Genomic DNA, 57,671 nt, shown 5'->3' with positions numbered 1-57,671 from the left:
CCGCCGATAATACAGACCACAATGGCTTCTATTAAAAACTGAAAACGGATCACACTTGGTGTTGCGCCAAGGGATTTCCGGATCCCGATTTCCCTCGTCCGCTCAGTAACGGAAACCAGCATAATGTTCATCAGCGCTATGGATGCACCCAATAAAGTGATAATTCCTATACCAAAACCACCGATTCTTAGATAGCCTGTAATATTTTCAAAATCTTTTGCCATAGCATCCGCACGCTCCACAACGAAGGAATCTTCATTTCCGAGCCTGTCGTTGCGTATGCGCCGCATCAATCCTCTGGCTTCTTCCAGAATAATGTCGCCGTCAGAAATTTTCGAAGTGGATGCGGTAATGTTATAAGTTAATGTCCGGTTTGCTGCCAGTCCGCGTCCGTTATCGAGTGGAATTATCATGATCCTGTCGGCATCATTTCCTCCGCCCATGGATCCCTTTTTTTGGAGTATGCCAATAACTTTATATTTGGAACCCATAAAGGTGATTTCCTTATTCAAAGGATCCAGATCGCCGAAAAGATTCCGGGCAATTTCCTGTCCAAGCACCACGACATTCAATGAGTTTTCCATGTCGTTTTTATTCATATTCCGGCCAAAATCGATCTTGTAACCGTTGATGCCAAGATATTGTTCGTCCGTACCAATAACATTGCTGTTTGGGTTGGTTTTTTTTGAACGATAATTAGCCTGAATCGCACCGCCGATGCTGGATGATAGGGATACCGTTCCTCCAAAATCGTTTCGGAAACGCTGTGAAAATTCACTGGCTTCGCGGTAATTAATTACCGGATATCGCTTTCCACGTCTACCGCCATTCCGGAAATTATCTTCTTCGTGATTTTTAACTGTAAAGGTATTGGCACCCAAATCCGCAAAACTGCTGTTAACAGAATTCTGAATACCTTCAATGGCCGTTAAAATACCTACCAGAGACGTTATGCCAATAGCAATAATAAGCGCGGTAAGTACAGTCCGAAGCAGATTTGACTGTATGGAACGTAAGCCTTCGTCTACATTTTCCCTGATATTCATTATATAATTATGCGTTACGTACCATATTTTGTTTAAATTACGTTAAATCAGACAGAATATAAGCGTTGGAAAGCGTATATTTCGTTATGAATCTGATGAAGCGTTTTCGTGTTTTAAACCAAAGCTTTATTCACGGATCTGGCCTGATTTTAAACTTGTAATGAGGTTGCTTTGGAAAAAAGAAACCTGTTTTTATTAATACGTAAAGCTGCACATGATGCGTGAAAGAATCAAACCAATGGTACGGCTCTTTGCCCCGTTTATCATTTTTTTAGGAATTTCTGCCCAGAGTTTTGGGAACAGACTGTTGATTCCGATGGATGATTCGCAAAAAAACCATTTAAAGGCCTACGGAATCGCTTACTGGATTCTGAAAAGTTATGAAATGGAAATGGACTGGCTGCTGAATTACCGTGGAGGGAGTTTTATGGTAGCTTACAACCAACAATTCGCTTCTGAAATGACCGTGCGGGGTGTAAGTTTTGAAGTAATTTCGGAAGGACAGGCCGGTAAAATACTGAGTGATATCAGTGCGCCGGATGTTAATATGGATGCCGTTAAATTACAAAAAGCACCGAAAGTAGCCGTTTATTCTCCCAAGTCAAAATCGCCCTGGGATGATGCGGTGACGCTGGTTTTGACCTATGCAGAAATTCCGTACGATGTGGTTTATGATGATGAAGTTTTAAATGGAAAATTGCCGGAATATGACTGGCTGCACTTGCATCACGAAGATTTCACGGGACAGTTTGGCAAGTTTTTTCAATACAAAGATCATCCGTGGTACCGTGAGCAAAAGCGCGAAGCAGAAGGCGTAGCTGAGAAATTCCAGTTTGCCAATGTACCACAAATGAAACTGGCCGTAGCTAAGAAAATTTCTGCTTTTGTAACGGGCGGAGGTTATATGTTTGCAATGTGTAATGCGACCGATACGTTTGACATTGCCTTGGCCGCTGACGGACTTGATATCGTGGAAGCGATGTATGACGGAACGCCGGCAGATCCGACAGCCAACAGCAAACTCCATTATGAAAACACATTTGCTTTTCAGAACTTCAAAACCATTCCTTATCCTTATGAAATCGAGTTTTCGGATATTGACAGTCAGGTTGAAGAACGCGGATTGAATGAATCAAATGATTTTTTCTCTCTTTTCCAGTTTTCTGCAAAATGGGACCCGGTACCAAGTATGCTGACGCAAAATCATCAGACAATCATTAAAGGTTTCTGTGGACAAACTACTGCATTTAAAAACCGTTTTGTGAAACCGGAAGTTGTTGTTTTGGCGGAAAATAAACAATTGCAGGAAGCCAGATACATCCACAGTACGCATGGAAAAGGATTTTTCACTTTCTATGGCGGCCATGATCCGGAAGATTATCAGCACAGAGTAGGCGAGGAGCCAACCGATTTAAATCTGCACCCGAATTCAGCCGGTTATCGTCTGATTTTGAATAATATTCTTTTCCCGGCAGCGAAGAAGAAAAAAATGAAGACCTGATATTGCTTTAATTCTTCCTGTTCGTAAACAAACAAACCGTGCCATATCGCACGGTTTTTTCTTTGTTATAAATTGATAAATATTTGATATATAGTGAATTGTATTTTGGCATAATGTTGTGAATAAAAAGGTATAGTTAGCCATGAAAATGAAATAATCATATCTTAAAAATTTACAAATGGATAGGGAAGTTGAACCGCTGTATGTTCAAAAACAAAATAACCGGCGCTGGATTGTTGGAGTTGCGGTCATTATCGCTATCGCAGCGGGAATTTATCTACTTCGCAGGTCTTTGCAGGGAACGATAGAAGCGTCCAGGATTAGAACCGCGGCCGTCGAAACGGGGGATGTGGAAAATACCATTACGGCGTCAGGAGAAATTATTCCAGCTTATGAACAAATTATCACTAGTCCAATCCGGGCGAGTATCCGTCGGATTTTAATTAATCCGGGAACGCCTGTATCGCCCGGACAAGCCATTGTTGATCTTGACAAATCACTGACTGAAATTGAACTGGAAAAGTTTCAGAATCAGCTAGCTTTAAAACGAAATAGCATTGAACAGCTGCGGATGAAATTGAATAAAAATCTTTTCGATGCGGAAATTAATGATAAAATTAAATCACTGAATATCAATAAACTCAGAGCTGATTTTGAAGATGCAAAACGTTTGCAGAAAGTAGGCGGCGGTACCGGCGAAGATATTACCCGGGCAGAAAATGAGCTGAAAATCGCTGAACTTGAAAAAAAACAACTTGAAAACGACCTCTCCTATAACCGGGAATCAATGGGCGCAAGCTTGAAAGAAACCGAACTGGGCGCGCAGATCGAAGGAAATAATTTGAAAGAACTTTCGCACAAACTGAAAATGGCGGATATCGTCGCTGACCGAAAAGGTGTTCTTACCTGGGTTAACGACAATATTGGTTCGTCGGTGAATGAAGGAGAAATGCTGGCCAAAGTTGCAGATCTGGGAAGTTTTAGAATTGATGGTTCATGCTCGGACGTATACGCTGATCAGGTTAAGTCGGGATTGTCTGTAATTGTCAAATTGAATGAGACAATATTGCGCGGACAGATTTTTCAGGTAAAGCCTTCTATCAAAAACGGTATCATCGAATTCGTCGTGCAGCTGGATAATTCCAAGAATGAATCATTGCGGCCCAACATGAAAGTGGAAGTTTATATCATTACAAACCGGAGTTTGAAAACACTGCGCGTAGCCAACGGGCCCACTTTTAATGGTAAGAGAAAACAATTTGTCTATATAATGAAAAACGGCATTGCATACCGCCGGGAAGTGGAAATCGGGCTATCAAATTTCGATTATGTTGAAATAAAAAGAGGGGTACAGAAGGGCGAAAGCGTTGTTTTGTCTGACATGAGCCAATTTGAAAATCTGGAAGAAATCTCAATTAAACAGCCATGAAAAAGAGATATTTCTACCTTTTGATAATCATTTTTGCTCCGCAGTTTGTCAAAGCGCAAGTCCAGCATATTTCTCTGACGGAAGTCGTGCAACAGGCCAGGGAACAATCTGTGGCCTCGAAGCAAGCAGTAACTTCAAAGAAAACGAATTATTGGCAGTACCGGTCTTTTATGGCGGATTTTAAACCGCAGCTGAGTTTGAATGGAACAATTCCGGGTTTTACCAATTCCTATATTCAGGTAGTTCAGCCGGATGGAACGGTTTCATTTCAATCAGTTTCCTACAATAATTCTGTGGCGAATCTTTCTTTGAATCAAAGTATAGCACTTACTGGCGGTACCATTTATGTACAGCAGCAAATGCAGCGTTTTGATAATTTCGCGGGAAATACCACAAGCTACAATGGTATTCCTTTTGAATTTGGAATTACGCAGCCATTATTTCGCTTCAATGCAATGAAATGGAACCGGAAAATTGAGCCTTTGAAATATCAGGAAGGAAATCAGCAATATATTGCTTCACTGGAACAAGTCGCGTTGGACGCAACCGGACTGTATTTTGACCTTTTGGTTGCTCAGGTTAATTTACAAATCGCCGGGAAAAACAGAAGTAACAACGACACACTTTACAAAATTGCGGGCCATAAACTGGAACTGGGCAAGATTTCCCAAAACGATTTATTACAGCTTCAAATGGGACTTTTAACCGCTCAAAAAGATCTGGCTTCTGCACAGCAGGCAGCAGCCGTTGCGTCACTCAAACTAAAAATGTTTTTGAGTTCAAGAGATGAGCGGGAACTGGAACTGGAAATTCCGATGGAAAAGGATGAATTTACTGTCAATCCGCAACTTGCTTTGGATCAGGCTTTTTTGAACAGGTCAACTGCAATTTCTTTTCGCCGCAGATTGCTGGAAGCAGAACGTGATGTGGTTCAGGCAAAACAGGAAAATGGATTAAATGCGTCTCTCAATGCTACATTTGGATTATCAAATCAAGGATCGCGACCGGGAGAAATTTATGTAAAACCGCAGGATCGCGAATTTGTAGAACTGCAATTTACATTACCCATTATGACCTGGGGGCGTAATAAAGCAAGAACAGAAGTTGCGAAAGCGAATAGAGAATTTGCACAGCAGTCTGTTGAACAAGATAAACTGACTTTTGAACAGGAAATTTTCACGCAGGTAACGCTTTTACAAATGTTACAAAAACAGGTCAAATTGACAAAACTTGCGGACCAGATTGCTGCGAATCGCTATCAAATAGCCCAGGACCGTTTTATATTAAGTAATTTAAGTGTAACGGATCTTGGAATCGCGATGCAGGAAAAAGACAGAGCCAGGCGGGATTATATTTTAGCATTGCGTGATTATTGGCAATCATATTACACATTAAGATTATTAACATTATATGATTTTGAAAATGATCAGCGGTTGAATGGGTAGGGACGACCCTTGTGGTCGCCCTTTTTGCCAATGGAGGCCGTCGGCCGAAATAGGCCAACGCCGGTAGCCTGGATGTCGCTGATGGGAATCGGCTAAATGTTGCCAGCGAGAATCGCCCCAACGTTACCAACGCCAAGCGATGTCCAAATAAATTTTCGCCCAATCCAGATTCGAGGCTCGGAACGGGCGACCACGAGGGACGCCCCAACAGTCGCCCGAAATAAATAGCCGAAATAAAATATTAGAAAGAATTCAGAAAAATATTAACCCCAAAACCATAACAGCCATGATCAAATTACAAAACGTTGAAAAAGTTTACCGTACCAGTTCAATAGAAACCCTGGCCCTCAACAACATTAACATTAATGTTAAAAAAGGAGAATTCGTATCCATAATGGGTCCTTCGGGTTGCGGGAAAAGTACGCTCCTTAACATCATCGGATTGCTGGACGCACCGTCAAAAGGAATTATTGAAATTGACGGATTGAAAGTTGAGAAATTTCATGACAAAGAACTGGCACATTTAAGAAACCAGAAACTGGGTTTTATTTTCCAGAGTTTCCATTTGATCAATGATCTTTCCGTTGTTGATAACGTAGAAATTCCTCTGTTATATCGTAAAAGCAACGCAAAACAACGTCGGGAATTGGCAGAAGAAGCATTAGAAAAAGTTGGATTATCTAACCGGATGAAACATTTTCCCAAGCAATTATCAGGCGGACAAAAACAGCGTGTAGCGATCGCCCGTGCCATTGTTGGAAAACCTGAAATAATTCTTGCCGACGAGCCTACGGGAAACCTCGACAGTGCTATGGGAAACGAGATCATCAGCATTCTCCAAAATTTGAATGAAAACGGCGCAACAATCGTGATGGTAACACACGATGATGCCATGGCGAAAAGAACACACCGCCTGATCCGATTATTTGACGGAACGCAAGTACTTTAATTTGAATGATTGAATGAGAGAATGTGACGGCATATCGAAAATATTCTATTATTCTCTCAATCTATCATTCACTCATTCTTTCATCTAATCATTTAGTTTTTTATCCGAAAATTATCCCCTGAAAGATGCTTTCTAATTATATAAAAATTGCCTGGAAAGTTTTGCTGCGGCATCCTTTCTATACATTTATCACCCTGTTTGGTATAAGCCTCACACTCACGGTGCTTATGCTGATAACTTCCTTTCTGGATCATTTGATTGGAGCACATTATCCTGAAACGAAAAGAGACAGGGCGCTTTACGTTGAAAGGATTGTAATGTCAGATTCCAGTCAGCAGTCGATGATGTCCAACTCGATGAGTTTTAAATTTCTGACAGAATATGCCAAAACACTTAAAACGGCTGAGCGGGTGACGATTTTTTCATATTTCAATGGATCAAACGCATATGTAGGTTCTCAGAAGATCAAGCTTAACATCACTTTTTCTGACGCTGATTTCTGGCGTGTTTCGGATTTTAAGTTTATTGAGGGGAAGCCTTTCAATGAACAAAATATAGCAAATGGCGACTATGTAGCCGTGATCACGGACGATTTTAAAAAACATTATTTTGCCAATTCCGATGCGCCTGTTGTTGGCAAAAATGTTGAAATTGAGAATATTAATTACAAAGTGATTGGTGTTGTAAAAGGCAGTCCAATAACGCGACCGTTTACCCACGCGGATATTTATTTCCCCTATACTGCACCAAAAAGTAATTACCAAAATAGCGGTATGGTAGGTAACTTCATAGCAATGATTTTGGCAAAAGATGCCTCAGACCTGAAAGCAGTCCAAAGTGAATTTCAAAGTAATATCAAGAAAATTCCACTGCCAGGTAAGCAGGGTGGGTTTAAATATAGTGTGCTCGAAGTAAGAAGTGATCCATATCTGGAAAATTTTATAACTACGATTTTGAACGGAGGGCCGGGGCTTAAAAATATACTTTATGGAGTGATCGGATTTATTGTACTGATGCTGATGGGACTTCCGGCTATTAATCTGGTGAACTTAAATGTGGGACGAATTTTAGAAAGAGCTTCTGAAATTGGCGTCAGAAAAGCCTTTGGGGCGCCGGTGAAAACGTTGATGTGGCAATTTATTGTTGAAAATATTTTTATCACATTCATCGGTGGCATTATCGCACTGATCCTGACTTTTACGCTTATTCAGATCATCAATACCAGCGGATGGATTGCCTACGCCGATCTTACGATCAACTTGAAAGTCTTTTCAATCAGCATTATTGTTTGTCTGATTTTTGGGTTACTCTCAGGGGTTTTACCGGCACTAAGAATGTCAAAACTAAGCATTATCGAAGCGCTCAAAGCATAATTTTGACCGGGTCGCCGGTGCGATGATAGTGTGAGTGATTGATAGAACATTTTCGATATGCAATCACATTCACTCATTCTGTCATTCTATTATTCACTCATTAATTTTCTCCCCATGATACGTCATCTCTTCAAATTAATCTGGAATAAAAAGAAAACCCATTCACTGTTGATTATTGAAATCTGGGCCTCTTTCCTGGTTCTGTTCGGACTGGCAACGCTAATAACTTATAATGTCAGAAATTACATCGAGCCACTCGGATTTGAGTATGAAAATGTCTGGGCAATCAATCTGGGCAATAATCAGGATACAGTGGCAATTTCAGAAAAAGTCCAAACCATATTTCAGCGCGTGAAAGGTTTTCAGGAAGTAGAATCAATTTCCAGGATGAGCGGTGTTTACCCGTTTTCGCAGAGCAATAACGGCCGGACTGTAAAATATAAAAATTCAGATGTTCAAATGAGCTTTGTTGCTGCAGATGAAAATCTTTCAAAAACGATCAATATTCCATTGATAGCAGGGAAATGGTATCGGAATGCTGATAGTGTAGGTAAATATATTCCGGTTGTAATCAATCGAAAAGCAGAAACTGCACTTTTTGAAAATCAATCGGCGATTGGAAAAGTACTTAAAGATTATGACGGAAAAGCAGTGTGGGTTGTGGCGGGTGTTATAGATTATTACAAAGATAAAGCTGAATTTATGCTGAACAAACCTGTAATGTTTGAGTTATTGAAGGCCGATCAGATTTATGACAAATCATTGGTAATTCGGGTCAAGCCGGGTACGGATGCTGTATTTGAAGCCAAACTTGTAAAAGCAATTGCAGGTATTGCAAAAGGATGGAGTACAGAAATCGTATATCTGACAGACGCTCGTCAGAAACAGCATAACATGACGCTTATTCCGGTTCTTATTTTTCTGATCATATGCAGTTTTCTATTAATCAATGTCGCTTTGGGTTTATTTGGAATTCTGAATTTAAGCATCGCCAGACGGCGTGGAGAAATAGGATTACGGCGTGCGATGGGTGCAACGGAAGGAAGTATAACAGCGCAATTTTTAGGTGAAGTCTGGGTTCTGGCAACTTTCAGTTTGGTATTAGGATTGTTATTTGCGATTCAATTTCCTTTAATGAACGTTTTTGATATTGCTGGTGGGGTTTATATCACAGCAATTCTGATTGCAGTCGTAATCATTTTCCTGATCGTAACACTTTGCGCGTGGTATCCGAGTCGGCAGGCGTCGCGGATTCATCCGGCTATTGCTTTGCATGAGGATTAAGGTTTTAAGGATTTCACGCAAAGCAAAAAAGATTAAACGCAAAGTAAGAAAAGTTTTTTTACTTCATTTGTGTGAAATTAACATACACTACTTATGAATGAAAACGAATTGTCCCTTGCGATTATAGGAATTGCTTTGGAGTTGCATAAAAATGTGGGTCCGGGATTATTAGAATCTACGTATGAAAATGCGCTTGCATATGATTTAAGGGAAGCTGGTTTTAAAGTTAGACAACAAGTAGCAATGCCTTTTCATTACAAAGAAGTACGATTAGATGTTGGGTATCGGTTAGATTTAATTATTGAAAATAAAATAGTTTTAGAAATCAAATCAATTGAGACACTGGCGCCTGTGCATTATTCTCAACTTCTTACATAGTTAAAATTATCGAACTTAAAATTAGGCTTGCTAATTAATTTTAACACCAAACTATTAAAAGAAGGAATTCACAGAATCGCCAATAATCTTTAATACTTAAAACTTTGCGCCCTTTGCGTTTTTAACTTTTTTGCTTTGCGTGAAAAAACCGAAACTTACCCTTTTATATGATCCTCATAGTAGACGACGACCTAGCCATTAGAACCTCACTCGCCCTTCTTCTAAAAAAAGAAGGATTCAGTGTAAAAGGTGCCAGCTCGCCTGAGGATACTTTTGAAGTGCTGAAAAATGAAATCCCCGAATTAATTCTATTAGATCTGAATTTTTCTATTGAAACATCGGGTGACGAGGGCATGCAACTGCTGCAAAGAATTCATAAATACAACCCCAAGATTCCGGTTATACTTATTACAGGCTGGGGAACAATAGACCTTGCCGTGAAGGGAATGAAAGAAGGAGCACGGGATTTTATCACCAAACCCTGGCAAAATGAATATCTGCTGCAATCCATTAATACGATTTTAAATCTGGCGAATCAGGCTCCGCAATCTGCCAACCGCCGGAAGCTGGAACAAAAATTTCATTTTGAAAATATTGTTGGAGAAGATCCCAAACTTCTCCAAATTCTGGAAACAGTGGGTCGGGTATCGTCAACAGACGCGCCCGTCCTGATTACAGGGGAAAGCGGAACCGGAAAAGAACTGATTGCCGAAGCAATTCATACGAACAGTAAGCGAAAAACGAAACCTTTTGTAAAAGTCAATCTGGGAGGAATTTCATCGACTTTATTCGAAAGTGAATTATTTGGTCATGTCCGGGGGGCCTTTACAGATGCCAAAACAGATCGTGCGGGCCGCTTTGAAATGGCTCACAAAGGAACAATCTTTCTGGATGAGATCGGCGAACTGGATCTTTCCAGCCAGGTGAAATTGTTAAGAGTTTTGCAGGAAAGGACTTTTGAACCTTTGGGAAGCAGTAAAAGTCGGACCGTGGATGTCAGGATTATCTGTGCTACCAATCGTAATCTTGAAGAAATGGTGGCACAAGGTACTTTCAGAGAAGATCTTTTTTATAGAATTAATTTGATTACCGTCAAGCTGCCTGCACTGAGAGAACGGCCTGGTGATATTCCCATTCTGGCAGAATTTTTTATGAATAATTTGAAAGTTATTTATGAACGACCGACTTTACAGCTAAGTCCGACTGCTTTGAAATGGTTGAAAACACTGACATTGCAGGGGAATATCCGGCAGTTGAAAAACATTGTGGAACGTACAGTATTATTAGCCGGAGATGACGTACTTGAAGCAGAGGATTTTAAGCGGAATATGAATTCGGATTTCCTTCCAGCCTTTAAAAGTTCTTTGCCTGAAGTTGGCACGATAACACTGGAAGAAATGGAATATCAAATGATTATCCGCGCTATGGAATTCCATCAGCAGAAAATATCGAAAGTCGCCAGGGCATTGGGAATTACCAGATTTGCCCTATATCGCCGACTTGAAAAGTATGGAATTTCGTATGAATCTGAAAACTAATTTGTACGCATTCATGAAAATTTCGCTTCGGGTCCGTTACATTCTTTTTATCGGCATACTTCACATCGTGTTAATCCTGATGATATTCTTTTTGCTCAGAGAGAAGAAAATATACTTCATCGCTTCCGAGGTTTTAATTCTTGTTTCCATTGTCATATCCATACAAATTTATAGAGATTTTTTACGGCCCATAGAATTTGTTCGCTCAGGAATCGAAGCAATTAAGGATAAAGATTTCAGCATAAAATTTGTTCAAACGGGGAAAAGTGAAATTGATATTTTAATTGAAGTTTATAACCTCATGATCGATCAGCTCAGAGAAGAAAGAATCAAATTAAATGAACAGCATTTTTTTCTGGAAAAGTTAATAGAGGCTTCTCCGATTGCTATTTTGATTATGGATTTTGATGAAAAAATGGTTTCTGTTAATGGAAAGGGAAAACGGTTATTTCAAAAAAGTCAGACCTTTTGGATGGGGAAAAAACTTGAAGAGCTGGATTTTACCTTATTTCCGCAACTTGCTGATTTACAGGATGGAGAGTCCAGGACGGTCAAAATTAATAGTGTTGAAACTTATAAAGTACAACGTTCCCATTTTATGGATCAGGGTTTCCGAAGATCCTTTTTAATGATTGAAGAACTGACGACAGATATTCTTGAATCGGAGAAAAAGGCTTACGGGAAAGTAATAAGAATGATGGCGCATGAGGTTAATAATACGCTCGGCGCAACGGATTCAATCCTTCAGACTACAAGAAATTATTTGGCAGAAGATTCGTTTCTGGATTTAAGGGAAGCACTTGGCGTTGCCTCTGACAGAAATAAAAGGCTGGCAATTTTTATGCGGAATTTTGCGGATGTAGTCCGGTTACCAATTCCTTTCAAAGAAAAAACGGATGTTGTGGGGTTACTTAGAAGTGTTGGAACTTTTATGCGTCCAATGGCTGAACGGAAAGGGATAAGTCTTGAAGTGGATTTTTCTGAAATCGGTGAAATCTGGATTGATCTTGATGCAGGGCAAATGGAGCAGGTTTTTGTTAATGTTGTTAAAAATGCGATAGAAGCCTGTGAAACAGGAAATTTGATTCAATTGAAAGCAACCAGGGGAAATATTTTAATAAGAAATAACGGTAAACAGATTGCCGAGGAGACAGCCGTACAGCTTTTTAACCCATTTTTCAGCACAAAAAAAGATGGGCAAGGAATTGGATTAACGCTTACAAAAGAAATTCTTGTAAGCCACGGATTTTCGTTTTCATTAACTTCTGGCTCCGATGGCTGGACTTTGTTTGAAATTTCGAAACCCGAATAAAGCGTAGATTAAATTCTACGTTTTCTTATTGCCAAAACAGAGGCTGGATTCTTTACCAATAACTGATCCAAATCTGTGTCAGTAAATCCCTTTGTTTTTAAAAGAGGAAAAAATCTATCCGGAATAGTTGTAAAACCTGTGAAATTTCCGCCATTTTCTTCGCCCGGTTTATACCATCCTGCATCATGAGAAATCAGGACTTTTTTAAGTAGATTATTGTTTTTCATGAAGTTAACCAAGATGGCGTTCTTCTCTAAATTATCTTCGTTAATTCCATCCAGACTTATCCATGCACCTGCTTTTGCAGCTTTAAGGAAATCATCATTATTATTACTGCTTGCATGAACCCAAACGAAAGCTTCCGGGTTAACCCCTTCTTTTTTCAATATTTCAATTTCTTCAAAAGCCGGTAAGGACGGTCCGGTATGCGAATAAATCGTCAATCCGGTTTCAAGATGTGTTAATGCTGCTGCTCTAACCAGTTTTTGATGAAGCAGTGACAATGTTACCGGATTAACACCAATTTTTATGAAGCCAGGTTTTATTCCCGTTCCATCAATTCCGTCTTTAAATTCCGTTATCCAACGCGATGCTAATTGTTCGGCCGTTTCTTTAAAGGCGAAATTCGGGAGATATTTATTATCGGAGGCTCCATAATAACCTGTGTTGGTTAAAATATTGAGACCGCTTAATGTTGATAATTTTTGCAATAAAACGGCGTCACGTCCAAGAAATGCAGGTGTGCAGTCAGCCAGACTTTTAATCCCTCTCTTTTTAATTTCAAGAAGATAAGGTAAAACTTTATCAACAACTTTTTGATGATCCCAACGGCTTGAACTGATTTTATCGGCACCAATAAAATCGACAAGAATATGTTCATGAATTAAAGTTTTGCCCAAGTCCGAGGTGTTAATTTCGCCTCTGACAGAATTAATAACTCCTTCTGAAAAGGAAATATTTCGGGTCAGAAATGGAGTTGATAAACAGAATTGAAGAAATTTACGGCGTGAAGGCATGTCGTAGGAATTGGATTCTTACGTAAGTTAACCTTTTATTATTCGTTGATTAATAATTTAGAAGAAATCAAAAGCCTAATTTTTATTGAAAATGGGAATAATACCTGTACGTTCGTATTCATTCAACCAGGTTTTGTGTTTTCCTTCAATAGTCAGGTAAAAGTTATAAACCAATTTCAGATCTTTTTGCAGATCTCCTGATAAATTGATAGGTTCGCTGATAACAAGGGCTTTTCGCGGATAGTCAAAGCCAATTAAAACGAGTGGTACATTGGCCAGAATGGCCATATGGTAAAAGCCTGTTTTTAGTCTTTCAACATCTTTTCGGGTTCCTTCGGGTGTAATCGCAATATGGAGTGTTTCGTTTTGTTCAAACATCGCTGCCACAGCTTCAACAAGATTTCCGGATTTGTTTCTGTAAACCGGATAACAACCCAGTGCTCTGAACAACCAGCCGGAATACCATTTGAAAAGCTGACTTTTAGCAAGAAAACCAACGTTGATTTTCATCTCCCCACGTGCGCCCAGACAAAGCATAAAATCCCAATTTGAATTATGAGGTGCACCAACCCAAACTGCCTTTTTTATTTCATAAGGAGGCCTTCCGATAATTTTCCAACCGGCAATACGAAAAATGAATGCTGCAAAGGCATTTAGCATTTTGGAATAAATCTTGTGAAAACACTGATTTTAAAGACAGATAGAAATCAGAGTACTATAAACGGTTTCGGGCTAAATGAAATAATGAAGATGATTAACGCAATCACGCCCAGTATCATCCGTGCAGTACCGATCGGATTATTTTCTTCTGTCTCAGGATGACGAATTCCCAAAAACCTTCCCAGGATAAAGATAAAGGGAAGAAATCCGGAATAACCTTCCCATTCCGGACGAAGAAATGATAAACCAAACTGACCTACAACGATCATCAAACTGACCATCACAGCATTTGATGCGTTTTCACTGATACGTCTTAGACAGATATAGAGGAAATAAATGTAAATAACTAGTGAAAGCAAATGTTCATAGAAAACAGAGTCGCTGCTAATGGCAAATTCTTCGGCTCTGAACATTCCCAGTCCGGCATAAAAAACAAAAACAACATAAAGTGTAGGAGCTACTATGTCAAACTTCTTTTTTCCAATCATTCCATACAAAATGTGCCCGCCGTCAAGCTGACCGATTGGAATAAGATTCAATGAAGTGAAAAATAATGCTAGGTAACCTGCAAAAAGAAACGGATAGTGAATGATCTCGTAAGCATGAGGCAAACGGGCGGGATCTGCCACGAAATTCTTGAAAGACCAGAAAAGAATATTATCCCCCAAAACAATATTTCCGGCGGAGTTTTCATAAACAAATTGCGGATAACTTAACCCGTAACGTGCGTATTCAGGATGGATCGTGAAAATATATTCTGCTGGTGGTAAATGGGTAAATCCGTACCATAAAACACCCAACGCAGCTACGAAACCTGCTAACGGGCCGGCAATTCCAATGTCGAAAAACTTTAACCGTGACTTTACAACAGAAGTAATCCTGATGAACGCGCCCATGGTGCCAATACTTTGTGAAATCCCAAACCACAAAGGAATGTAGTAAGGCAGGGTAACTTTCACCTGATGTCTTTTGGCTGTAAAATAATGGCCAAATTCATGGATAGTAAGAATTGCTAAAAATGGGATTGAAAATTGAAATCCCATAAAAAACTCGGACCAACCCATAGGTTTTCCCGTTTCCGGAACCTGATTTCCTGACATTTTCTCCGCCAGAAAATGAATAAAAGTGCTGACAAAAGAAAAAATATTACCAAACATCCACTCCGCACCAGCCATGGTGGTAGTAATAACGGTAGCAATAAAAAGTAAAGCCTGAATCAGGTGTGTGCGGGTATTAGGCGACATAATCTTTAAGATAGTCCAGTATTGTGACAGGCTTTTGTACGAGAATTGTGTCGATGCCCAATTTTGAAGCTGCTGTGATATTGTCAGGATTATCATCCAGGAAAAGTGTTTCTTCCGCTACTAAGTCTGACTCCTCCAGAACCTGCAAATAAATTGCGGGATCTGGTTTCATCTTGCCCATTTCGTAGGAGAGATACACTTTTTCGAATAGATCATCCAGTTTTTCAATGCCAGAGGCAGCGTGTAAAATTTTATTAACTTCTTTGATGTGAATTGAACTGGTATTGCTTAATAGAAAAAGACGGTAATTTTTGCCTAATTCCTTAATCAGTTCAATTCGTGAAGGAGGAATGTCAAGCAAAAGACTGTTCCAGGCCGTATCAATAATTTCTTCTGACCAATCAGGAAATTCCAGTACTTCTCTGATCAAATTTCTAAAAGCGTCCTCGTCCACCAATCCGGTTTCAAACAAACGAAAAAGTTCTTTCTCTTTAAAAAGAGTCAGGATTTCATGCTGTTCTCTACCACTTAATTTTCCGAAATTACTTGAAGCAAGAGGGACGTCGATGTTGAGAATGACATCACCCAAGTCAAAAATGATATTTTTTATACGGCTGTTTTTCATGAACACTAATGCTTGGTTATTCAACAACAACGCCCATTGCACAGAATTTATCAATACGCTGATCAATTCTTTTCTGCGGAGACATGGAAGCGAGTTCTTTGATATTGCTAAGGATTACTTTTTTCAATTCGGCAGCCATCCACGCATGATCCAGATGTGCACCTCCAAGTGGCTCAGCAACGATACCGTCGATCAGCTTGTTGTTTTTCATATCCTTGGCCGTGATCTTCATCGCTTCCGCTGCCTGTTCTTTGAAATCCCAGCTGCGCCACAAAATGGTCGAGCAGTTTTCAGGAGAAATAACAGAGTACCACGTGTTTTCAAGCATTAAAACGCGGTCGCCAACAGCAATTCCAATCGCTCCTCCCGAAGCACCTTCACCAATAATGATACAGATTACGGGTACTTTTAAAAGAAACATTTCCTTGATATTGCGGGCAATCGCCTCACCTTGTCCACGCTCTTCAGCTTCCATACCTGGAAATGCTCCCGGAGTATCGACCAAAGTAACGATAGGAACATTGAATTTTTCAGCCAGTTTCATCAGACGCAAAGCTTTGCGGTAACCTTCAGGATTCGGCATTCCAAAGTTACGGTGCTGACGCTGCTTCGTATTTCTTCCTTTTTGCTGACCAATGATCATGCAGGTTTGTCCGCCCACATTAGCCAATCCACCGATCATCGCAGGATCATCTCTTACCTGACGATCTCCGTGAAGTTCAATGAATTCATCACAAATCAACTGGATGTAATCAAGCGTATAAGGACGATCCGGATGGCGAGAAAGCTGAACGCGCTGCCAGCTTGTAAGCTTTCCGAAAATTTCCTTACGAAGTTCGGTAATATTATTTTCCAGGAGGGAAATAGCGGAAGAAACATCAACGTTGTTCTGTTGTGCTAATGCCTTCATCTCTTCGAGCTTACGTTCTAGCTCGGCCATTGGTTTTTCAAAATCAAGGTATGTTCTCATGTTATATTTCTTCTTTGTGGCTGAGGCTTAAAGTTCATAAGAGTGTCCCCGCAACGGTATTTCGACCGTTTTATAGCCAAATTCATTAATTTTACCCTGGAAATCAGTCATGCTTTGATGTTCGCCATGAACCAGAAAAACAGTCTTTAATTTTTCCGGATCCTGCATTTTCACAAACCGGATCAAGTCATTCTGATCTCCGTGGCCGCTAAATACGTCAATTTTTTCAATATTAGCCAAGACCGGCAGCTTGTTTCCACGAATGGAAATGCTATCCTGACCATTTAAAAGCCTCCAGCCCAGCGTTCCTTCACTTGCATAACCGATCATCAGGATAGTCGCATAAGGATTGCCGATATTCGCTTCCACATGTTGTTCTACGCGTCCACCCTGCACCATTCCGGACGAAGAAATGATAATGCAAGGTTCGTTATAGTTGGAAACGGCACGGCTGGCATCTGAACTTTCCAGATAAATCAGATTGTCAAAATCAAACAAAATATCATTATCAGCATGGAAAGTTCTGGCTTCTTTGTTAAGCAATTTAACGTAACGCTGATAAACCTTGGTGCTGCTGTGCGCCAACGGGCTATCCGAAAATACTTTCAGATTCGGGAAAGCGTGATCCGCATAGATTTTGTTCAATGTAAAAAGTAATGCCTGCGTACGGCCAACGCTGAAAGAAGGAATGATCAATCTTCCCGGAATATCGATACAAGTCCGTTTAATTACATCTGCCAACGCTTCGGCAGGAGAAGTCGTATCTTCATGCAGACGGTTCCCGTAAGTAGATTCACAAACGAGATAATCAACCTGCGGAATTTCCTGCGGGTCAATTAAAAGAGGATAATTGCTCCGTCCGATATCGCCCGAAAAACAGATTTTTTTCTTCTCTCCGTTTTCTGTGACTTCTACGACGATGTGAGCGGCACCTAACAAATGGCCTGCCGCATAAAATGTAATGGCTACGTTATCAGAAATTCGGTACCGTTGTCCAAATGAAACCGGAACGAAATTATCCAGTGCTTCTATGACGTTTTTTTCAACGAAATAGTCCCGTGGAACGTCTTTCTTTTTACGTCCTCTTTTTTTGTTGGAAGAACTATTATGAGAATTAAGTCTTTTCTGATGCAGGTGTGCTGCATCTTTTAAAAGGAGTGAAGTAAGTGCCAAAGTTGGCTCTGTACAAACAACTCTGCCTTCAAATCCTTCTTTAAATAAGTTAGGGATGTTGCCCGAATGATCAATATGTGCATGTGTTAGCAGCACTGTATTGATCATGCTTGCATCAAAAGGGAAAACACTTTTTTGTTCGTCATAGCGTGTTCTTCTGTCTTTTTCATCTAAATCAAAATCTGAGCCACAGTCAATCAAAATCCGGTAATCGTCTGTTTCAAGCAGAAACATACTTCCGGTAACTTGTTGGGCGGCTCCCCAAAATGTCAATTTCATGTTTTATGTGATACCGTGAATATCTATATTGCGATTTTTCTCTTTGTGAGAAAAATCAATATTATTTCAAATCGTAATGTCTAATCAAAGGATTAAATTAATGTAAAAAAACGTGCGGCAATATAATGCATGTATAATAACGGCAATTGTTGCGGAATATCATCCAACTAACTTAAACTTTTAAATACAAAAGTATCAAAAAAGAGACTCGGAATTGGTGAAGTCTGTATAGTTTAGCATAAGAATATTGCTTTTTTTAAATTGACGCTGACCGAATAAATATTTATGAAATTAATATATACCTTTTTCTGCGTCCTTATTTTGTTTGGTGGGAAGGCTCAATCAATTGATAGTTTGGCATTAACAGGTTTTAGTGATGCAGTGTTAGAGCTTCAAAATAGTGAGTTAATAAGAAATGGAACGTTGTCGGTAAGTGTGAAATCGGTTAATGATAAAAAAACAATTTTTGCCATAAATTCTGAAAAATCACTTCCTTCTGCGTCAATTTTGAAACTGGTTAGTACAGCAACGATTCTATCCGTGCTTGGCGGTGATTTTCGGTACCAGACTTTTCTTGAATATGATGGTTTTATTATGAAGGATACACTGGTAGGTAATATTTACATAAGAGGAACCGGTGATCCGTCACTTGGCAGCGAAAGGTTTAAAGAATATCCATCCGGTTCTCAATTAATAACGCGATGGACCTCAGCCATTCAAAAAACAGGGATAAAATATATAAAAGGAGATGTGCTGGCGGATGCCACTTATTTTGACAAAAACACATTGGCTGATAGCTGGATTTGGGGTGATTTAGGCAATTACTATGGTGCTGGTGTTTCCGGTTTAAATTTTAATGATAATCAATACCGTATCAAATTTAAATCTGGCATAAATGAAGACGATCCGGCGTCCTTTCTGGGAATTGAACCTGCTATTCCATATCTGACTTTTAAAAATCTTGTTACCACCGGCGAAAGAGGTTCGGGGGATAAAACTGTTGTCTATGGAAATCCGCTTAGCAATCAAGTGATTCTTACCGGAACTGTCCCAAGAGGCGTTCCGACATTCTCTGTTAAAGGGTCTATTCCTGACCCTGCAACTTACGCGGCTTATGCTTTGAAGCAAAGTCTTGCAACTACCATTCTGGTTATTCCTGAAACGATGACGTTCAGGTTGATCAAGTCTGCCATCATGCCAGGTCCAAGGAAAATCCTTGACGAGTATAAGTCTCCTCCTTTAAGAGAAATTTGTCAGCAGGCCAATTTCTGGAGTGTCAATTTATATGCCGATTCATTTTTGAAAAAGGCTGGAAAAACGTTGGAGGGGAAAACTGATTATGACGATGCCGCAAAAGCAGTAACCAACTACTGGTGGAATAGAAAAGCGGATATGCGTGGATTTTTTATTAAAGATGGAAGCGGACTTTCACCTTCAGGTTCGGTTACAACAAACAACCTGACTGACATTTTGAGTTTGGCAACGAAAGAAGCTTCCTATCCTGATTTTTATAAAAGTATAGCGATTTTAGGAGTTAATGGAACCGTAAGAAATTTAGGTAAAGGAACAAAAGCAGCTGGAAACATTCGGGCCAAGAGTGGGTCTATTGAAGGGACAAGAGCTTATGCGGGTTATGTTACAACAAAGTCTGGTGCCGTATTGAGTTTTGCGATGATTGCCAATAAATATCAGCAGGAAAACAGCCGCACTGTTTCCGAAGAGTTAGTAAGATTAATGACGCTTCTGGCGGGATTTTGAAAAATAATAAAATGAGTATAGAAATTAAAAAAGTGTCAGTGGAAGATATTCTGCCAATCCGGCATAAAGTACTTTGGCCTGACAAACCGATTGAATTTGTAAATGTGGAAGGAGATGAAGAAGGAATTCACTTCGGGCTTTATGAGGATTCAAAGCTAGTAACGATCATCTCATTATTTGAAGAAGGAAAAAGTATGCGGTTCAGGAAATTCGCAACCTTACCTGAATATCAAAACCGCGGATTTGGTAAGATGATGATTTTGAAAGTAATTGATTATGCCAAAGAAAATGACTTTCAAAGATTGTGGTGTGATGCTCGCACTGATGCGCTGAATTTCTATGAAAGAGCGGGTTTTCAAAAATTTTCAGAACCTTTTTTCAAAGAAAATATCGAATACAATAAAATCGAAAAGATTCTTTAAAATTCGAAAGCGGCTGATAAGCCAACCGCTTTCAAATGAATTTATTGAACAACTTTCTCGATAACAAGATTGTGGTTTGTATAGATACAAAGATCAGCCGCAACGGTTAATCCTTCACGAACCATTTCCTCAGCTGTCAGATGTGTTGCATGTTTTTTCAAAGCCTGCGCTGCTGACAAAGCAAAGTTTCCACCAGAGCCAATTGCGGCGATGCCATTTTCAGGTTCCAATACATCGCCGGTTCCTGAGATTACCAGAATTTCATCTTTATTGGCCGTGATCATCATCGCTTCCAGTTTTCGTAGGTAACGATCGGTACGCCAGTCTTTTGCAAGTTCGATCGCAGCACGTTTCATGTTGCCTCCGTATGCGTTAAGTTTTTCTTCGAAGCGCTCTAAAAGCGTAAAAGCATCAGCTGTTGAGCCTGCAAAACCAACGAGGATTTTGCCGCCCATTAATGTGCGTATCTTCTTAACATTGCTTTTTGCTACTGTATTTCCCATCGTCGCCTGTCCGTCTGCACCCAATGATACGGTGCCATTGTGAAGTACGCCAAGGACGGTGGTTGCATGTATTTTTTCCATAGTGTAATTGTGAATTCTAAATGATATCTGCCAAATGCGCAGAAATTTAATCTGTCATTAAAACAAAAGTGCCAGGCTATAAAACCTGACACTTTTGACATTATTGTATTTTTTAAATTGAAATCATTTTGAAAAACTAGTTTTTGTTTTTCAGGAGTGTAAGAATAGATTCCTGAATAAGCTTAATCTCCTGCTGAGAAGCCATGTGTTCAACAAATCCTCGTCTCATTTCATTAAGATTATTATCCATTTTATCCAGTCTATCCTTCATTTGGTCCATTTTGTCATTTGTCAACATTTGATTTTCCAAAAGAAATGAAATAGTATCACTCTGTTTACTGGCAATATCATTACTCTTCTGCATTGCAATCCTTAAGTGGGTAACATCTTCTGATACCTTATCAACTTTCGCTGCTGTTTCATCAAGCTTAATCAGCATTTCAGCAACAAGCGGCTCGATCTGATTTAAACGGTCTCCTGATTTCATATTTAGTGTGTGTTTATAATTATAACCTTAAACCAACATGCTCATCGGCTCTTCCAACAGCTTTTTAACTGTATTCAGGAACTGAGCCGCAAGTGCTCCGTCAACAACACGGTGATCAGCTGAAAGGGTAACTTTCATGATGTTAGTAGGATAAACTGTTCCATCTTCCTTGAAAGCCGCAACTTTTTTAATACCACCAATAGCCAATATACAGGAATCCGGCGGGTTAATGATGGCTGTAAATTCATCTACACCAAACATACCCAGGTTAGAAATCGAGAATGTATTTCCTTCCCAATCCTTAGGCTGCAATTTTTTATCTTTTGCTTTACCGGCAAAATCTTTTACTTCCGCTGAAATGGTAGAAAGATTTTTCTTGTCGGCATCACGGATCACAGGAACCAAAAGTCCTTCGTCAACCGCAACGGCAACACCGATATTTACATAATTGTATTTTCTTATTTTATCTCCCAACCATGCAGAGTTAACCGCAGGATGTTGTTTCAATGCAATCGCGCAAGCTTTGATCACGAAGTCATTGAATGAGATTTTAGCTGGGCTAACTTCATTCAATTGAGGACGTAATGCCATTGCTTTGTCCATCACGATTTCCATGGTAACATAGAAATGTGGTGCAGTGAACAAACTATCGCTCAAACGACGTGCAATCGTTTTACGCATTTGAGAAATTGGTGTATCAACGAAATCTCCGTTTGCAGCAGCAGGTTGTACTTCTGGTTTCGCAGCAGGCACAGCCGGTTCAGCAGCTTTTGCTGGCGCAGCTTCTGTTTTGGCAGCTGGTTTGAATTCATCGACATCACGTTTCACGATACGGCCATTATCTCCGCTTCCGGCAACCTGATTGATGTTAATTCCTTTTTCGTCAGCCAAACGGCGTGCAAGTGGAGATATTTTAACACGTTCTCCTGAATCTGCAACAGATGTTGTTTTTTCAGCTTCCGCAGGAGCAGCTTCTTCTGTTTTTGCAGCAGGTGGAGCTTCCACTCCGGGTTCTGCTTCTCCGTTTTCACGGGCAAGCAAAGCTTCAACGTTTGATCCTTCTTCACCAATGACAGCGATAATTCCGTCAACAGGAACTGCTTCGCCTTCTTTGATACCTACATAAAGCAAAGTACCATCTTCATATGCTTCAAGCTCCATTGTAGCTTTGTCGGTTTCGACTTCCGCCAGAATGTCTCCTGATTTAACTTTATCTCCAACTTTTTTCTGCCACGAAACCAACGTTCCTTCTTCCATCGTATCGCTCATTTTTGGCATACGAACAACGGCAGCATTGATTTTTTCGGTAGATTTTGCGGCAGGTGCAGCCGGCGCTTTTTCAGCGGTCGGTGTTGCAGTTTCTACCGGAGTTGGTTTGGCTTCTTCTTTTTTACCATTGCTGGCTGCTGCCCCGTTTCCACCACCTTCTTCCAGCAATGATTTATAATCTTCACCTTTTTCACCTACAATCGCCATTACGCCATCAATAGGAACAGCATCGCCTTTTTTAACGCCTATATAAAGAAGAGTACCATCATAATACGATTCAAGATCCATAGTAGCTTTGTCGGTCTCGACTTCGGCTATAATTTCACCGGATTTGATTACATCACCAACTTGTTTGTGCCATTCTGCAATAACACCTTCTTCCATGGTGTCGCTCATCTTGGGCATACGGATTACTTCTGCCATATCGGTATTTGTCGTATTTTAGTTTCTTGGGTATTACAAATAGATTCGAGTCAAATTTACAACAAAAGGCTTACGAAGCACTTTCTTTTGTTATTAAATTATAACGCTGTATTCAATTTAATTAATCTTTAATACAGCCATAAATGCTTCCTGCGGTATTTCCACATTACCAACCTGACGCATACGTTTCTTCCCTTTTTTCTGTTTTTCAAGCAGTTTACGCTTACGGGAAATATCACCACCGTAACATTTGGCCAATACATCTTTACGCAACGCCTTCACGGTTTCTCTGGCAATAATTTTCTGACCAATAGCGGCCTGGATCGCGATCTCAAACATTTGTCTTGGTATCAGCTCACGTAATTTCTCGCAAAGTTTTTTACCCCATTCGTAAGCTTTCGTTCTGTGAACAATAGCCGACAAAGCATCAACTGGTTCACCATTAAGCATTACGTCAAGTTTTACCATGTCTGATTCTTCATATCCGGCCAGGTCATAATCCAGAGATGCATAACCTTTGGAAATTGTTTTCAGTTTGTCAAAAAAGTCAAACACAACTTCTGCCAACGGTAATCTGAATTGCAATTCCACACGTTCGGCGGTCAGATAAACCTGATTTTTCAACATCCCGCGTTTGTCCATACAAAGCGTAAGGATCGGGCCGATGTAATCAGATTTTGTGATGATCTGTGCGTTGATGTAGGGTTCTTCAATCCAGTTGATCAGGTTCGGTTCCGGCATTTCGGAAGGAGCACTGATATTGACCAACTCATTTTTTGTATTCGTTATTCTAAACTGAACCGACGGAACGGTAGTGATAACCGTCATATCAAATTCACGTTCCAGGCGCTCCTGGACAATCTCCATATGCAGCATACCAAGAAATCCGCAACGGAAACCAAAGCCAAGTGCCGCAGATGTTTCCGGTTCCCAAACCAGAGCCGCATCATTCAATTGAAGTTTTTCCATTGCATCACGGAGTTCTTCAAATTCAGTGGTATCAACAGGATAAATACCTGCAAAAACCATCGGTTTTACTTCGGAAAATCCATTGATAGCCTCAGTTGCCTGGCGATGCAAATGGGTTATCGTATCACCAACTTTTACTTCTTTGGCAACTTTGATGCCTGAAATGAGATAACCTACATCACCGCATTCAACCACCTGTTTCGGTATTTGTACAAGGCCAAGCGTACCAATTTCATCAGCAAAATATTCCTTGCCGGTGTTCATGAACTTAACTTTGTCACCTTTTTTGATACTCCCGTTTTTGATACGGAAAATAACTTCAATACCGCGGTAAGAATTAAAAACAGAGTCGAAGATAAGCGCCTGCAACGGGCCGTCAGGATCTCCAACTGGCGCAGGAATACGCTCAATAATTGCATCAAGAATTTCTTTGATACCAATACCTTCTTTTCCGCTGGCCGGGATAATGTCATCACGGTTGCAGCCTAAGAGGTCAACCATTTCATCCTTGATCTCCTCAGGTCTTGCACCTGGCAAATCAACTTTGTTAAGTACCGGAATGATGGTCAGATTATGATTTATCGCAAGATATAAATTTGAAATTGTCTGCGCTTCTGTTCCTTGTGATGCGTCAACCAACAATAATGCACCTTCACAAGCCGCAATGGAACGTGAAACTTCGTATGAAAAATCGACGTGTCCTGGTGTATCAATAAGGTTCAGTGTGTATTCTTCCCCTTTGTAAAGATAAGTCATCTGAATCGCGTGGCTCTTAATCGTGATACCGCGTTCGCGTTCCAGATCCATATTGTCAAGGAGCTGCGCCTGCATGTCACGATTGGATACCGTTTTGGTAAATTCCAACAGACGATCTGCCAGTGTGCTTTTTCCGTGGTCAATATGGGCAATAATGCAAAAATTACGAATGTTCTTCATGAAAATAATTATATAGGCCGACAAAATTACACGCCTAAACTTTCAAATCCTACATTTCACTAACCCACTGCATCATAAGTGCCGAAAGATAGCCTCCATATGTGCCTATGGCGTATCCTAAAATTGCCAATAAAATCCCGACCGAAGCCAGCGAAGGATGAAATGCTGCCGCAACCACAGAAGCCGAAGCGGAGCCGCCAACATTCGCCTGACTGGAAACAGCTAAAAAGAAATAAGGAATTTTCAATAACCGGGCTACTAAAACAATTAAACCGGCATGAACCATCATCCAAATCAAGCCAATTCCAAAAAGTCCGGGATTATCCGCAATCGATCCTAAATCCATTTGCATGCCAATTGTTGCTACCAAAATGTATAGAAATACGCTTCCCAATTTTGAAGCTCCGACGTTTTCAAGTTTTCGTAAAGGTGTGAAAGACAAAATAATTCCCATTAAAGTGACCAAACCGGTAATCCAGAAAAAGCTGGAAGTAAGACTGTATTTTTCCAAAGCAGGATAATTGGCCGCCAGATAAGGCGTGATTTTCTCAGCCAGCCAATGTGCCAGTCCGGTTGCTCCAAGACCAACAGCACACAAGTAAATGAAATCCTTCGTTCCGGGAATTTTCTGATTTGTTAATTGAGCTTGTTCCAAATCATTTTTTACGTGGTCTATCTGGCTGCTGTCTGCTTTAAGAAAACGATCAATTTTTGTTGCAAAACCTGCTCCGTAAATTAAAACAGCCATCCATAATTCTGCGGTTATTACATCTACGGCAACGATTTGAGAAAATAAACGATCACTTGGTTTGAAAACTTCCCGCAAAGCCGTTTGATTGGCTCCACCGCCAATCCAGCTTCCGGCAATAGTAGCTAATCCTCGCCAAATAGCATCCGGACCTTCGCCTGCCACGGTTTCAGGACTTATTTTTCCAACAATAAAAAGTGCAATCGGGCCTCCGATAATTATTCCAAAAGAACCAACCAGCATCATAATTATCGCAGGCGGGCCAAGTTTTGCCAGCGCTTTCCAATCCATTCCCAATGTGAAAAGAACGAGACAAGCAGGCAGGAGATATCTTGAAACAACCGGATAAAGTTGGGAAGTAGCTCCGTTTATTATTCCAAAAGAATTAAGTAAACCAGGAATGAAATAGCATAATAATAGCGGCGGAAAAATACCATAAAACCGTTGCCAGCCTTTTTGAGGAAGTGACGCCGTATAAAATACCATGGCCAGGATTACCATGAGCAGGCCCAGAACCGTAGCGTCATTTTGTAACATAATCTATAATTTTTGAAGGCTTAGGAAATTGAATTTCCAAATATATGCATTTCAGCAACGGAGGCTAATTTCTTGATTACGATTAATTGGCGCTGGGGGCAGACATTAGAATATGTCGTCATAATCTGTAACTATTCAGAGTAAATCCAGTGACTTTATGGGTTTTAATGAAAATAGTAAAGTTTCCTAAACCTATATAAGCATTCAATGCGTAAACCATTACAAACAATATCAGAATCAGCAAAAGGATTGATTATCGTAAACAGGGAAGACCGTGTGTGGAGGAAATGTAAATCCTTTTCCATGTTTTTTATTTTTCTTTTTTTCTTTTTAAACACTGCTTTTGGGCAAACGGGAGGCAAGTTTTCGGTCACTGGAAAAGTAACAGACACTCAGAATAATGGTGCATTAAGTTATGCCAGTGTGCGTTTGTTTAAAGCATCCGACAGCACTTTTGTCACAGGTGCGATCACAAACGAAACCGGTGTATTTTCAATAGAAGTGAATGCCGGGGCGTATTATGCATTAGCGGAATTCATAGGTTATAACGCTCGAAAAACTTCCGGTGTGAATGTTACTTCACAGAATTCTACTCTGAACATTGGCACGATTAAATTAAGTCCTTCGGCAAAAACACTTGATGAAGTTGTGGTTCAGGGAGAGAAGAGTACAATGGAACTCACATTGGATAAAAAGATTTTTAATGTAGGCAAAGATCTTGCAAATGCCGGTGGAACGGGAGTGGACATTCTTACCAATATACCGTCTGTGGCTGTTGATGTGGACGGCAATGTCAGTCTGAGAGGAAGCAGTAATGTGCGTATACTTATTGACGGTAAACCTTCGGGGCTGGTAAGTCTGAAAGGCGGAAGTGGTTTGCAATCTTTGCAGGGAAGCATGATTGAACGCGTTGAGATCATTACAAATCCGTCTGCCCGATACGAAGCAGAAGGTATGGGGGGGATTATCAATATCGTTTTGAAAAAAGAGAGAAAAGAAGGATTTAACGGATCCTTTGATATAATTACCGGGCATCCGACAAATTTTGGAGCCGCGGCGAATGTAAATTACCGGCGCAAAAACCTTAATTTCTTTGTCAATTATACGGTTTCATACAGAAATACACCTGGTAAAAATTCGCTTTACCAGGAATTATATCGGAACGATTCGACTTTCATCACCCAGAAAAATATGGTGAGTCATCTTAAAGGTCAGAATAATAGTGCACGTGCCGGGATTGATTATTATTTGAACGATAAAAATGTTTTAACCGGCTCTTACACTTATCGCCTCAGTAAGGGAAAACGCTTCTCGAATATTGATTACCGTGATTATTTATCAAATCTGAACAATTTGTTGAGTACCACAAACAGAACGCAGGATGAAACAGAAACCGAGCCTAATTCTGAATATGCATTAACTTATAAAAGGACTTTCAAAAGAAAAGGGCAGGAATTGACAGCTGATGTCCGATATCTGGACAACTGGGAAGATTCGGATCAGTATTACAGACAAAAAACGCTGAAACCGGACGGAAGTCCTTCGGATATTCCATCGACTTTGCAACGCGCTGTTAATTATGAAACAGAAAAACAATTTCTGGCTCAGGTTGATTATGTGCATCCGTTTGGAAAAGAAGGAAAATTTGAAGCCGGCGGAAGAAGCAGCACCCGGAATATGACCAACGATTATACCGTGACCCAGCAAAATGACGACGGCAGTTTTAGTCCGATTCCCGGCCTCACCAATGATTTTTTATATGAAGAAAGGATCAATGCAGCTTATGGAATTGTGGGGAATAAAACGAAAAAACTTTCTTATCAGGTTGGACTTCGGGCTGAATGGACGGGCGTAACTACTACGTTGAAACAAACCAATGATGTAAACAAACGGACTTATGCCAATTTATTCCCAAGCGTTCACGTCAGTTACGAACTTCCCCGCCAACATGCGCTTCAGTTAAGTTTTAGTCGTCGCGTACGCCGGCCGCAGTATAATGATTTAAGTCCCTTTATGACATATAGTGACAACCGGAATTATTTCAGCGGAAATCCTGATCTTAATCCCGAATTTACAAATGCTTTTGAAATTGGTCATATCAAATATATTGAGAAAGGTTCTATCAGTTCCTCCATTTATTACCGTCATACAAACGGCAAAATTATCAGCATCCGACGGGTTGAGGACAATGGTGATTCTTATACTAAACCTGAAAACCTGGGAACGGAAAATTCTTATGGTGCCGAGTTTACGGGATCTTATGCCTTATACCAATGGTGGAAATTGGATGGAAGTTTAAACTTTTTCAGGGCTATTACCAATGGTGCCGGAGCAGATGCAGAATTCAAAAGTGATACTTATAGTTGGTTTGCCAGAACTACCTCACGTTTTAGTTTATGGAAAAATACCGATTTGCAACTCCGTGCCAATTATGAAGCACCGCAGCAAACGCCGCAGGGAAAGCGAAAAGCTTTGGCAACACTGGATTTGGCAGCAAGTCGTGATGTTTTTAAAAATAATGGAACTCTCGTGTTGAGTGTAACGGATGTTTTTAATTCGCGCAAGTACAGGTCAATTCTGGAAGGTTCCAATTATTATGCTACCACAAGTTCTCAGGGCAGATTAAGGCAAATCAACCTGACATTGAATTACCGTTTACATCAGGCTAAAAAGAAAAAAGAACTGAACGCCGGAGAATATTGATTCTATATTTGAGATCACGATTGCGATTTTATTAAAATAATATATTTTTAAAATCGTTAAAATATATTTAGCGGAATATCTGCTCTGAAATGTACACTTTTGTTTTTTCTGATATTTCAGAAGTGGCATTTTTTATTCCTAAACACAAAGTATACTGGTGTGCGTACTTTGGGAGACAATTGATCAGGTATGAAAAAAATTGAAAGAAAATATATTTTCCTGGTCGATGACGATGAAGACGACTGCCTTTTGTTTGAAGACGCATTAAGAGAGGTGTGCGATATGACGGAGTTACGGACTGCTAATGACGGAATGGAATTGATGGATATTCTTGAAAATAAAATGCCGCCAACGCCGGACGTTATTTTTCTGGACCTCAATATGCCTAAAAAGAATGGTTATGAATGTCTGACTGAAATTAGAAAAGAGGCGAAATTTAAAGATATTCCTGTTGTGATTTTTTCTACAAGCGGTGAAGAAGAAATAATTAACCGTCTTTATGACGAGGGTGCTGATTATTATATTAAAAAACCCGGATCTTTTTCGAAATTAAAATTGGCTATTCAGCATATACTGGCGATTGATTGGCGTCAACACCGCTTTAAGACCTTCAAGGAAGATTTTTATTTTCAATTTTAATATCACGATTGGCACGATGTTAGCAGCAGGCTGATAGAGAATCGGACCCTTTATTTATTAGTGAGAAAATAGGATTGAAGCATGAATTTACTTGAACTGGATTTCGAAAGAGCCAAGGCAAAACATATATTATTTAAAACCCGGCTCAGATCAATGCTTTATGGTATTGATATAGATGAAACTGCGGTTACAGATTATAAGGAATGTGAAGTAGGGGAATGGATTTATGGTTATGCACTTGAAAAGTATGGCTATATTCCCGAGATGCACGACCTTGAAAAAGTCCATCATGAAATTCATGATTGTGCCAATGAACTGATCGCTTTATACAAAAACGGTGAAGTCGAAAAGGCGCGTGAAGGATTAATGATGATGGAACAGATAGCGGGCAATCTTACCACGTTGCTATCGGTTATCGAAATCAAAGTAAAATCCGGGACAAAAGATCAGAATGAAGAAGAAATCTCGGATCAGCTTACTGTAAATTACAAAGAACTTCTTCAGCTCCAGGAAACGCTTCTTGCGCTGGACGCACATGTGAAAAAGGAAATTGAGAACGCAGCGAAAGCAAAAAAAGAAGGGAATAACAGCGAAATCAAGTTTCGTAATACGATGAAACAGGCACCTGTTGGCATGGTGATTTTGCGAGGACGGGAGCTTATCGTAGAAATGGCAAATGATACGTATCTTGAAATTGTTGATAAACGGGAAGATGAATTTGTAGGGAAGTCATTATTTGACTCTCTTCCTGAAGTAAAAGATCGAGTAAATCCAATTTTGCAAGGAATACTGACAAGTGGAATTCCATATTATGGAAATGAATTTGAAGTAATATTGCTTCGTTCCGGTAGGAAGGAAACATGTTATTTTAATTTTGTTTATCAGCCGTTGCTTGAAACAGACGGTTCTATTAGCGGAATTATTGTAGTGGCCACCGAGGTGACGCAGCAGATAAAAGCAAAAAATGCCTTGCAGCAAAGTGAAAACCGGTTCCGAAATCTGGTTTCACAATCACAATTTGCCAAAGCCATTTTTGAAGGGGAAGATATGCTGATCAGCATTGCTAATGAAGCAATGCTGAAAGATCTGTGGAAACGGGAATTGAAGGAAGTTCAGGGTAAAAAGCTTCTGGAAGTTTTTCCCGAACTAACAGACCAGAAATTCCCTCAGATCTTAAAAGACGTTTATTTTAATGGAATAACACATAAGGAAAATGAAGCTCTGGCTATTATAGAGACGCCCGAAGGACGTAAAACGTATTACCTTGATTTTCAATGTGCACCAATCCATGAAGTAGACGGGTCAGTTTGCGGTGTGATGGTTTCAGTAAATAATGTAACGGAAAAAGTTGAAGCGCGGCAGCAGATTAACGACGCTGCGGAGAGACTGAGCCTTGCCACAGAAGGAACTCAGCTGGCAACCTGGGATCTGAATTTACAAACCCGGCAAATCGTTTACTCGTCAAGGTTAAGCCAATTGTTCGGTCAGCCGGAAGCCAAAATTATGACACATTGGGATATGCGCGATCAGGTATTTGCCGAGGACGTAGAAAGGGTTGAGCAAGCGTATAAAACGGCTTTTAAAACCGGGATTTACTATTACGAAGCAAGGATTGTTCATCCTGATAATTCATTGCATTGGATGCGGACACAGGGTAAAGTTATGTTTGATAACAATGGGAAACCGCACCGGATGCTTGGAACTATGATGGATATTTCTGAGCAAAAACAAGCAGAGCAAATCATAGAAGAAAGTGAAAAACGGTATAAAGATCTGATTGGAACCTTGCCAGTGGCGGTTTATACTGTTGATGCGGATGGACTGGTTAATTTGTACAACAAAGCTGCTGTGAAATTGTGGGGCAGAGTACCTGAATTAGGTAAAGAATTGTGGTGCGGTTCTCATGAAATGTATACGCTGGAAGGCGATTTGCTTCCGCATGTGGATTGTCCGATGGGGGTAGCGTTTAGAGAAAAACGTGCACTTAGCGCAGAAGCCTATGTCAAAAGGCCGGATGGGACATTAAGACATGTTATTGCAAATCCACAACCGATTCATGACAGTGCCGGAAATGTAACTGGTGCATTGAATGTACTTATTGATATTACAGACCGGAAGGAAGCCGAATATGCTTTGAGAACAAGTGAAGGCAAATTCAGGACGCTGTCGGATTCTATGCCACAGTTTATCTGGACGGCAGATGTAGAAGGAAATCTTAATTATTTCAACCAGTCCACTTTTGATTACTCGGGATTAACTTATGAGAAGATTGAAAAAGATGGGTGGCTGCAAATGGTTCATCCTGATGATATCGAACTCAACATCCGTTTGTGGTCGGAAGCGGTCAGGTCCGGGAACGAATTTATTTATGAACATCGTTTCCGGAAATTTGACGGAGAATACCGCTGGCAGTTGAGCCGCGCCATGCCTCAGAGAGATACTGACGGTGTGATTCAAATGTGGGTTGGAACCAGCACAGATATCCACGACAGTAAATTGTTTATTGATGAACTGGAATCCAAAGTACAGCAGCGGACCAGGGAGCTAACTGTTATCAATGACGAATTGATCCGTACTAATATTGAATTGGGGCAATTCGCCTATGTAGCCAGTCACGATTTGCAGGAACCGCTTCGGAAAATCCAGACTTTTGCAACCAGGATCATGGAAACTGAGAAAAATAACCTGTCCGATCGTGGCAAGGATTATTTTAACCGTATGCAGGCGTCGTCAACCCGGATGCAGCAATTGATCATAGATCTGCTTGCTTTTTCAAGGGCGACTGCTATGGAAAAGAATTTTGAGTTTACGGATCTTAATATTTTACTGCAAAACGTTAAGGAGCAATTGCAAGAAAGTATCCACCAAAAAGGTGCTGTTATTTCTTCTTCAACATTGCCTTCGCTGAACGTAATTGTTTATCAGTTTGAACAACTTTTTACCAACCTGATCGCTAATTCACTGAAATTTGTAAAAAGGGGTGTTCACCCGGAAATACATATTACTGCCGGAATAATTGCCGGAAGTGATTTGGGATATACGGAAGCCATTCCTGAAAATGATTATCATTATATTTCTTTTACAGACAACGGTATCGGTTTCGATCCGCAATTCCGGGAAAGAATATTTCAGGTTTTCCAACGTCTTCATAATAAAAGCGCTTACGAAGGGACAGGAATTGGCTTGGCAATTTGTAAAAAAATTGTAGATAATCACCAGGGAATCATTACGGCAATCAGTAATCCTGATGAAGGGGCAACATTTATTGTTTACCTTCCTGTTGTTTAATCCTGGTTTATTTATCAATCACAATACCGTCAAACGCTTCGAGTTTATCAACCTTAAATTCCAGAAAACCTTCCTTCCACGTAAAAATGACAGGTTTTCCGCTGGTCATAGAAAATACTTTTGCAGGTTTGAAATCGGATTTTACTTTGAATTTCATCTGATAAACAGACAGCGGCGGAAAATAAGTATTTCCGCTAAATCCGGTTAGATTAACAAGGTGTAAAATCATCCCGTTTTCTTTACTTATCGAATTAACACCGGGAATATTCTTACTATATTTTTGAAGAATAGTCTCAATACGTGCCGGCGCGTCAGTTTGTATCGTTTGCGTTGCTTCCGGATAAATGTAATTGATTACGTCCAGTAAAATATTCTTATGTTCCTCATAACCATGCATGTAATATAACCTGCCGATGTTGATCGGCATCAAAACTGCTTTACTTTTTGGATGTTTTTTTATACCCAAAGCAAAATAACCGATCGGATCATGTCCGCCAATAATTTCCGGGGGACCCGGTCTTCCTTTTCCAAGAACAGGAAGCAAAGTCTGATCCGCAGCTTTGAAATCGTATAATCCCAGATTAAATTTCCAAAACAGCATTTTCTGTTTTGTGAAATGCTTGAAAATTGTCTTGTTTTCAGGATTAAGATAATTTCCGGCACCGTCGTTATCCATTGTTACAATCTTGGCGCCAAATAAATCCATCAACGTTTCTGGTGTGTCAAAAAAGGCTTTGTTGGTAGCGATAAGATTTGTTCCGTTTTCTGACGCTTCTTTAATTATGGCAAGTGATTTCTTACTCAGATAAGTGATTTCAGGTAAAATGATCAATTTGTAATTTTTTACTTTCCCTTCCAGATTTTCAATCTGTGCATCTTCAATAATATCAAAAGGAATATGCGCTTCTTTTAGCATCAAAACGATTCCCCGATATTCCTGCATGGTAGGTCCGCTGGGCCAGGAACCCGGAGCGATTACTGCAATTTTGGCGACCGATTTATACTTTCCAAAATATTGTTCATGTTTTTTGTGATGCGCATAAACGGTCTTGATCACATCATAATTCCGCTCGTCTTCATAACCGCGCATATCACCCATCATGCTGATATCCAGTCCTGAACCATTTGCAATATTTTCGTACAATCGGATTCTTACTTCCTCAGGTTCAACCGCATTATAACGCGACTGAAATGAAATTTGCTGAATGCTGGCATTGCTGATAATATGATCGGGATAGGAATTTACGGCGTTTCCAACATTATCCGAAGCTGTATAAGGCCAGTAAGGCAGAACAGTACTGCTCTGGGATTCATGCCGGATAATGTCAACATATTTGTCAAAATAAGTACAAATGGCGATGTTACTGTTTTTGGATTTTACCAGGGTATTCAGTTTGTGTGACCAGTCTTCAACGGTAAACTTTTTGAATTCAAGATATTTTTGAAATAAAGGATCGGCTTTGTTTTCTTCTTTTGGCAAGGCCTGCCCGTTTGTATATTCGGCAAAACGTTTATTGTCATATTCATTCTGGTCAATGCCATGATATTTTCCTTCATATGGATTGTTGACCTGATAACCCGGCATATTCAGGAAAATGCCATCAACCGGGAATTTATCAATAACTTCTTCAATGATTTTGAAAGCTTTTTCCTGAACATAGGGTGCGTTTATCGAAACTACGTACATGTCGGTATTGATAATTCTTTCGCCTTTTGGAGAAATATAACACCAGTCGGGATGTGCTTTGAAAATGCTTTCCTGGACGCGGCTGAAATCGAAACGAACGATTACTTTGATCCCTTTTTCATGACATTTTCTGACTACATCGGCCAGCATATTATTATCTTTTAGAAACGGATTTCGGTAATGAAAATCGAGTTCAGTAGGGTAGAAGGCCATGATTCCGCCTGCATTGATCAAAAGCGTATTGGCAGAAAAGTTTTCGAGATCTTTTAATAATGAATCGGGATTCAGCGTTGCTGCCTCGTAAGCCGGTAAGTTGGTTTGAATAACGCGCAGATTATTTTTTTTCCACCAGAAAGTTGTGTCTGTTTTTTGGGCAAAAACTGTTGTATTGAGAAGAAAAAAATAAATCAGAAAATTTAATGGCTTACTTTTCATTTTGCGCTTTATTAATTCTTAGGAATAAATGTAATAAAGACGCTTATTCGGGAATATACTTGCTAGTGGTTACTTAACCGCAATGGGCGCTATGGTTTACGCGATGGGTGCAATGGATTTTTGTGACTAAGAGAGGCTTTTTCTTTTAAGGAAAGTAATTCCAATACCTGCCAGAATGATGATTCCGCCGATGATCATTTGAAGTGAAACTTTTTCGTTTATGAAAATCCAGGCCATTAATCCTGTTACAACCGATTGACTTAATAAACTTAACGAAACACGTTGTGCATCCAGTTTTTGAACTGCATAACTGATTGTCAGCCAACCGAGTAATTGACAAATTAATCCTTGAATGCTTAGGACGCCCCAAATTGTCGGCGTGAAATTCCATAATTGCTGGCCGGTTACCAGACAAATAATGAGTAAATAAATACTGGAAACGGACATGCTGTAAACCATGAAACTGACAATTTTCATGTGGTTCAAAACCCTCTTACTCGTGAGCATGTAGCTGGCGTACAACAGTCCGGATGTGAGCGCCATCAGAAATCCTTTGTCAAAACGCATTTGGGTAAATGTGTCAATTCCCATCAGGATAACCATGCCTGAAAGTGCGAAAGCAGTTCCTATCCAGAATTGTTTTCCTGGTTTGTCATTCAAAAAAAGTGCAGAAGCGATTCCTACCCAGACCGGCGATAAATTGGTCAATAAGGTCGCTTGCGTTGCATTGGAATAATGGATTGATAAATTCCAGATCGCGATGTCACTGCCAAATAAAATCCCGCAAATGAAGATTGGGAGCCATAAAGATCTGTCAGGTTTTTGAAGCTGATTTTTGATCAATACATAAGGTAATAGAAAAATAACCGCGATAGCCATCCGGTAAAACGCAGAAGTCAACCCCGATACCGGCGCCCATTTTACCAGAACAGGAAAGATACTGATGGAGATAACGCCAATGAGAAGACAAATCCGGGGATTGAGCATAATGGGAATTTTTGAGTTAGCCGATAATTTTTACCCGTCCAACTTCTCCGTTCATGAGCCTCACTTTAATACCATGCGTATGTTTTGGCGCACTGGTCAAAATATCTTTAACAATTCCCTTTGTCAATTTTCCGGTGCGCTGATCCTGTTTTAAAACAATAGATACTGCAAGTCCCGGTGTTATATTTCTCCGCTCGGTACCTGATAATTCATTCATAAAAATTGATTTCGGTTGTTGATAAAACTTAAATTTTTTACCAAAAGTAAAACAAAATGACTCGCGAACATCATATCGTATTGCAATCATTGCTTTAATGATAAATAATTGTATTTTTTAAAGTTTATGCAGAGTGGAAATTAATTGTGTAACTGAAAATATCATTTCAGTTTTTGCATCTTTTTCGAAAATTGGTGTGATTAATCCTTTATGTTCTTTGTTTGATTAAATCAAAGAACAATTTTAAAATGCCGCATTTATCCAAATTGAACACATTTTAAAATATAGACGTTACCTTTCCTGTATAAATTAAGATTTTATGGCCAGTTGGAAATACTGGTCACGACTTCTGGAAATAATGTTTTGAGTCTTGTAATCGAAATTTAACAAAACAAAGAAACGTTGATTTGAAATGTTTGCTGTAAAGAACTGAATATGAAAAAGAGCATATTAACACTAACACTAGGAGGTTTTGGTATTGGCATGACCGAATTCGTGATCATGGGGATTCTGCCCGATATCGCCAGATCACTCGAAATAACAATTCCCGAAGCCGGCCATTTGGTATCAGCTTATGCACTCGGGGTCGTGGTTGGAGCTCCTTTGCTTATTGGTTTTACGGGTGGCAAACCGCCGAAAACCATTTTGTTATTGCTGATGATCTTATTCACGGTTTTCAACACAATCTCAGCTTTTGCACCAAGCTATTACATGCTTCTGCTTTCCCGATTCTTCTCCGGAATGCCTCATGGAGCCTTTTTCGGTGTAGGCGCCGTAGTAGCCGGCCGACTGGCAGAACCTGGAAAAGAAGCGAGATCGGTTTCTCTGATGTTTGCGGGATTAACAATTGCAAATCTGATCGGCGTGCCGCTGGGAACATTTATCGGCCATCATATCAGCTGGCGGATTACCTTTATGATTGTCGGTGTAATTGGTTTGCTGACCACCACAAGCATTAAAATCTGGATGCCTTCTCTTGCTGTTACCAATACAAAAGGTTTGCTAAGCGAGCTTAAATTTTTTACCCGTCTGGACGCATGGTTAATAGTAGCCGTTATCGCGGTCGGTACCGGCGGATTCTTTTGCTGGTACAGTTACATCGCTCCATTATTAACAGAAGTAGCAGGTTTCAGTGACGATTCTATTATGTATATTCTGGTGTTAGCCGGATTGGGCATGGTTGTAGGGAATTTTATCGGTGGTCGCCTTGCGGATCGATATTCTCCCTTGTACACTTCCGCAGCATTATTATTTGCGATGGCAATTTCGTTGACAATTTTATATTTCGTTTCCCACAATCAGATATTAACATTGATTTCAACATTTATCACCGGTGCCATTGCGTTCGCGATGCTTTCACCCTTACAAATGCTGATGATCAATACCGCCAAAGGAGCCGAAATGCTGGCGGCTTCTGTAAGCCAGGCTAGTTTTAATATTGGAAATGCTTTGGGCGCTTATTTGGGCGGACTGCCAATCGCTGCCGGTTTAGGTTTTAATTCTCCGGAATGGGTTGGCGCAAGTCTGGCTATTGGCGGTGTGCTGGTTTCTTTTGTACTGATGTTTCATTTGAAACAAAACAAAGAAGTGCGTTTGCAAGCCGTTGAAGCCTGATCAGACTTCATCTGAAATCTTGTTCAGAATTTTAATTTCATCAATGGTAATCGTACTGATCAGTTCAAAAAGTCCATTGATGGTTTTGAAGTCCGACAATGCTTTTCTGGCTGGTGACTGAGCGGATTTTTCAATTCCCATTTCCTTAATTTCCTTTTTTCGAACCGTTAAAAGCTCGATTAATTTCTGATTTTGTGGAAGCGATTCTTTGATCACTTCGTTTCCGATATGCTGTTCTCCTTCAATTACTTTGATTGCCGTTTCAAACTGGCGGTCAATTTGCCGGATCATGGGTTTAAATTCTTCTGACAAATAACTCTGTCCCACCGTTTGCGCATACGTTGACAAAGAGGCGATATAAGAAGTAAGCATATGGCTTGTAGCCACAAACTGGTGATGTTCCTCCATTTTTACCTGCTGTTTTTTCGGTTCAGATAACATGCGCTGGAAATTATCCGACAGGTTAGCCATGGCAATAATTGCTTCTTTTCGATGTAATTTTAGTTCACCGATATTCAGAGAAACACCAGTGAAAATTATCGAAACGTTATCAAAATATTTTCTGTTTGCATCCAAAGCTTCTTTCATATATTGTTTGATCTGGGTATGTTCCCAAACCGGAAGTACGTAAGATGAAACGAAATAGGCGATAATCGATCCTATGACGGTATCAATCACACGATCCTGCAAAACCGCCGTAATGTGTTGTGGATTGAGGAAATTAAACCAAAGCAGAACGTAAAGCGTAATTCCGGTAGAAGCAACGAAATAATTAATTTTCAGGAAGCTATACGCACCGATCATGGCGAGCATCATGATCACAAAAATGACAGTATCATCTTTTACCAGATAAAGCGTCATAAACCCAAAAAATGCGCCCAAAACTGTTCCGCCAATCCGGTAAATATTCCGTTGCTGGGTTATACTGAAAGCCGGTTTCATGATCGTAACAATGGTCAGTAAGATCCAGTACCCATGGCCGACATCAAAGAATAATGAACTCAGAAATCCGATAATTAAAGCCAGCGTAACGCGGAATGCATGGCGAAAATGACTGGATTTAAAGGATAGATTATCCAGCAGGATCCGTGGAGAATATTCCTGTTTTGTGATAAAATCGTCCGTTTCAACATTTGGTTTGTAATCTTTGCTCAAATCAACGTCATAAGCTGTTGCACGGTGAAGTTTTTTTATCCGTTCCGTAATATCCTGGATGCTGTTCAAAATTTGACGCAACATGATAAAATCTTCCACATTATCGTGCGTCATCCTTCTTTCACGGATTTTGTCAAAGGCAAGCTGACATTTATTAAATGCTTCGTCCAGATCATGTTTGGGTTTGGATGGAAAACCGCCTTGCACGGCTAGTCCGATTTGTAAAAGTTCAGCAGCCAGCCAACTGATATAAGTACCAAAAAGTCGAAGGATTTTTGTATCATCAAAAGCTCTGTGCAGGTTCGAATAATTTTGCTGGGAGTTCAAGATCCGCTCCATTAAATCAACACTGTCCAAAAACATCAGCATTAGAATCCGGCTGGTATTGGTTGATTCGGATACAATCTGACGTGTTTTGAAAAGAATTTCTCTTAACGTTTCATGATTTTCCCGGAGAATAACCTGCTGATGAATCATTTGATTAAACAGTTCATCGTAGTCAGGTTTGGCAAAATAATAACCGGCCTTAACCGAAAGCAGTTTTCCAAGTTCCACAAAATTTTCTCCCAATAATTGCTGGATCAGTTTGTAAGGACGAATTTTTTGAAGAACAAGAAATAATATCAAATACCAGATTCCGCCGGCAGAAAAAACCAGCGCGTTATGCAGCACCATTTCCCGGCTGATGTGATCATCAATATTAAAAACAAAAACGAGCAGAGAAATTAATCCAATGCTGTTCGCACGGTTTCCATAAACGCCGACAAGCGAGAAAAACATACCAAAAAGTATGATTTCGATAAAAGAAACAAAATGTATATGTCTTAAAAAACCCGTTACGCAAGCGACGACAAAACAGGTCACTATGGCGATCATCAGGGAATTTCTTCTACGATGGACCGGGCCGGGATTGTCGGTGGTTCCAATCAGTAAAGTCCCCAACGGGAAGGCGATCAGGTTATTCAGAATTCCGTAATGATGAAAGATAAGACACGGAATTACAGCTCCTAACGTGAGCCGGACGCCCGTGTAGAGGTAATGGCTGGAAATAAATTTCTTAAACTCATCAAGGTAATTCATGCAAACGCTAAACGGTGGCTAATTCGGTACTTCCAATATCAACTTTATGTTTGACAAAAACGATACCTGACCCAAAATTTTATTGCCGGGATTTTACCTTTTTGACGCTGAGGCAAATTTTAGGATTATTTACGAACCATAACTTTGGGGAGATGGTTTTCTTTAATACATTTTATGGGATAATTATATTTGTTTTGAGAAAGCATTTAAGAAAGCAGGCCAGAATAGCCCGCTATGTTATTTACAAGGAAACACTGATCGATTTCAAAGATCATTTCTGGACATTTGTAGGTTCTTTTACCGGCATTGGTTTAATTGGCTTTTTGAATCAGAAAAGTTTTACACCTGTAGATAACCTTTTTCTGATTGGCTCCTTCGGTGCTTCCTCCGTTTTAATTTATGGAATAGTTAATAGCCCTTTGGCCCAGCCTAGAAATCTTGTTGGCGGACACGTTATTTGTGCATTGGTTGGTGTTACAGTCCACTATATCATTCCAAATGAAATCTGGCTATCTTCTGCTTTTGCCGTTTCCCTTTCCATTGTGATGATGCAGATCACCAAAACGCTGCACCCACCTGGTGGTGCCACGGCACTTATTGCAAATATAGGCTCCGAAAAAGTGACCAGTCTTGGATATTTGTATGTATTAAGTCCGGTTTTATCTGGAGTGATTATATTATTGCTCGTTGCTTTGGTCGTTAATAATATGACATCTCACAGAAAATATCCAATCAATAAACATTGGTATAAAGTTCACAAAAGAAGATACCGTTAGATTCTCAGGACGGGTATTTTAGTTTTACAAATCAACAATATGAATACAAGTGTTATATCTCCTTATCGTCAAAAAAAAGCAAAAAGGACAATTACAGTATTGGGTGCAGCGGCAATAATCGGTGTTTTTGCAGCTTTGATAGCGGATACCTTAAAAGTGATCACAGAACATTATGAACATGATTTTCTGCACCGGCTTGGTGAAAATCAATATCTTATTTTCTTTTTGCCTCTGATTGGTTTTACGACAATTCATATTTTGCGGCATTTTCTTTTTCGAAACAAGCCTAACAAGGGAATAAAGGAAGTCATGGATTCCATTGTTAGAAATGGAAAAACTTTGCCCGCATACAAAATTCCTTCGCATTATTTTAATGGATTGCTTACCGTCATTTTTGGAGGATCGACAGGAATTGAAGTTTCCACAGTTGTCGCTACTGCATCTATCGGAGCATTATCCAGTCATAAAATTGATAACCTGAATAAATACCGGACGGATCTAATCTGTGCCGGACTTGCCGCCGGTGTAACCGCGTTGTTCAATGCACCCATTGCAGGGTTTATGTTTGCATTTGAGGTTTTCACGAGCCGAAGAAAAAAGACACATATTGCAGCCGTTACAACCGCAATCATGACGTCTTTTTTGTTGACAAAATATTTTTTCTACAAACAGGTTTTTGATTTCCACGTAACCATCTGGCACAAAGAAGCTTTGCCTTATTTTATATTATTAGGGATCCTGGCCGGGTTCAATTCTGTCTTGCTAACCAAAAGTGTCTTGTTTTTCAAAAACTTCTTTGGTTCTATTAAAAATGATTACGTCAAAATTATGGCGGGGTCGCTGATAATTTCGACTATGATTTTTTTCTTCCCAAGTTTATATGGTGAAGGTTATGCCGGAATCAAAAACCTGACCATTATTTCACAGCCCACTGATCTTCTTCTGCTTTTACCACTTTTATTTGTCATGTTTTTAAAACCAATAGCCACCTCTGTGACACTTGGTGTGGGTGGTGACGGCGGCGTTTTTGCTCCCAGCTTATTTATTGGCGCATTTCTGGGTTTGATTACAGCAATGACGCTCAATCATTTTTTTCATCTTAATCTTATTCCACTCAATTTTATTGTGATTGGAATGGCTGCTGTTTTAAGCGGAAGTATTCACGCACCGCTGACTTCCATTTTCCTGGTTTGTGCCATTGCAGATAATTACATTCTATTTATACCTATATTGATCGCCTGTCTTATTTCGCGCTTCGTGGCCAATAGGATTTATCCATACACGGTTTATACGTATAAGCCTGTGGCTTGATTGTTGTAGCTGAAAAGTAAGTCAGCTTACAGTACTTTTAACATTAATTGAATTGATTTTATGAATATCAGAAAGGCAATTGATCAGGACCGTCATGAGGTGTGGGAAATATTTACAGCGGTAATTCAAACGGGTGATACTTATGTCTTTGCTCCCGATACAGCAAAAGAAGATCTGGACAAACACTGGTTTTCGCCTTATATGGACACCTATGTTTTGGAAGAAAACGGAGAGATTCTGGGTACTTATATTATCAAACCCAACCAGATTGATCTGGGATCACATATTGCAAACGCTTCGTACATGGTACATCCGAAGGCGCAGGGAAGAGGAATCGGAAATCTGCTTTGCGAGCATTCACTTATGGAAGCGCGCAAATTTGGCTTTTTGGCCATGCAGTTCAATCTGGTTGTGAGTACCAATAAAGTTGCCGTTAAACTTTGGCAAAAATTTGGTTTTGAAATTATCGGGACGATTCCTGATGGTTTTAATCACCTGAGACTTGGCTATGTTGATGCTTTTATTATGTACCTTAAACTATAAATTTACATGAACTGGTAATTTTCCATGCTCACATTTAATTTCGATACCTTCCCCGTTCTTGAAACTGAACGGCTAAAATTGAAAGCGATTTCAATGGATTTTGTAAGTGATATTTTTCATCAGCGGAGCAAAAAAGAGGTTATGCAATATATCGCAAGACCATTGCTTTATTTGAAAATTCAGGCAGAAGATCTGGTTAAGAATTATCAGTATTTGTATGAACAAAGAATCAGTATTTCGTGGGCAATCACGCTGAAAGATTCGGGTCAGATGATCGGGACGGTTGGTTATCCAAGAATTAATAAGGAAAATTACAGAGGTGAAGTGGGTTATTCTCTTGATCCGGGTTATTGGTACAAAGGATACATGAATGAAGCTTTGGAGAAAGTTTTGAAATTCGGATTTGAAGAATTACACTTTCACAGCATTGAAGCGATGATTCATCCGGATAATAAAGCATCTTCGGATCTGGTGTTAAAACATGGATTTGTGAAGGAGGCTTACTTTAAAGAGTATACTTATTTTGAAGGAAAATTTCTGGATGTGGAAGTGTATTCATTGCTTCCGAAGAAATAAATCTCAAATTAGAACATAACAAAAAAACCGTATGCAACGTGCAAACGGTTTTTTTATACCACAGAATTTACATTTCTATTGAGCTGCCAATTCGTTTGTTGTCGTTTTAAGCGTCACTTCAACGTTTCCGCGTGTTGCGTTTGAATACGGACACACCTGATGTGCTTGTGCAATAAGATCGTCAGCAACCGATTGTTCAACACCAGGAATATTAGCTTCAAGGGTAACGACCAAGCCAAAACCTTCTGCTTCGTCTTTGCCGATTCCTACATGTGCAGTAACCGTTGTCATTCTCGTTGTCACTTTATTGCGCTTGATGATCAAACTTAAAGCACTGTCAAAACAAGCTGCATACCCTGCGGCGAATAATTGTTCCGGATTGGTATAATCATTATTTGCACCGCCCATTTCTTTTGGGATACGAACTTCCAGATCCAAAACTCCGTCAGATGAAGTTACTTTTCCATTTCTTCCGCCGGTGGCTGTTGCTGTGGCGGTATATATTGCGTTGATCATTTTGATTTGGTTTTTAGTGGGTTATTCAATTAATTACTATGTACTTTTTCAATTTGGTTGATCTTTTCAAGCAGACCAGTGGCCAGCGTTTTCATTTCACGCATTTCTTTATCCGTAAGTTCAAGACTGCATTTTATCTGTTCCGGAATCAGGGAAGCACTTTCTTTTAATTGTTCTCCCGATTCTGTCAATGTAATAATCACAACACGTTCGTCTTCTTTAAGTCTTTTACGAATAACCAGTTCGCGGTCTTCCAGTTTTTTCAATAAAGGAGAAAGCGTGCCGGAATCAAGCATAAGTTTATGTCCAAGTTCTTTTACAGAAACGGAATCTTCCTCCCAAAGGACCATCATAACCAGATATTGAGGATAAGTCAGTCCGATTTTTTCGAGAAGAGGCAAATAGTGGCTGGTTATTTTCCTGGATAAAGCATAAAGCGGAAAACAAAGCTGATTAGATAATTTTAGAAGTTCCATGTCTCATTATTAATTGTGTAAAATTAAATTGTATACAATTGAATTCCAAATTTTAACTGAATTATAAATCTTGAAACAAAAAAATAGCCGCATCGTGAAGATGCGGCTATTTGAATAAGCTTATTTTTTATAATTCTAGTTTTCTGATGTCAATTTCAAAACTGCTTTGTCGATGTGGTAGCGACCAGTTCCTTCTTCACCGATCACATCAAAAAGTTCGATAGCGCGACGAGCGTTGTCTTCTTCTTCAATTTGTTCGTTTACAAACCACTGCATAAAAGTTTCAGTAGCATAATCTTCTTCGCGACGTGTTTGTGTTACAATACGGTTGATTGATTGTGTCACATTAATTTCGCTTTGAAGAGCCGCTTCAAATACACTTCTGAATGAAGCAAATTCTTGTTTTACGGCAGGAACTTCAGGAGAAACCGCAGTTCCGCCAACAGTCATGATGTAGTTGAAAATTTTCAACATATGTCCGCGTTCTTCGTCGGATTGTTTAAGGAAATATGCAGCGCTGTTTCTGTAACCGTTACGGTCGCACCATGAAGCCATAGCCAAATATTTAGCTGATGCTTCTGCTTCCATCTTAACCTGGTTGTTTAATAATATTTCTATCTCTTCTTTTAAAGAAGTGCGGGCTCTAAGTAGATCTCTCATGGTATTCGTGTTTATCTTTTGAAGTAATAAGCACAAATATCAAAGGAAAGTTCGGCATAACAAGACGAAGCTATAAATTTGGAATTGGTCTAATATGAAGGGCGTCAGCTATTTAGACTAATTCTTGTTCTACGTAAAGAATTGTATGAAGAAGAGAATTAAGTTCAATTGCGAAGTGCGTTCCGTTCACAAGTTCTCTTAGCTGGATCAGTTCGCAAAGGGTAAGTTTCTGATTGATATTAAGTTGGGGAGCTTCAACAAATTCAAAATCAGATTCATCAGAAAGGTCAAATAATCTGCTTTTTATATCAATATTGTTAACCAAACGACGGAAGTTCAAAAAATCCTGGATACGAAATGAAGCGATCATCTCTCCAAAATGAATTACAATTCTTGAACTTTTATCACACTGAAAGCTAAAACCTTTGGAGGTACTGAACAATTCATTCGGGTTATTCACTGCAACTGATATTTATATGACCTTGAAATCTGTTACAAAGATAAATCGTAAGTTTTAGCATTGCAAGTATTATTTAAAACCAATCTAATTATATGGAGTGTTTAATTGAAATTTAATCAGGGTTGGGAAGAATTATTCTTTGGTGATTTTTGTACGGAATAGTATTTGTCAGGATCAGCAAAAAAAACGTCGTTCACTTTTTCAAGCAAACGACGTTTTCAAACGAAGTGGATATATAAATTCTTCTAAATCTCTAACCAAGCCAGGTAGAGGCATGAAAATATTTTAACTCCGAAGGACTGATATTATTATAGGAGAAGTGAAATTTTAGAATTTCCAAAACCCCGAAGGGGTGATATTTCACCCCTTCGGGGTTTTGGAGCGTATTTTGTTTCTCAATTTCTATAATAATAACATCCCTTCGGGATTGAAAACTACAATTTACTAATGTTTTAATTTTAATGCGTTTCGGTATGCTAACCAAGCCAGCTTTATTTGCAGAAAAGCTAATGGCCAACAGCCAGCAGTTATCTACTTTTCCCCAGCCTTCGCCCAGTTATCACGCAAAGTTACCGTACGATTAAAAACAGGCTTTTCAGCCGTTCCATCCGGATCAGCAGCGAAATAACCTTTTCTTAAAAACTGGAATGATTCACCTGGTTGCGCCTCTGCTAATGACGGTTCAGCATATCCCGTAATAATATTTAATGAATCCGGGTTCATATATTCTTTGAAATCACCTTCTTCCGACGCAACATTTTCAACAGAAAACAAACGGTCATACAAACGAACTTCAACCGGAATACCATGTTTGGCAGAAACCCAGTGCAAAGTTCCTTTAACATTAATTCCCGTAGTATCCTGTCCGCTTTTGCTGTTTTCAACATACGTACAATGAACTTCGGTAACCTCGCCATTTTCGTCTTTCACAACAGAATCAGCCTGAATGATGTAAGCGCCTTTCAGACGGACCATTTTGCCGGGTGCCAATCTGAAATATTTTTTAGACGGAACTTCCATAAAATCCTCACGCTCTATGAAAATCTCTTTGGTAAAAAGAATCTCACGCATGCCTGTCGCGATATCTTCCGGATTATTTTCAGTAATGCAGGTTTCAGAAAGATCTTCAGGGAAATTGGTGATCACCAGTTTCAAAGGATCAAGAACGACCATTCTGCGTAATGAAGTTTTGTTCAAATCTTCACGCACACAAAATTCCAGCAAACCTACATCGATCATATTTTCACGACGTGCTACACCGATACGGTCACAGAATTCGCGGATACTAGCCGGTGTGTAACCTCTTCTGCGTAAACCGCTGATGGTTGGCATACGCGGATCGTCCCAGCCATTTACGTGGCCATCCTGAACAAGTTGCAACAATTTTCTTTTGCTAGTTACCGTATAATTCAGATTACGACGAGCAAATTCATATTGATGTGACGGATATATTTCCAGCTTTTCAATCAGCCAGTCGTACAACTCACGGTGAGGAATAAATTCCATCGTACACAGTGAGTGCGTGATGTTTTCAATAGAATCACTTTGTCCGTGGGCAAAATCGTACATCGGATAAATGCACCATTTGTTGCCTGTCCGGTGATGATGTGCATGTTTGATACGGTATAAAATCGGATCACGCATCAGCATATTTTGATGCGCCATATCAATTTTCGCACGAAGTGTGTGACTTCCATCCGGGAAATCACCATTTTTCATCTGTTCAAAAAGAGCCAGATTTTCTTCAATCGTACGGTCACGGAACGGACTATTTTTTCCAGGTTCTGTTGGTGTTCCCTTCAAGGTAGCAATTTCCTCGGAAGTGGAATCGTCAACATAAGCCAGATTCATATTGATCAGCCTTACAGCATAATCGTATAATGTATCGAAATAGTCAGAAGCGTAAAGTTCGTTCTGCCATTCAAAACCCATCCAGCGAATATCATTTTTAATACTTTCAACATATTCGGTGTCCTCTGTTGTTGGATTTGTATCGTCAAATCGCAGGTTGGTATAGCCCGGAAATTTTTTTGTCAATCCAAAATTCAGACAAATACTTGAAGCATGCCCGATATGAAGATATCCGTTCGGCTCAGGAGGGAAACGGGTTACAATTTCCTTGTACTTACCCGCTTGCAGGTCCGCCTCAATGATCTCTTCAATAAAATTCAGGCTCTTCTCTTCTTTTTTCTCTTCCGTAATCATACAGTACTGGAAATATATTTCAATTGTCAAAGTTAATGTTCTTCACGTCAACCTCGAAATAATTTGTGTTCTTTGCGTGAAATCTGTCTTTAATTCAGCATTCTGTTGCCAAATTTATATTGACAAAGTAGTTTTTAGAATATTCTGAATCTTTATCAACACAAAAAAGTACAAATCCGTGCGTGATTCTACGCTTTATTAATTCTTTACTTTCAATCTCAAAAAGGTAAATTCACTACTTTCTCTTACTTTTGCGCTATGCGCTATTTTATTGAATTCAGCTACAAAGGGACAAATTACAGCGGCTGGCAGAAGCAAAACAATGCTATTTCTGTACAGCAAAAACTGGATGAAGCACTTACGCTTATTCTCAGGGAAACGATTGAAAGTGTCGGCAGCAGTCGTACTGATACTGGTGTACACGCGGAACAACAGTATGCGCATTTTGATAGTAACCAACCTGTTAAGGATTGTGATTTATTAACTTACCGCCTTAACAGCTTATTGCCTTTTGATGTTGCCGTTCATCGTGTTTTTCAGGTTGAAGAAACGGCTCATTCCCGTTTTGATGCAACACACCGGCGTTATGAATATCGGATTATCAGAAGAAAAAATCCTTTTTTGATCAATGAATCACATATTTTTCATAAACCGCTTGACATTCAGCGGATGAATGAAGCGGCCGAGTTGCTTTTGAAATACAAGAATTTTGAAAGTTTCAGCAAGATTCATACGAGCGTAAATAATTTTCTTTGCGACATTTCGGAAGCCCGCTGGTTTGAAAAAGATGGGATTCTTATTTTCAGTATAAAATCAAATCGCTTTCTTCGGGGAATGGTTCGTGCTTTGGTCGGAACGCTTCTGGAAGTTGGAACTGGTAAAAAAAATATCGTTGATTTTGAGAAAATTATTCAGGTTCAGGATAGGAGTAAGGCAGGAGCACAAGCCCCTGCGGAAGGTTTATTTTTGGTTGAAGTCGGATATCCTGAATAAGTGAGTCTCACTTTATCTTTTCCAAAAGTTTTTCAACCTGCCAATCACCAAATCCATAAATCCCTTCCCGTTTGCCAAATTCCTGAAAAATCGTTTTAAAATCAGTCGTTTCTTTTTCCGTCATAATCTGTTTCAAAACATTTTCGGGACGATTATCTTTCCGATCAAGCTGAGCCTGAATAACCTGATTTAGAAAAGGAAAATTTTCTGATTTGACTAATACCAGTTCTCCGAACTTTTCACGGTTATCATTTTTGTAGGCATCCCAAAGATTAGCCAGCAGGCTCAAATCAGCCGGTGAAAGTTCCTGTTTGTTTAGATAAGCTTCCGCCAAAGTATGACGATCCATGGGACCAAATCCGCGCCAGTCAGGTTGCTGATCAATTAGTGGCGGTTTGATCACAAACACTTTAATCGCATGAGCGACGGGCATCAACAATGATACACAAAACCAGAAATTAACCTGACAAAATAAGTCGTCTTCAAACCAAAAGTTTACTTCTGAATTAGCAGGAATTGCTTTTATTTTTTCAAACTCAGTAACCACCTCTTCAAAATAAGCTTCTTTTTCTTCACCGTAAGTTTCCTGAATAAAACCTGCCCGGGTTTCCCAGAATTGTTCCGGTGTTGCTCCACCGACAGGCCCGTCAATCAGACATTCTCTTGCAATAATGATTTCGCCGGTTAGCAATTCGGAAGGGAAATTGTCCAGTAATGCATCACCATTAAGAATATGAAAGGTTTTGGTTTTTATTGAAATCATGGTTTTATTTTGAAAAAACAACTTTAAAAGCTTCCAGAGATTTTCTTCGGAAGCTTTTAAAGTTAAGGTTTATATCCCGCGTTTCGTGGTTTCGTTATTCACCAGCCTGAAAATTCCAAGCGGATTGGCATTTTTCAATTCAACCGGAAGTAGGGAATCATCCCAGTCCTGGAATGATTGCGGACGAACAAAACGAAGAATGGAATGTCGGCCAACAGAAGTAAATCTTGCATCGGTTGCCGAAGGAAACGGCCCGCCATGATGCATCGAAGGGCAAACTTCCACGCCGGTCGGAACGCCATTCATAATGAAACGTCCACAGATTTTTGAAAGACTTTGGAGTAATTCCGGATACCGTGAAGCCTCATCTGCATCAGCCATTAATGAGGCAGTCAACTGGCCTTTCAAATGCGAAACAGCAGCCAGTAATCCAGCTTTATCCTTACAAACAACGAGTAAAGAAAATGGCCCGAAAACTTCTTCATGAATTTTAGGATTAGCAATAAAATCAACGCCGCTCACTTTCGCTACCGAGGCCTGCGATTGATTTTCCTGTTCTTCCGTCAGGTCAGAATAAGCAAGTTCGGTAACACCGTCCTGCTGCACCAATTCGTCCCTTAATTTATAAAAATTGGAACGGATACCGGCGGTGAGCATAGTCGCAGAAACTGTTTTTAAAATCTCGTTTTTATAAGATTCTTCAAATAAATTCAACGAACCGGATTCAATAACGAATACCAATCCGGGATTTGTACAAAATTGTCCTGCACCTAATGTCACCGAACCAGCCATAGTTTTGGCAAGCTGCGGAGAATTCTTTTCCAGATATTCCGGCAAAATAACGACCGGATTAACGCTTCCCATTTCAGCAAAAACAGAAATCGGTTCTTCGCGTTCCTGAGCCAATTTATGCAGTGCCATTCCGCCTTTTATCGAACCCGTGAAACCAACAGCCTTACTGGCCGGATGTTTTACCAAAGCAGCCCCGACTTCGTAACCATCATCATACAACATGGAAAAAACGCCATCAGGCATTCCGGTCCTTTTCGCAGCCTTCACAATCGCCTGCGCTGTAAGATCACTAACGCCAGGATGTGCTGCGTGGGCTTTCACCACAACCGGATTTCCTGCCGCCAATGCGGGGCCCGTATCAACGCCGGCGACGGAATAAGCAAAAGGAAAATTACTCGAACCAAAAACAATCACCGGCCCGATAGGAATGAGCATTTTACGCAAATCGGATTTTGGAACCGGCGTGCGGTCGGGAATAGCCGTATCAATGCTGGCTTCAACCCAGGAACCTTCGCGGATCAGATCGGCAAATTGTGTAAGCTGGTTAATTGTACGCGCTCTTTCACCCTGCAAACGGGCAATCGGCAATCCGGTTTCCAGATTTGCTCTTTCCAGTAGCGGGTCGCCGATAGCCATGATTTCTTCTGTTATCGCAATCAAAAAATCGGCTCTTCTGGCAGCCGGAATTAGTGAATATTCATTGAAAGCTTTTTGAGCAAGTTCCATGGTTTGCGCTACTTCATCGGGAGTAGCGGTGTGAAATGTTTCCGGCAATTCTATATTTTGAGCGGGAACGTAGGATTTAAAGGTATGCTCGTTTTGAGATGAGAGTGAATAACCTATATAATTTTCTCCTTGAATGGTCATGGTTGAAATTATGGTTTTGATGTTGAAGATTTAAATAAACGGATATCCGTAAAAGCAAAAAATTGCGTTGATATCCTATACAGATCAACGCAATTTTGTATAAATTTAATTCCTTTTTCGATTAAAGAAGACGGGCAATGATATCATCAACTGATATTCCTTCGGCCTCTGCTTTGAAGTTTCGGATAATCCGGTGACGCAGAACCGGAAGTGCAACTGCCTTTACATCTTCAATATCAGGAGAATATTTTCCTGAAAGTAATGCATTACATTTCGATGCCAGAATCAAGGCCTGCGAAGCTCGTGGCCCCGCGCCCCATTCCAGATAATCGCTTGTATCTTTTATTGCCAAAGCAGAAGATGGTCTGGTTTTATGAACCAGTTTTACAGCATATTCAATTACATGATCGGTAACCGGAACACGGCGAACAAGATGCTGGAAATCCATGATTTCCTCTGCTGTGATTACTTCCTTAACCTGGTATTTTGAATCGTTAGTCGTATTTTTTACGATATTAACTTCTTCTGCATACGACGGATAATCGAGCTGGATCATAAACATGAACCGGTCTAATTGCGCTTCCGGAAGTGGATAAGTTCCTTCCTGCTCAATCGGGTTTTGTGTAGCCAGTACAAAAAACGGACGGGATAAAGCATGTCTTTGTCCGGCGATCGTTACCGAGTATTCCTGCATCGCTTCCAAAAGCGCCGACTGTGTTTTGGGAGGCGTACGGTTTATTTCGTCCGCCAGAATGATATTTGAAAAAATCGGTCCCTGAATAAATTTGAAATTACGGTTCTGATCCAAAGTTTCAGATCCCAGAATATCCGAAGGCATTAAATCCGGTGTAAACTGAATCCGGTTGAATTTTAAATCCAGCGATGAAGCGATGGTTTGAATAAGCAGTGTTTTGGCCAATCCTGGTACGCCGACCAGCAAACAATGTCCCTGACAAAAAATGGCTGTAAGTAATCTTTTAATAACTTCATCTTGTCCGACGATCACTTGTCCTATTTCACTACGGATTTTTTCATAGGCCACTTTCATAGCCTCGGCTGCTTCAACGTCAGATTTATAATTCACAGTGAGTCAATTTTCAATTTTGGGGAATCTTAAATTTCTTCAATCGGTATGCTTCGAACTCAGGTATCGCTGCCGTTGGATAACCCGAGGATTTTACAATTTTTATATTCCGGTTCAACACTGATGAAAACATCACCCTGTGCTTTTTTGAACCATTCTTCCAGCGCATGATTTCTTTTATTGCTCAATACGATCTGGGAAATTTTCTCGTAGTCATCGCGAAGGTTTGCTGTATGCGGTTCAGATCTGCTTTTGTACCAAAGAATACGCATCGCGCTTCTTCCATCTTCTGTACGGTAAGAAACCGGAATGCTCAAATCTCCAACTTTCATTGTATCAATAGCAAAATAAAGAGCGGGATCCATGGAAGCATCCAACGTCAAACGTCCAAGCTGCGTATTTCTGTCCTGGATAATTCCACCCGTTTCTGCTGTTTCTTTATCTTCTGAATTGTTGAGGGCCGCTTTTGCAAATTTCAAGGTATCCGATTTGATAAGAATACGCAAGCTGTCAAGCACACGAAGCGCACTGCTCATGTCCGTTCCTTTGTTATAATCAGGTCTCAAAAGAATGTGGCGCGCGTGATATTCTGCACCACGGGTTTCAACCAGTTTGATTAAGTGAAAACCAAATTGAGATTCCACGATATTTGACATTTCGCCCGGTTTCAAACCTAAGGCCGTTCCTTCAAATTCCGGAACCATCGCACCACGTTTGGCAAAACCTAAATCCCCGCCATTTTTTGCAGATCCAACATCCTCAGAATATATGGTAGCGAGCATAGCGAAATCTTCGCCTTTTTCTGCTCGCGCTCTCAGTTCGAGAAGCTGGTTTTTTAATTTATCTTTTTGTTCCCTTGTTACCGTTCCCAAACGAACAATATGTCCGATTTCAACTTCTGAGGGGATATATGGTAAACTGTCTTTTGGAATTGCATTGAAGAATTTACGTACATCACTTGGAGTAATTTTCACATTACCGGAAATGGTACGCTGCATTTTCTCAACTACTTTCTGCTCTTTTACCTGCGTACGAAGTTCGGTTTTCAAGTTTTCTACACTTTTTCCGTAAGCTTCAATCAGGTTTTTTTCTGATCCGAAACGCTGGATCATGTAGTTCATTTTTCCATCAAGCTCATTGTCAACATCCTTATCTTCAACAGTTACGGAGTCAATTTCAGCTTTTGCCAAAAGCATTTTGTTGATGATCAGAGATTCCAGGATCTGACATTTTTCCGGTGCTTTCTGACCATTCTGTGCATAGCTGCCATACATTTCTTCCAGCTCGGAATTGAGGATATAATGGTTATCCACACGGGCAATAATCTTGTCAATCATAACACCCTGCTGTCCTTGTCCGTAACCTGCCAGACTTAAACACAATGTGCAGATTGCAAAACATTGCATTACTATCAATCTATTTATTTTCATATAATTTTAAGTGTTCCTGAGTTGAAATAGTAGGGCTTATTTTAATCCGGTTAGTTAAAAAATTAATGGCAACCGGTTTTCAAAATGCTAATTTACGTTTAACGCTTAATTTTTTCTAATTCTTGTTGATTCACTTTCACCGGAAATTTTTGCTGAAGCTTTTCAAGCCACTGTTTTTCCAGAACTTTTTGATATTCATTGATGACACTTCCACGTGCTTCGGCGAATGTTTTTACTCTTGCCGGCTCAATTTTTTGAATCTCAATCCAATAGGTTAAACCATTGGCGGTCACGGTTTGTTCACCGGTTTCCCATTTGGCCTGACTAAGTAAAGCATTATTTTTCTGGAAATATCCTTCCTGGATAATAACGGCATCGGGCGTCACAGAATTATAGACTTTCTCCACATCTTTTTTGGACTGACTATAAAACTGGAAACTTATTCTTCTATTACGCTCGATTTCGGCAGATTGACGAAAAGATCCATAATCTTTTTCAAGAATCCTGATAATGGATATGTTTTTTGAGCTTAAATATTGGACCGCTTTTCTTATTCTGTCAGACGAAATCGTTTCCGCTTCGGTGGAAGAACGATATCCGGCAATTTCAACAACATAATCCGGATTTTTTTGAAGGATTACAAACACATCATATAGTTTGTCAATCTGATCCTGCGTCAAATCGCTGGAACCTTCTTTGAAAATCAATTCATTTGCTTTCCGTTCCAGTAAATATGGACTTTTTGCGATTGCTTTTTTTATGGCGTGAAGTGTCGCAGTATCAGGAGCCGTTACGATCGTTCCAAAAGCACGTTCCGGATAACGGAAATGATCTGTGTTTTTTTGATAATAAGCCTGCTGTCCGGTGGAATCAGTTAGAGAACGTTGTAAAACATTTTCTTCCGTTAACTGATCAAGCAAAACGCCCTGACGGATTTCAGTGATCTGGCTTTTAAATTCCGGATAAGTTTCTTCCAGATGTTCTTTTTCGTAAGCGAAAAGACGATCAGTTAAATAATCAGTATAATAATGTTTGAAAATAACTTCCGGAGAAGAGCCTTTCGGTCGTGGTTTTTGTTGCGTTTTGATATAATTCAAAAAAGAAAGTGCCTCGTATGGCCTTTTTTCAATCGTGAATAATGGATTAGAAACCCAATCTGTTGACACAGCTTTCATATAATCCCAGGAACCGGAAATCAGCGTGCTGTCGATTAATGAATTAAACAATGCATATTTATCTGCAAATTCCTGAATAGCATATTTTGAGCGAAGACGTTTTGCCGTAGCCTGATCCAAAACTTTCCCTCTGGAATCTGTTACTACTTTTTGTCTCAAAGTAGGAGCCAAAACGCTATATGGCTCCAGATTTTTTTTCTCAATCAGTCGAATAATATGCCAGCCATAAGAAGACAAAACTGGTGCAGCATAAGAATTCAGTTTCGTCAGCGCAAATGAAGTTTCCTCAACTTCCGGTACCATTTGTCCTGTCCCAAAAGGAGGCAGAAAACCATGATTTTTGCTGGATTGCTTATCATCAGAATAAGCTTCTGCTATGGCATCCCATTCATGGCCGTTTTGTAATTTTTTATAAGCATCGTCTATTTTAATTTTGGCTGCTGCTTTTTGCGCTTCGGTGGCTTTTTTATCCACTTTCACCATGATGTGAGCAATTCTCACAGTTCCGCGGCTTGCCCGGCGGTCATTCACTTTAATGAGATGATAACCCGTTTTACTACGGATAGGGTAGGATAATTTTCCAACCGGTAACGAGTAGGCAGCAGTTTCAAATGGGTAAACGGTTTGAAAAACGGTAAAATAACCTAAGTCACCTTTATTTTGAGAAGCCGAAGGATCTTTTGAAAAACGTGCAGCCATATCTCCAAAATCAGAACCTTCTTCCAACCGTCCGCGTAGGGCTAATGCCGCATTGTAGGCATCTAAGGTATCTTTCGGGGAAGCATCTTCCGAAACTGCTATCAAAATATGAGAAGCTTTAACTTCCTGTTTCATTCTCGCATAAGCTTCTGTTGCTAGTTTTTCAACCAGCGCCTTATCGACCAAAAAGTTTTTAGCCAGTTGATCATAATAAGAATTGATCTCTTCCTTATAATCATTCGTCGTATCCAGTCCTTCGCTCTGTGCCGCCAGCATTTTAATCTTTTGATCTCTGTATACTGGCAAATATTCCTCGGTTGTTAATTCTTTAACAGAGTCAGAGGCAAATTTATTTTTGTTGTAAGAATCCAAAAAATCAGTTGCAGAGAACTTTTCATTTCCAATTTGTATGAGCGCAGGCGTTTCAGAAACTACTTGGGTTTTAGGAGCTGAGGTCTTACAGGAATTAAATATAACTGCGGAAAGCAGAGAAATTATTATTGGGTATTTCAACATACGTGTACACAATTCGTAAATCAGAGATTATTCATCTCCACATAAATTTTAATCTAACTTTTATAAGTTCTAATTATTGTATTTGCCCAAAGTTAGGCTCTTTAAAACGAGTATAAAAATAATACTGGTATGAACGCCTATTTTGGGCTGTGGAATTACCCAATTCCCACATCACAAAACAGTGTAAATCTGCTACAAATTATGATGAGGAAAGGACATGAAATTACATGTAATTTCTGTCTTTTATGAAAATAAATCTAATCTATATGGTTTAAAGAATAATATCAGTTTTTGTGCTCATTTTGTAACCGCTGGGCATAGAATTTGTGCAGGTTATAGAATACCTTCACCTGTTTCAGCAACTGCTATGGAAGATTCCAAATTACATGAGTTCGTTCTGAAAATAAGCTCTTTATGGAGCGAACAAAAAATCAGAGAAGTCCTTTATCTTGAAGCATTGAAGAAAGATAGCATGGGCCCGCTGAGGAGAATGCTTACGCAAGGACATTTTAGTGCCTTACTCTTTCAAAAGGAAATTCATTGGATTTATGATTACTTCAAATGTTTCCTGACAGACAAAGATCTTGTCAATAATGAAGAGGTTAATTTGAACACCATTTCCGTGCTTCATGATCTTGAAGGGAAGGAAGAAGTAGCGGGATATCTGAAAAAGACGGAAGGCAAAGTTTTGCAGTCTTACAGGTCACTTTATAAATATCTGGATAGAGATTTGGAAACCAGACGGGTTGTCGATGAGCACCTGGACAGGATTTCTGAGTTTTATGAAATCCTGTCCAAGCAGGAAATTGTAATAATAAAGGACTTGAAGCGCCCCGTTACGGCCTGATTAATCTTCGCTCGACAGGAATTTGTAAACAATTCCTGCTAATGCTGCGCCAACCACCGGTGCTACGATAAATAACCAAAGTTGCTCTGTTGCCCATCCGCCTACAAATATTGCCTGGCTGATACTTCTTGCCGGATTGACCGAAGTGTTGGTAACCGGAATACTGATCAGGTGAATCAACGTTAACGCCAAACCAATTGCAAGACCGGCAAATCCGCCCGACGCTTTTTTGTCGGTTGCTCCAAGAATAATAATAAGGAACATAAAAGTCATAACGATTTCTGTAACCAGAGCTGCCTCTATGCTGTATTTGCCGGGAGAATGTTCACCGTAGCCATTGGCTGCAAAATCTCCGATCGTACTTCCGTTACCAGTTATGATGAATGACAAAACTGTTGCAGCTGCAAGTCCGCCAAGAATCTGTGCCGCTATGTATGGCAATAGATCTTTACCGGAAAATCTGCCGCCGATCCAGAGTCCAACGGAAACTGCCGGGTTAAGGTGTGCTCCCGAAATGTGTCCCAATGAATAAGCAATTGTCAATACCGTTAACCCAAAAGCAAACGAAACGCCAAGTAAACCAATTCCGACGTGGGGAAATGCCGCTGCCAAAGCGGCACTTCCGCAACCACCTAAAACCAACCAGAATGTCCCGATAAATTCTGCTGCGTACTTTTTCATGTGTGTATAGTGTTTTGTTGAAAAGCGTGATTATTGTTTTCTGAACAATAGACGCGGTTAGCGTTTTCAGGTCACAGTTACCCGAAAATCAAAAAGCCCTGAAATGTAAATCGCGTTTACATTTCAGGGCTTTTCTTGCAA

Annotated in this window: 47 protein-coding genes and 1 pseudogene (1 of these 48 only partly in view); 21 read left to right on the top strand and 27 right to left on the bottom strand. The window is 39.9% G+C overall.

Annotation, left to right across the window (positions count from 1 at the left end; translation table 11 throughout):
* Positions 1 to 1,046, bottom strand: partial view of an ABC transporter permease gene (locus FDK13_RS27030; protein ID WP_137343138.1) — the 5' portion only. Its footprint begins 199 nt before the window's first position; only the first 1,046 of its 1,245 coding nucleotides appear in the window; it begins with the start codon at positions 1,044 to 1,046; its stop codon lies off the left edge, out of view.
* 238 nt (positions 1,047 to 1,284) lie between these two features.
* Here FDK13_RS27030 and FDK13_RS27025 point away from each other — a divergent pair, with 238 nt between their 5' ends.
* The 9 genes from FDK13_RS27025 to FDK13_RS26985 all read left to right on the top strand — a co-directional run bounded on the left by FDK13_RS27025 (position 1,285) and on the right by FDK13_RS26985 (position 12,255).
* On the top strand, positions 1,285 to 2,547 hold the full coding sequence (locus FDK13_RS27025; protein ID WP_137343180.1) for an asparagine synthetase B: 1,263 nt from the start codon (positions 1,285 to 1,287) through the stop codon (positions 2,545 to 2,547).
* Between the two features lie 178 nt (positions 2,548 to 2,725).
* Entirely contained in the window at positions 2,726 to 3,976 is a 1,251-nt protein-coding gene (locus tag FDK13_RS27020) for an efflux RND transporter periplasmic adaptor subunit (protein ID WP_137343137.1), read from the top strand.
* Positions 3,973 to 5,421, top strand: a complete 1,449-nt coding sequence (locus FDK13_RS27015) for a TolC family protein (RefSeq protein WP_137343136.1) — start codon at positions 3,973 to 3,975, stop codon at positions 5,419 to 5,421. Before FDK13_RS27020 ends, FDK13_RS27015 begins: the two co-directional genes overlap by 4 nt.
* Positions 5,422 to 5,707: 286 nt before the next feature.
* Positions 5,708 to 6,370 carry an ABC transporter ATP-binding protein gene (locus FDK13_RS27010; RefSeq protein WP_137343135.1) on the top strand — a complete coding sequence of 221 codons (663 nt, stop codon included), beginning with the start codon at positions 5,708 to 5,710 and terminating at the stop codon, positions 6,368 to 6,370.
* Positions 6,371 to 6,495: 125 nt separating this feature from the next.
* Positions 6,496 to 7,743 carry an ABC transporter permease gene (locus FDK13_RS27005; RefSeq protein ID WP_137343134.1) on the top strand — a complete coding sequence of 416 codons (1,248 nt, stop codon included), beginning with the start codon at positions 6,496 to 6,498 and terminating at the stop codon, positions 7,741 to 7,743.
* A gap of 210 nt (positions 7,744 to 7,953) precedes the next feature.
* Positions 7,954 to 9,027 (top strand): ABC transporter permease, encoded by a 1,074-nt coding sequence (locus tag FDK13_RS27000; RefSeq protein ID WP_374756114.1) that lies wholly within the window; start codon positions 7,954 to 7,956, stop codon positions 9,025 to 9,027.
* 93 nt (positions 9,028 to 9,120) lie between these two features.
* Complete coding sequence (locus FDK13_RS26995; RefSeq protein ID WP_374756113.1) at positions 9,121 to 9,405, top strand: GxxExxY protein; 285 nt, start codon at positions 9,121 to 9,123, stop codon at positions 9,403 to 9,405.
* 167 nt (positions 9,406 to 9,572) lie between these two features.
* Positions 9,573 to 10,943, top strand: coding sequence for a sigma-54-dependent transcriptional regulator (locus tag FDK13_RS26990; protein ID WP_137343132.1), 1,371 nt, complete (start codon positions 9,573 to 9,575; stop codon positions 10,941 to 10,943).
* Between the two features lie 13 nt (positions 10,944 to 10,956).
* On the top strand, positions 10,957 to 12,255 hold the full coding sequence (locus FDK13_RS26985) for a sensor histidine kinase (RefSeq protein ID WP_137343131.1): 1,299 nt from the start codon (positions 10,957 to 10,959) through the stop codon (positions 12,253 to 12,255).
* An 8-nt stretch (positions 12,256 to 12,263) separates the two neighbouring features.
* Here the strand turns inward: FDK13_RS26985 and FDK13_RS26980 are convergent, their stop codons facing one another.
* From FDK13_RS26980 to FDK13_RS26955, 6 genes are all read right to left on the bottom strand, one after another.
* Complete coding sequence (locus tag FDK13_RS26980; protein ID WP_137343130.1) at positions 12,264 to 13,271, bottom strand: phosphotriesterase family protein; 1,008 nt, start codon at positions 13,269 to 13,271, stop codon at positions 12,264 to 12,266.
* A 75-nt stretch (positions 13,272 to 13,346) separates the two neighbouring features.
* Positions 13,347 to 13,931, bottom strand: a complete 585-nt coding sequence (locus FDK13_RS26975) for a 1-acyl-sn-glycerol-3-phosphate acyltransferase (RefSeq protein WP_137343129.1) — start codon at positions 13,929 to 13,931, stop codon at positions 13,347 to 13,349.
* A gap of 47 nt (positions 13,932 to 13,978) precedes the next feature.
* On the bottom strand, positions 13,979 to 15,175 hold the full coding sequence (locus FDK13_RS26970; RefSeq protein WP_137343128.1) for a site-2 protease family protein: 1,197 nt from the start codon (positions 15,173 to 15,175) through the stop codon (positions 13,979 to 13,981).
* On the bottom strand, positions 15,165 to 15,800 hold the full coding sequence (locus FDK13_RS26965) for an HAD family hydrolase (protein ID WP_137343127.1): 636 nt from the start codon (positions 15,798 to 15,800) through the stop codon (positions 15,165 to 15,167). Before FDK13_RS26965 ends, FDK13_RS26970 begins: the two co-directional genes overlap by 11 nt.
* A 16-nt stretch (positions 15,801 to 15,816) precedes the next feature.
* A complete protein-coding gene (locus FDK13_RS26960; protein WP_137343126.1) occupies positions 15,817 to 16,770 on the bottom strand; it encodes an acetyl-CoA carboxylase carboxyltransferase subunit alpha in 954 nt (317 codons plus the stop codon).
* A 27-nt stretch (positions 16,771 to 16,797) separates the two neighbouring features.
* Positions 16,798 to 18,222, bottom strand: coding sequence for an MBL fold metallo-hydrolase RNA specificity domain-containing protein (locus FDK13_RS26955; protein WP_137343125.1), 1,425 nt, complete (start codon positions 18,220 to 18,222; stop codon positions 16,798 to 16,800).
* Between the two features lie 285 nt (positions 18,223 to 18,507).
* Between FDK13_RS26955 and dacB the strand changes: the two genes are divergently transcribed.
* Together dacB and FDK13_RS26945 are read left to right on the top strand one after the other, a co-directional pair.
* Positions 18,508 to 19,980: a D-alanyl-D-alanine carboxypeptidase/D-alanyl-D-alanine endopeptidase gene (gene dacB, locus FDK13_RS26950; protein ID WP_137343124.1), complete on the top strand. Its 1,473-nt coding sequence runs from the start codon at positions 18,508 to 18,510 to the stop codon at positions 19,978 to 19,980.
* 11 nt (positions 19,981 to 19,991) lie between these two features.
* Positions 19,992 to 20,402 (top strand): GNAT family N-acetyltransferase, encoded by a 411-nt coding sequence (locus FDK13_RS26945; RefSeq protein WP_137343123.1) that lies wholly within the window; start codon positions 19,992 to 19,994, stop codon positions 20,400 to 20,402.
* A 41-nt stretch (positions 20,403 to 20,443) separates the two neighbouring features.
* On the opposite strand, the gene hslV is transcribed toward FDK13_RS26945, so the two are convergent.
* The 5 genes from hslV to FDK13_RS26920 all read right to left on the bottom strand — a co-directional run bounded on the left by hslV (position 20,444) and on the right by FDK13_RS26920 (position 26,355).
* Positions 20,444 to 20,986: an ATP-dependent protease subunit HslV gene (gene hslV / locus FDK13_RS26940; RefSeq protein WP_137343122.1), complete on the bottom strand. Its 543-nt coding sequence runs from the start codon at positions 20,984 to 20,986 to the stop codon at positions 20,444 to 20,446.
* Positions 20,987 to 21,122: 136 nt separating this feature from the next.
* Entirely contained in the window at positions 21,123 to 21,473 is a 351-nt protein-coding gene (locus tag FDK13_RS26935) for a hypothetical protein (RefSeq protein ID WP_137343121.1), read from the bottom strand.
* A 27-nt stretch (positions 21,474 to 21,500) separates the two neighbouring features.
* Positions 21,501 to 23,165 (bottom strand): pyruvate dehydrogenase complex dihydrolipoamide acetyltransferase, encoded by a 1,665-nt coding sequence (locus FDK13_RS26930; RefSeq protein WP_137343120.1) that lies wholly within the window; start codon positions 23,163 to 23,165, stop codon positions 21,501 to 21,503.
* A 117-nt stretch (positions 23,166 to 23,282) separates the two neighbouring features.
* Positions 23,283 to 25,070 carry a translation elongation factor 4 gene (gene lepA / locus FDK13_RS26925; protein ID WP_137343119.1) on the bottom strand — a complete coding sequence of 596 codons (1,788 nt, stop codon included), beginning with the start codon at positions 25,068 to 25,070 and terminating at the stop codon, positions 23,283 to 23,285.
* A 49-nt stretch (positions 25,071 to 25,119) separates the two neighbouring features.
* The gene (locus FDK13_RS26920; RefSeq protein WP_137343118.1) at positions 25,120 to 26,355 is read right to left on the bottom strand and encodes a DUF819 family protein; all 1,236 of its coding nucleotides are present in this window, start codon (positions 26,353 to 26,355) and stop codon (positions 25,120 to 25,122) included.
* 303 nt (positions 26,356 to 26,658) lie between these two features.
* On the opposite strand from FDK13_RS26920, the gene FDK13_RS26915 reads away from it, so the two are divergent.
* The 3 genes from FDK13_RS26915 to FDK13_RS26905 all read left to right on the top strand — a co-directional run bounded on the left by FDK13_RS26915 (position 26,659) and on the right by FDK13_RS26905 (position 32,985).
* Entirely contained in the window at positions 26,659 to 29,058 is a 2,400-nt protein-coding gene (locus FDK13_RS26915; protein WP_137343179.1) for a TonB-dependent receptor, read from the top strand.
* 189 nt (positions 29,059 to 29,247) lie between these two features.
* A complete protein-coding gene (locus FDK13_RS26910; RefSeq protein WP_137343117.1) occupies positions 29,248 to 29,697 on the top strand; it encodes a response regulator in 450 nt (149 codons plus the stop codon).
* Between the two features lie 81 nt (positions 29,698 to 29,778).
* Positions 29,779 to 32,985, top strand: coding sequence for a PAS domain S-box protein (locus tag FDK13_RS26905; RefSeq protein WP_137343116.1), 3,207 nt, complete (start codon positions 29,779 to 29,781; stop codon positions 32,983 to 32,985).
* 7 nt (positions 32,986 to 32,992) lie between these two features.
* Here FDK13_RS26905 and FDK13_RS26900 read toward each other — a convergent pair whose 3' ends face one another.
* The 3 genes from FDK13_RS26900 to FDK13_RS26890 all read right to left on the bottom strand — a co-directional run bounded on the left by FDK13_RS26900 (position 32,993) and on the right by FDK13_RS26890 (position 36,311).
* The gene (locus tag FDK13_RS26900) at positions 32,993 to 35,107 is read right to left on the bottom strand and encodes an alpha-amylase family protein (protein WP_137343115.1); all 2,115 of its coding nucleotides are present in this window, start codon (positions 35,105 to 35,107) and stop codon (positions 32,993 to 32,995) included.
* Positions 35,108 to 35,233: 126 nt separating this feature from the next.
* On the bottom strand, positions 35,234 to 36,094 hold the full coding sequence (locus tag FDK13_RS26895) for a DMT family transporter (protein ID WP_137343114.1): 861 nt from the start codon (positions 36,092 to 36,094) through the stop codon (positions 35,234 to 35,236).
* 16 nt (positions 36,095 to 36,110) lie between these two features.
* Positions 36,111 to 36,311, bottom strand: coding sequence for a YwbE family protein (locus FDK13_RS26890; protein ID WP_137343113.1), 201 nt, complete (start codon positions 36,309 to 36,311; stop codon positions 36,111 to 36,113).
* A 435-nt stretch (positions 36,312 to 36,746) separates the two neighbouring features.
* On the opposite strand from FDK13_RS26890, the gene FDK13_RS26885 reads away from it, so the two are divergent.
* Entirely contained in the window at positions 36,747 to 37,925 is a 1,179-nt protein-coding gene (locus tag FDK13_RS26885; RefSeq protein WP_137343112.1) for an MFS transporter, read from the top strand.
* Here FDK13_RS26885 and FDK13_RS26880 read toward each other — a convergent pair whose 3' ends face one another.
* Positions 37,926 to 40,160, bottom strand: coding sequence for an FUSC family protein (locus FDK13_RS26880; RefSeq protein WP_137343111.1), 2,235 nt, complete (start codon positions 40,158 to 40,160; stop codon positions 37,926 to 37,928).
* Between the two features lie 194 nt (positions 40,161 to 40,354).
* On the opposite strand from FDK13_RS26880, the gene FDK13_RS26875 reads away from it, so the two are divergent.
* From FDK13_RS26875 to FDK13_RS26860, 4 genes are read left to right on the top strand one after another with little or no spacing between them, the layout of a single operon-like run.
* A complete protein-coding gene (locus FDK13_RS26875; RefSeq protein ID WP_229216229.1) occupies positions 40,355 to 40,936 on the top strand; it encodes an HPP family protein in 582 nt (193 codons plus the stop codon).
* Between the two features lie 39 nt (positions 40,937 to 40,975).
* A complete protein-coding gene (locus FDK13_RS26870) occupies positions 40,976 to 42,247 on the top strand; it encodes a chloride channel protein (RefSeq protein WP_137343109.1) in 1,272 nt (423 codons plus the stop codon).
* A gap of 60 nt (positions 42,248 to 42,307) precedes the next feature.
* On the top strand, positions 42,308 to 42,790 hold the full coding sequence (locus FDK13_RS26865; RefSeq protein WP_137343108.1) for a GNAT family N-acetyltransferase: 483 nt from the start codon (positions 42,308 to 42,310) through the stop codon (positions 42,788 to 42,790).
* A gap of 24 nt (positions 42,791 to 42,814) precedes the next feature.
* Positions 42,815 to 43,366 carry a GNAT family N-acetyltransferase gene (locus FDK13_RS26860; protein ID WP_137343107.1) on the top strand — a complete coding sequence of 184 codons (552 nt, stop codon included), beginning with the start codon at positions 42,815 to 42,817 and terminating at the stop codon, positions 43,364 to 43,366.
* Between the two features lie 75 nt (positions 43,367 to 43,441).
* Here the strand turns inward: FDK13_RS26860 and FDK13_RS26855 are convergent, their stop codons facing one another.
* From FDK13_RS26855 to FDK13_RS26835, 5 genes are all read right to left on the bottom strand, one after another.
* Positions 43,442 to 43,882 (bottom strand): organic hydroperoxide resistance protein, encoded by a 441-nt coding sequence (locus tag FDK13_RS26855; protein ID WP_285545097.1) that lies wholly within the window; start codon positions 43,880 to 43,882, stop codon positions 43,442 to 43,444.
* 29 nt (positions 43,883 to 43,911) lie between these two features.
* On the bottom strand, positions 43,912 to 44,358 hold the full coding sequence (locus tag FDK13_RS26850; RefSeq protein WP_137343106.1) for a MarR family winged helix-turn-helix transcriptional regulator: 447 nt from the start codon (positions 44,356 to 44,358) through the stop codon (positions 43,912 to 43,914).
* 135 nt (positions 44,359 to 44,493) lie between these two features.
* Positions 44,494 to 45,018 (bottom strand): ferritin, encoded by a 525-nt coding sequence (locus FDK13_RS26845; RefSeq protein ID WP_137343105.1) that lies wholly within the window; start codon positions 45,016 to 45,018, stop codon positions 44,494 to 44,496.
* A 112-nt stretch (positions 45,019 to 45,130) separates the two neighbouring features.
* Entirely contained in the window at positions 45,131 to 45,478 is a 348-nt protein-coding gene (locus tag FDK13_RS26840) for a hypothetical protein (RefSeq protein ID WP_229216228.1), read from the bottom strand.
* Between the two features lie 531 nt (positions 45,479 to 46,009).
* Positions 46,010 to 47,683: a glutamine--tRNA ligase/YqeY domain fusion protein gene (locus FDK13_RS26835; RefSeq protein WP_137343103.1), complete on the bottom strand. Its 1,674-nt coding sequence runs from the start codon at positions 47,681 to 47,683 to the stop codon at positions 46,010 to 46,012.
* Between the two features lie 258 nt (positions 47,684 to 47,941).
* Between FDK13_RS26835 and truA the strand changes: the two genes are divergently transcribed.
* Complete coding sequence (truA, locus tag FDK13_RS26830) at positions 47,942 to 48,676, top strand: tRNA pseudouridine(38-40) synthase TruA (protein WP_137343102.1); 735 nt, start codon at positions 47,942 to 47,944, stop codon at positions 48,674 to 48,676.
* A 7-nt stretch (positions 48,677 to 48,683) separates the two neighbouring features.
* Here the strand turns inward: truA and FDK13_RS26825 are convergent, their stop codons facing one another.
* The 5 genes from FDK13_RS26825 to FDK13_RS26805 form a co-directional block, all read right to left on the bottom strand.
* Positions 48,684 to 49,439, bottom strand: a complete 756-nt coding sequence (locus tag FDK13_RS26825; RefSeq protein WP_137343101.1) for a DUF1835 domain-containing protein — start codon at positions 49,437 to 49,439, stop codon at positions 48,684 to 48,686.
* Positions 49,440 to 49,508: 69 nt separating this feature from the next.
* Positions 49,509 to 51,098 carry an aldehyde dehydrogenase (NADP(+)) gene (locus FDK13_RS26820; protein WP_137343100.1) on the bottom strand — a complete coding sequence of 530 codons (1,590 nt, stop codon included), beginning with the start codon at positions 51,096 to 51,098 and terminating at the stop codon, positions 49,509 to 49,511.
* A gap of 121 nt (positions 51,099 to 51,219) precedes the next feature.
* A complete protein-coding gene (locus FDK13_RS26815) occupies positions 51,220 to 52,182 on the bottom strand; it encodes an AAA family ATPase (RefSeq protein ID WP_137343099.1) in 963 nt (320 codons plus the stop codon).
* 59 nt (positions 52,183 to 52,241) lie between these two features.
* Positions 52,242 to 53,612, bottom strand: coding sequence for a peptidylprolyl isomerase (locus FDK13_RS26810; RefSeq protein WP_137343098.1), 1,371 nt, complete (start codon positions 53,610 to 53,612; stop codon positions 52,242 to 52,244).
* A gap of 98 nt (positions 53,613 to 53,710) precedes the next feature.
* Positions 53,711 to 56,002 carry a peptidylprolyl isomerase gene (locus FDK13_RS26805; RefSeq protein ID WP_137343097.1) on the bottom strand — a complete coding sequence of 764 codons (2,292 nt, stop codon included), beginning with the start codon at positions 56,000 to 56,002 and terminating at the stop codon, positions 53,711 to 53,713.
* Between the two features lie 217 nt (positions 56,003 to 56,219).
* Between FDK13_RS26805 and FDK13_RS26800 the strand changes: the two genes are divergently transcribed.
* A complete protein-coding gene (locus FDK13_RS26800) occupies positions 56,220 to 56,849 on the top strand; it encodes a hypothetical protein (RefSeq protein ID WP_229216227.1) in 630 nt (209 codons plus the stop codon).
* Here FDK13_RS26800 and aqpZ read toward each other — a convergent pair.
* Positions 56,850 to 57,533 (bottom strand): annotated as a pseudogene (aqpZ, locus tag FDK13_RS26795) (aquaporin Z); the annotation flags it as partial. It abuts the gene before it with no gap.
* Positions 57,534 to 57,671: the final 138 nt, after the last annotated feature.

The organism is Dyadobacter frigoris, from assembly GCF_005280585.1.
Classification (GTDB): domain Bacteria; phylum Bacteroidota; class Bacteroidia; order Cytophagales; family Spirosomataceae; genus Dyadobacter; species Dyadobacter frigoris.
The sequence above is the reverse complement of the archived record's forward strand: the minus strand, read 5'-3'. Positions and strand labels throughout refer to the sequence as shown.

Bases quoted from the DNA above. Each gene is read 5' to 3' on its own strand.
- FDK13_RS27025 (WP_137343180.1), top strand. From the start codon at position 1,285: ATGGTACGGCTCTTTGCCCCGTTTATCATTTTTTTAGGAATTTCTGCC.
- FDK13_RS27020 (WP_137343137.1), top strand. From the start codon at position 2,726: ATGGATAGGGAAGTTGAACCGCTGTATGTTCAAAAACAAAATAACCGG.
- FDK13_RS27015 (WP_137343136.1), top strand. From the start codon at position 3,973: ATGAAAAAGAGATATTTCTACCTTTTGATAATCATTTTTGCTCCGCAG.
- FDK13_RS27010 (WP_137343135.1), top strand. From the start codon at position 5,708: ATGATCAAATTACAAAACGTTGAAAAAGTTTACCGTACCAGTTCAATA.
- FDK13_RS27005 (WP_137343134.1), top strand. From the start codon at position 6,496: ATGCTTTCTAATTATATAAAAATTGCCTGGAAAGTTTTGCTGCGGCAT.
- FDK13_RS26995 (WP_374756113.1), top strand. From the start codon at position 9,121: ATGAATGAAAACGAATTGTCCCTTGCGATTATAGGAATTGCTTTGGAG.
- FDK13_RS26990 (WP_137343132.1), top strand. From the start codon at position 9,573: ATGATCCTCATAGTAGACGACGACCTAGCCATTAGAACCTCACTCGCC.
- FDK13_RS26985 (WP_137343131.1), top strand. From the start codon at position 10,957: ATGAAAATTTCGCTTCGGGTCCGTTACATTCTTTTTATCGGCATACTT.
- FDK13_RS26980 (WP_137343130.1), bottom strand. From the start codon at position 13,271: ATGCCTTCACGCCGTAAATTTCTTCAATTCTGTTTATCAACTCCATTT.
- FDK13_RS26975 (WP_137343129.1), bottom strand. From the start codon at position 13,931: ATGCTAAATGCCTTTGCAGCATTCATTTTTCGTATTGCCGGTTGGAAA.
- FDK13_RS26970 (WP_137343128.1), bottom strand. From the start codon at position 15,175: ATGTCGCCTAATACCCGCACACACCTGATTCAGGCTTTACTTTTTATT.
- FDK13_RS26965 (WP_137343127.1), bottom strand. From the start codon at position 15,800: ATGAAAAACAGCCGTATAAAAAATATCATTTTTGACTTGGGTGATGTC.
- FDK13_RS26960 (WP_137343126.1), bottom strand. From the start codon at position 16,770: ATGAGAACATACCTTGATTTTGAAAAACCAATGGCCGAGCTAGAACGT.
- FDK13_RS26955 (WP_137343125.1), bottom strand. From the start codon at position 18,222: ATGAAATTGACATTTTGGGGAGCCGCCCAACAAGTTACCGGAAGTATG.
- dacB (WP_137343124.1), top strand. From the start codon at position 18,508: ATGAAATTAATATATACCTTTTTCTGCGTCCTTATTTTGTTTGGTGGG.
- FDK13_RS26945 (WP_137343123.1), top strand. From the start codon at position 19,992: ATGAGTATAGAAATTAAAAAAGTGTCAGTGGAAGATATTCTGCCAATC.
- hslV (WP_137343122.1), bottom strand. From the start codon at position 20,986: ATGGAAAAAATACATGCAACCACCGTCCTTGGCGTACTTCACAATGGC.
- FDK13_RS26935 (WP_137343121.1), bottom strand. From the start codon at position 21,473: ATGAAATCAGGAGACCGTTTAAATCAGATCGAGCCGCTTGTTGCTGAA.
- FDK13_RS26930 (WP_137343120.1), bottom strand. From the start codon at position 23,165: ATGGCAGAAGTAATCCGTATGCCCAAGATGAGCGACACCATGGAAGAA.
- lepA (WP_137343119.1), bottom strand. From the start codon at position 25,070: ATGAAGAACATTCGTAATTTTTGCATTATTGCCCATATTGACCACGGA.
- FDK13_RS26920 (WP_137343118.1), bottom strand. From the start codon at position 26,355: ATGTTACAAAATGACGCTACGGTTCTGGGCCTGCTCATGGTAATCCTG.
- FDK13_RS26915 (WP_137343179.1), top strand. From the start codon at position 26,659: ATGTTTTTTATTTTTCTTTTTTTCTTTTTAAACACTGCTTTTGGGCAA.
- FDK13_RS26910 (WP_137343117.1), top strand. From the start codon at position 29,248: ATGAAAAAAATTGAAAGAAAATATATTTTCCTGGTCGATGACGATGAA.
- FDK13_RS26905 (WP_137343116.1), top strand. From the start codon at position 29,779: ATGAATTTACTTGAACTGGATTTCGAAAGAGCCAAGGCAAAACATATA.
- FDK13_RS26900 (WP_137343115.1), bottom strand. From the start codon at position 35,107: ATGAAAAGTAAGCCATTAAATTTTCTGATTTATTTTTTTCTTCTCAAT.
- FDK13_RS26895 (WP_137343114.1), bottom strand. From the start codon at position 36,094: ATGCTCAATCCCCGGATTTGTCTTCTCATTGGCGTTATCTCCATCAGT.
- FDK13_RS26890 (WP_137343113.1), bottom strand. From the start codon at position 36,311: ATGAATGAATTATCAGGTACCGAGCGGAGAAATATAACACCGGGACTT.
- FDK13_RS26885 (WP_137343112.1), top strand. From the start codon at position 36,747: ATGAAAAAGAGCATATTAACACTAACACTAGGAGGTTTTGGTATTGGC.
- FDK13_RS26880 (WP_137343111.1), bottom strand. From the start codon at position 40,160: ATGAATTACCTTGATGAGTTTAAGAAATTTATTTCCAGCCATTACCTC.
- FDK13_RS26870 (WP_137343109.1), top strand. From the start codon at position 40,976: ATGAATACAAGTGTTATATCTCCTTATCGTCAAAAAAAAGCAAAAAGG.
- FDK13_RS26865 (WP_137343108.1), top strand. From the start codon at position 42,308: ATGAATATCAGAAAGGCAATTGATCAGGACCGTCATGAGGTGTGGGAA.
- FDK13_RS26860 (WP_137343107.1), top strand. From the start codon at position 42,815: ATGCTCACATTTAATTTCGATACCTTCCCCGTTCTTGAAACTGAACGG.
- FDK13_RS26855 (WP_285545097.1), bottom strand. From the start codon at position 43,882: ATGATCAACGCAATATATACCGCCACAGCAACAGCCACCGGCGGAAGA.
- FDK13_RS26850 (WP_137343106.1), bottom strand. From the start codon at position 44,358: ATGGAACTTCTAAAATTATCTAATCAGCTTTGTTTTCCGCTTTATGCT.
- FDK13_RS26845 (WP_137343105.1), bottom strand. From the start codon at position 45,018: ATGAGAGATCTACTTAGAGCCCGCACTTCTTTAAAAGAAGAGATAGAA.
- FDK13_RS26835 (WP_137343103.1), bottom strand. From the start codon at position 47,683: ATGATTACGGAAGAGAAAAAAGAAGAGAAGAGCCTGAATTTTATTGAA.
- truA (WP_137343102.1), top strand. From the start codon at position 47,942: ATGCGCTATTTTATTGAATTCAGCTACAAAGGGACAAATTACAGCGGC.
- FDK13_RS26825 (WP_137343101.1), bottom strand. From the start codon at position 49,439: ATGATTTCAATAAAAACCAAAACCTTTCATATTCTTAATGGTGATGCA.
- FDK13_RS26820 (WP_137343100.1), bottom strand. From the start codon at position 51,098: ATGACCATTCAAGGAGAAAATTATATAGGTTATTCACTCTCATCTCAA.
- FDK13_RS26810 (WP_137343098.1), bottom strand. From the start codon at position 53,612: ATGAAAATAAATAGATTGATAGTAATGCAATGTTTTGCAATCTGCACA.
- FDK13_RS26805 (WP_137343097.1), bottom strand. From the start codon at position 56,002: ATGTTGAAATACCCAATAATAATTTCTCTGCTTTCCGCAGTTATATTT.
- FDK13_RS26800 (WP_229216227.1), top strand. From the start codon at position 56,220: ATGAAATTACATGTAATTTCTGTCTTTTATGAAAATAAATCTAATCTA.